This is a genomic window from Marinobacter alkalisoli (assembly GCF_045449855.1).
Lineage (GTDB): Bacteria > Pseudomonadota > Gammaproteobacteria > Pseudomonadales > Oleiphilaceae > Marinobacter.
The window spans coordinates 57672-114741 of the sequence record NZ_JBJJLC010000012.1; the positions used below are offsets into that span (position 1 = coordinate 57672).

General features: G+C 55.0%; 54 protein-coding genes and 1 pseudogene (2 of these 55 only partly in view). 27 read left to right on the forward strand and 28 right to left on the reverse strand.

The genetic code is table 11. The annotated features are described in order from the left end of the window. The 3 genes in view from ACJO5Y_RS05980 to ACJO5Y_RS05990 are tightly spaced (at most 25 nt apart) and all read right to left on the reverse strand, a layout consistent with a single transcriptional unit that may run on beyond the window. A protein-coding gene (locus ACJO5Y_RS05980; protein WP_406985513.1) for a CobW family GTP-binding protein crosses the window boundary here: on the reverse strand, window positions 1-538 show its 5' portion. Its footprint begins 467 nt before the window's first position; 538 of the gene's 1005 nt are visible here — the first part of the coding sequence; it begins with the start codon at window positions 536-538; its stop codon lies off the left edge, out of view. Further along, window positions 531-953 carry a Cif family virulence factor gene (locus tag ACJO5Y_RS05985; protein ID WP_406985514.1) on the reverse strand — a complete coding sequence of 141 codons (423 nt, stop codon included), beginning with the start codon at window positions 951-953 and terminating at the stop codon, window positions 531-533. Before ACJO5Y_RS05985 ends, ACJO5Y_RS05980 begins: the two co-directional genes overlap by 8 nt. A gap of 25 nt (window positions 954-978) precedes the next feature. Beyond that, complete coding sequence (locus tag ACJO5Y_RS05990) at window positions 979-2571, reverse strand: amidohydrolase (protein ID WP_406985515.1); 1593 nt, start codon at window positions 2569-2571, stop codon at window positions 979-981. 537 nt (window positions 2572-3108) lie between these two features. On the opposite strand from ACJO5Y_RS05990, the pseudogene ACJO5Y_RS05995 reads away from it, so the two are divergent. Further along, window positions 3109-3414, forward strand: a pseudogene (locus ACJO5Y_RS05995) (tetratricopeptide repeat protein); the annotation flags it as partial. Between the two features lie 20 nt (window positions 3415-3434). On the opposite strand, the gene ACJO5Y_RS06000 reads toward ACJO5Y_RS05995, so the two are convergent. From ACJO5Y_RS06000 to ACJO5Y_RS06040, 9 genes are all read right to left on the reverse strand, one after another. Beyond that, window positions 3435-4889 carry an NAD-dependent succinate-semialdehyde dehydrogenase gene (locus ACJO5Y_RS06000; protein ID WP_406985516.1) on the reverse strand — a complete coding sequence of 485 codons (1455 nt, stop codon included), beginning with the start codon at window positions 4887-4889 and terminating at the stop codon, window positions 3435-3437. 17 nt (window positions 4890-4906) lie between these two features. After that, window positions 4907-5716 (reverse strand): 4-hydroxy-2-oxoheptanedioate aldolase, encoded by an 810-nt coding sequence (gene hpaI / locus ACJO5Y_RS06005; protein WP_406985517.1) that lies wholly within the window; start codon window positions 5714-5716, stop codon window positions 4907-4909. 13 nt (window positions 5717-5729) lie between these two features. Then, on the reverse strand, window positions 5730-6533 hold the full coding sequence (gene hpaH / locus ACJO5Y_RS06010) for a 2-oxo-hept-4-ene-1,7-dioate hydratase (protein ID WP_406985518.1): 804 nt from the start codon (window positions 6531-6533) through the stop codon (window positions 5730-5732). Between the two features lie 48 nt (window positions 6534-6581). Further along, a complete protein-coding gene (locus tag ACJO5Y_RS06015; RefSeq protein WP_406985519.1) occupies window positions 6582-6977 on the reverse strand; it encodes a 5-carboxymethyl-2-hydroxymuconate Delta-isomerase in 396 nt (131 codons plus the stop codon). Window positions 6978-6987: 10 nt separating this feature from the next. Then, window positions 6988-7845 (reverse strand): 3,4-dihydroxyphenylacetate 2,3-dioxygenase, encoded by an 858-nt coding sequence (gene hpaD, locus ACJO5Y_RS06020; protein ID WP_406985520.1) that lies wholly within the window; start codon window positions 7843-7845, stop codon window positions 6988-6990. Between the two features lie 88 nt (window positions 7846-7933). Next, window positions 7934-9394, reverse strand: coding sequence for a 5-carboxymethyl-2-hydroxymuconate semialdehyde dehydrogenase (hpaE, locus tag ACJO5Y_RS06025; RefSeq protein WP_406985521.1), 1461 nt, complete (start codon window positions 9392-9394; stop codon window positions 7934-7936). 13 nt (window positions 9395-9407) lie between these two features. Next, a complete protein-coding gene (locus tag ACJO5Y_RS06030; RefSeq protein WP_406985522.1) occupies window positions 9408-10172 on the reverse strand; it encodes a fumarylacetoacetate hydrolase family protein in 765 nt (254 codons plus the stop codon). 14 nt (window positions 10173-10186) lie between these two features. Continuing rightward, window positions 10187-10846, reverse strand: coding sequence for a fumarylacetoacetate hydrolase family protein (locus tag ACJO5Y_RS06035; protein WP_406985523.1), 660 nt, complete (start codon window positions 10844-10846; stop codon window positions 10187-10189). 292 nt (window positions 10847-11138) lie between these two features. After that, a complete protein-coding gene (locus tag ACJO5Y_RS06040) occupies window positions 11139-12638 on the reverse strand; it encodes an aldehyde dehydrogenase family protein (protein ID WP_406985524.1) in 1500 nt (499 codons plus the stop codon). Window positions 12639-12880: 242 nt separating this feature from the next. Between ACJO5Y_RS06040 and hpaR the strand changes: the two genes are divergently transcribed. The 10 genes from hpaR to ACJO5Y_RS06090 all read left to right on the forward strand — a co-directional run bounded on the left by hpaR (window position 12881) and on the right by ACJO5Y_RS06090 (window position 23587). After that, complete coding sequence (hpaR, locus tag ACJO5Y_RS06045; RefSeq protein ID WP_406985525.1) at window positions 12881-13303, forward strand: homoprotocatechuate degradation operon regulator HpaR; 423 nt, start codon at window positions 12881-12883, stop codon at window positions 13301-13303. A 36-nt stretch (window positions 13304-13339) separates the two neighbouring features. Then, on the forward strand, window positions 13340-14263 hold the full coding sequence (hpaA, locus tag ACJO5Y_RS06050) for a 4-hydroxyphenylacetate catabolism regulatory protein HpaA (protein WP_406985526.1): 924 nt from the start codon (window positions 13340-13342) through the stop codon (window positions 14261-14263). Window positions 14264-14462: 199 nt separating this feature from the next. Beyond that, a complete protein-coding gene (locus ACJO5Y_RS06055; protein WP_406985527.1) occupies window positions 14463-15479 on the forward strand; it encodes a TRAP transporter substrate-binding protein in 1017 nt (338 codons plus the stop codon). Between the two features lie 54 nt (window positions 15480-15533). Continuing rightward, window positions 15534-16019 carry a TRAP transporter small permease gene (locus ACJO5Y_RS06060; RefSeq protein WP_406985528.1) on the forward strand — a complete coding sequence of 162 codons (486 nt, stop codon included), beginning with the start codon at window positions 15534-15536 and terminating at the stop codon, window positions 16017-16019. Further along, window positions 16016-17338 carry a TRAP transporter large permease gene (locus ACJO5Y_RS06065; protein WP_406985529.1) on the forward strand — a complete coding sequence of 441 codons (1323 nt, stop codon included), beginning with the start codon at window positions 16016-16018 and terminating at the stop codon, window positions 17336-17338. The genes ACJO5Y_RS06060 and ACJO5Y_RS06065 overlap by 4 nt, the downstream gene beginning before the upstream one ends. Before the next feature lie 239 nt (window positions 17339-17577). Further along, window positions 17578-18747, forward strand: coding sequence for a p-hydroxyphenylacetate 3-hydroxylase oxygenase component (locus tag ACJO5Y_RS06070; RefSeq protein ID WP_406985530.1), 1170 nt, complete (start codon window positions 17578-17580; stop codon window positions 18745-18747). A 70-nt stretch (window positions 18748-18817) separates the two neighbouring features. Further along, window positions 18818-19771 (forward strand): p-hydroxyphenylacetate 3-hydroxylase reductase component, encoded by a 954-nt coding sequence (locus ACJO5Y_RS06075; protein WP_406985826.1) that lies wholly within the window; start codon window positions 18818-18820, stop codon window positions 19769-19771. A 242-nt stretch (window positions 19772-20013) separates the two neighbouring features. After that, window positions 20014-21411: an APC family permease gene (locus ACJO5Y_RS06080; RefSeq protein WP_406985531.1), complete on the forward strand. Its 1398-nt coding sequence runs from the start codon at window positions 20014-20016 to the stop codon at window positions 21409-21411. Between the two features lie 83 nt (window positions 21412-21494). After that, on the forward strand, window positions 21495-22556 hold the full coding sequence (locus ACJO5Y_RS06085) for an extracellular solute-binding protein (protein WP_406985532.1): 1062 nt from the start codon (window positions 21495-21497) through the stop codon (window positions 22554-22556). A gap of 29 nt (window positions 22557-22585) precedes the next feature. After that, window positions 22586-23587 carry a methyl-accepting chemotaxis protein gene (locus ACJO5Y_RS06090; protein ID WP_406985533.1) on the forward strand — a complete coding sequence of 334 codons (1002 nt, stop codon included), beginning with the start codon at window positions 22586-22588 and terminating at the stop codon, window positions 23585-23587. Between the two features lie 31 nt (window positions 23588-23618). Here the strand turns inward: ACJO5Y_RS06090 and ACJO5Y_RS06095 are convergent, their stop codons facing one another. Then, the gene (locus ACJO5Y_RS06095; RefSeq protein WP_406985534.1) at window positions 23619-25517 is read right to left on the reverse strand and encodes an FUSC family protein; all 1899 of its coding nucleotides are present in this window, start codon (window positions 25515-25517) and stop codon (window positions 23619-23621) included. 104 nt (window positions 25518-25621) lie between these two features. Between ACJO5Y_RS06095 and ACJO5Y_RS06100 the strand changes: the two genes are divergently transcribed. The 3 genes from ACJO5Y_RS06100 to ACJO5Y_RS06110 all read left to right on the forward strand — a co-directional run bounded on the left by ACJO5Y_RS06100 (window position 25622) and on the right by ACJO5Y_RS06110 (window position 27902). Then, window positions 25622-26065, forward strand: coding sequence for a GlcG/HbpS family heme-binding protein (locus tag ACJO5Y_RS06100; RefSeq protein ID WP_406985535.1), 444 nt, complete (start codon window positions 25622-25624; stop codon window positions 26063-26065). A gap of 143 nt (window positions 26066-26208) precedes the next feature. After that, entirely contained in the window at window positions 26209-27507 is a 1299-nt protein-coding gene (locus ACJO5Y_RS06105) for an NAD(P)/FAD-dependent oxidoreductase (RefSeq protein WP_406985536.1), read from the forward strand. Between the two features lie 35 nt (window positions 27508-27542). Then, window positions 27543-27902 (forward strand): cupin domain-containing protein, encoded by a 360-nt coding sequence (locus ACJO5Y_RS06110; RefSeq protein ID WP_406985537.1) that lies wholly within the window; start codon window positions 27543-27545, stop codon window positions 27900-27902. Between the two features lie 74 nt (window positions 27903-27976). Here ACJO5Y_RS06110 and feaR read toward each other — a convergent pair whose 3' ends face one another. Then, window positions 27977-28924 carry a transcriptional regulator FeaR gene (feaR, locus tag ACJO5Y_RS06115; RefSeq protein WP_406985827.1) on the reverse strand — a complete coding sequence of 316 codons (948 nt, stop codon included), beginning with the start codon at window positions 28922-28924 and terminating at the stop codon, window positions 27977-27979. Between the two features lie 452 nt (window positions 28925-29376). On the opposite strand from feaR, the gene ACJO5Y_RS06120 reads away from it, so the two are divergent. The 3 genes from ACJO5Y_RS06120 (at window position 29377) to ACJO5Y_RS06130 (ending at window position 34150) form a co-directional block, all read left to right on the forward strand. Beyond that, a complete protein-coding gene (locus tag ACJO5Y_RS06120; RefSeq protein ID WP_406985538.1) occupies window positions 29377-30681 on the forward strand; it encodes an alginate export family protein in 1305 nt (434 codons plus the stop codon). 70 nt (window positions 30682-30751) lie between these two features. Further along, window positions 30752-31954, forward strand: a complete 1203-nt coding sequence (locus tag ACJO5Y_RS06125) for a Bcr/CflA family multidrug efflux MFS transporter (protein WP_406985539.1) — start codon at window positions 30752-30754, stop codon at window positions 31952-31954. Between the two features lie 294 nt (window positions 31955-32248). Then, a complete protein-coding gene (locus tag ACJO5Y_RS06130; protein WP_406985540.1) occupies window positions 32249-34150 on the forward strand; it encodes an FAD-binding monooxygenase in 1902 nt (633 codons plus the stop codon). Window positions 34151-35263: 1113 nt separating this feature from the next. Here the strand turns inward: ACJO5Y_RS06130 and ACJO5Y_RS06135 are convergent. From ACJO5Y_RS06135 to ACJO5Y_RS06180, 10 genes are all read right to left on the reverse strand, one after another. Then, window positions 35264-36109, reverse strand: coding sequence for a nucleotidyl transferase AbiEii/AbiGii toxin family protein (locus ACJO5Y_RS06135; protein WP_406985541.1), 846 nt, complete (start codon window positions 36107-36109; stop codon window positions 35264-35266). Beyond that, window positions 36075-37139, reverse strand: coding sequence for a type IV toxin-antitoxin system AbiEi family antitoxin (locus ACJO5Y_RS06140; protein WP_406985542.1), 1065 nt, complete (start codon window positions 37137-37139; stop codon window positions 36075-36077). Before ACJO5Y_RS06140 ends, ACJO5Y_RS06135 begins: the two co-directional genes overlap by 35 nt. 582 nt (window positions 37140-37721) lie before the next feature. Then, window positions 37722-38618: a type II toxin-antitoxin system HipA family toxin gene (locus ACJO5Y_RS06145; protein ID WP_406985543.1), complete on the reverse strand. Its 897-nt coding sequence runs from the start codon at window positions 38616-38618 to the stop codon at window positions 37722-37724. Then, window positions 38618-38878 (reverse strand): helix-turn-helix domain-containing protein, encoded by a 261-nt coding sequence (locus ACJO5Y_RS06150; RefSeq protein ID WP_406985544.1) that lies wholly within the window; start codon window positions 38876-38878, stop codon window positions 38618-38620. Before ACJO5Y_RS06150 ends, ACJO5Y_RS06145 begins: the two co-directional genes overlap by 1 nt. A gap of 384 nt (window positions 38879-39262) precedes the next feature. After that, window positions 39263-39979, reverse strand: a complete 717-nt coding sequence (locus ACJO5Y_RS06155; RefSeq protein WP_406985545.1) for an ABC transporter ATP-binding protein — start codon at window positions 39977-39979, stop codon at window positions 39263-39265. After that, window positions 39976-40719 (reverse strand): ABC transporter ATP-binding protein, encoded by a 744-nt coding sequence (locus ACJO5Y_RS06160; protein ID WP_406985546.1) that lies wholly within the window; start codon window positions 40717-40719, stop codon window positions 39976-39978. Before ACJO5Y_RS06160 ends, ACJO5Y_RS06155 begins: the two co-directional genes overlap by 4 nt. A gap of 13 nt (window positions 40720-40732) precedes the next feature. Next, window positions 40733-41710, reverse strand: coding sequence for a branched-chain amino acid ABC transporter permease (locus ACJO5Y_RS06165; RefSeq protein ID WP_406985547.1), 978 nt, complete (start codon window positions 41708-41710; stop codon window positions 40733-40735). Further along, on the reverse strand, window positions 41700-42572 hold the full coding sequence (locus ACJO5Y_RS06170) for a branched-chain amino acid ABC transporter permease (RefSeq protein WP_406985548.1): 873 nt from the start codon (window positions 42570-42572) through the stop codon (window positions 41700-41702). Before ACJO5Y_RS06170 ends, ACJO5Y_RS06165 begins: the two co-directional genes overlap by 11 nt. 96 nt (window positions 42573-42668) lie before the next feature. Then, the gene (locus tag ACJO5Y_RS06175) at window positions 42669-43928 is read right to left on the reverse strand and encodes an amino acid ABC transporter substrate-binding protein (RefSeq protein ID WP_406985549.1); all 1260 of its coding nucleotides are present in this window, start codon (window positions 43926-43928) and stop codon (window positions 42669-42671) included. A 219-nt stretch (window positions 43929-44147) separates the two neighbouring features. After that, window positions 44148-44966 carry an acyl-CoA thioesterase gene (locus ACJO5Y_RS06180; protein ID WP_406985550.1) on the reverse strand — a complete coding sequence of 273 codons (819 nt, stop codon included), beginning with the start codon at window positions 44964-44966 and terminating at the stop codon, window positions 44148-44150. A gap of 267 nt (window positions 44967-45233) precedes the next feature. On the opposite strand from ACJO5Y_RS06180, the gene ACJO5Y_RS06185 reads away from it, so the two are divergent. The 3 genes from ACJO5Y_RS06185 (at window position 45234) to ACJO5Y_RS06195 (ending at window position 48052) form a co-directional block, all read left to right on the forward strand. Then, on the forward strand, window positions 45234-46235 hold the full coding sequence (locus ACJO5Y_RS06185; RefSeq protein WP_406985551.1) for a helix-turn-helix domain-containing protein: 1002 nt from the start codon (window positions 45234-45236) through the stop codon (window positions 46233-46235). 51 nt (window positions 46236-46286) lie between these two features. Further along, the gene (locus ACJO5Y_RS06190; RefSeq protein WP_406985552.1) at window positions 46287-47615 is read left to right on the forward strand and encodes an amidohydrolase; all 1329 of its coding nucleotides are present in this window, start codon (window positions 46287-46289) and stop codon (window positions 47613-47615) included. A gap of 173 nt (window positions 47616-47788) precedes the next feature. After that, window positions 47789-48052, forward strand: a complete 264-nt coding sequence (locus ACJO5Y_RS06195; protein ID WP_406985553.1) for a hypothetical protein — start codon at window positions 47789-47791, stop codon at window positions 48050-48052. Window positions 48053-48366: 314 nt separating this feature from the next. On the opposite strand, the gene ACJO5Y_RS06200 is transcribed toward ACJO5Y_RS06195, so the two are convergent. Both ACJO5Y_RS06200 and ACJO5Y_RS06205 read right to left on the reverse strand, forming a co-directional pair. Then, entirely contained in the window at window positions 48367-49491 is a 1125-nt protein-coding gene (locus tag ACJO5Y_RS06200) for a putative sulfate/molybdate transporter (RefSeq protein WP_406985554.1), read from the reverse strand. A 40-nt stretch (window positions 49492-49531) separates the two neighbouring features. Next, window positions 49532-50416 carry a substrate-binding domain-containing protein gene (locus ACJO5Y_RS06205; RefSeq protein WP_406985555.1) on the reverse strand — a complete coding sequence of 295 codons (885 nt, stop codon included), beginning with the start codon at window positions 50414-50416 and terminating at the stop codon, window positions 49532-49534. A 117-nt stretch (window positions 50417-50533) separates the two neighbouring features. On the opposite strand from ACJO5Y_RS06205, the gene ACJO5Y_RS06210 reads away from it, so the two are divergent. The 7 genes from ACJO5Y_RS06210 (at window position 50534) to ACJO5Y_RS06240 (ending at window position 56096) form a co-directional block, all read left to right on the forward strand. Then, a complete protein-coding gene (locus ACJO5Y_RS06210) occupies window positions 50534-51232 on the forward strand; it encodes an ABC transporter permease (RefSeq protein WP_406985556.1) in 699 nt (232 codons plus the stop codon). Next, entirely contained in the window at window positions 51229-51972 is a 744-nt protein-coding gene (locus ACJO5Y_RS06215; RefSeq protein WP_406985557.1) for an ABC transporter ATP-binding protein, read from the forward strand. Before ACJO5Y_RS06210 ends, ACJO5Y_RS06215 begins: the two co-directional genes overlap by 4 nt. A gap of 43 nt (window positions 51973-52015) precedes the next feature. Then, window positions 52016-52822: an ABC transporter substrate-binding protein gene (locus ACJO5Y_RS06220; protein WP_406985558.1), complete on the forward strand. Its 807-nt coding sequence runs from the start codon at window positions 52016-52018 to the stop codon at window positions 52820-52822. Between the two features lie 65 nt (window positions 52823-52887). Further along, complete coding sequence (locus tag ACJO5Y_RS06225) at window positions 52888-53757, forward strand: formate dehydrogenase accessory sulfurtransferase FdhD (RefSeq protein WP_406985559.1); 870 nt, start codon at window positions 52888-52890, stop codon at window positions 53755-53757. Next, a complete protein-coding gene (gene mobA / locus ACJO5Y_RS06230; RefSeq protein WP_406985560.1) occupies window positions 53750-54337 on the forward strand; it encodes a molybdenum cofactor guanylyltransferase MobA in 588 nt (195 codons plus the stop codon). The genes ACJO5Y_RS06225 and mobA overlap by 8 nt, the downstream gene beginning before the upstream one ends. Continuing rightward, window positions 54334-54852, forward strand: a complete 519-nt coding sequence (mobB, locus tag ACJO5Y_RS06235; protein ID WP_406985561.1) for a molybdopterin-guanine dinucleotide biosynthesis protein B — start codon at window positions 54334-54336, stop codon at window positions 54850-54852. The genes mobA and mobB overlap by 4 nt, the downstream gene beginning before the upstream one ends. Beyond that, window positions 54849-56096: a molybdopterin-binding protein gene (locus ACJO5Y_RS06240; RefSeq protein WP_406985562.1), complete on the forward strand. Its 1248-nt coding sequence runs from the start codon at window positions 54849-54851 to the stop codon at window positions 56094-56096. Before mobB ends, ACJO5Y_RS06240 begins: the two co-directional genes overlap by 4 nt. On the opposite strand, the gene ACJO5Y_RS06245 is transcribed toward ACJO5Y_RS06240, so the two are convergent. Beyond that, on the reverse strand, window positions 56097-56573 hold the full coding sequence (locus tag ACJO5Y_RS06245) for a DUF6505 family protein (protein ID WP_406985563.1): 477 nt from the start codon (window positions 56571-56573) through the stop codon (window positions 56097-56099). Beyond that, window positions 56570-57070: the 3' portion of a biotin/lipoate--protein ligase family protein gene (locus ACJO5Y_RS06250; RefSeq protein WP_406985564.1), read on the reverse strand. Its footprint extends 204 nt past the window's final position; 501 of the gene's 705 nt are visible here — the last part of the coding sequence; the start codon falls outside the window, past its right edge; it ends in the stop codon at window positions 56570-56572. The genes ACJO5Y_RS06245 and ACJO5Y_RS06250 overlap by 4 nt, the downstream gene beginning before the upstream one ends.

A 57070-nucleotide genomic window follows, 5' to 3' on the forward strand; every position in this document is an offset into this window, starting at 1 on the left:
GACGATCGACAAGTAACGTTGCTCTCCCCTCCGGAACTATATCCAGTTTCGAGATCAACAACGTGTCAGCCAGAGCAACCTGCTCTACCGCCTCCGGGTGCGTATCCAGGGTTTCAAGACCATTGACTGCATCCACAATCGCCACCGTGTTGCTCAGGTCGAATCGTTTCATCAGCCAGGTATCACCCAGCAGTGAACGAGCAATGGGGCCGGGGTTCGCCAGCCCAGTGGTTTCAATAACCAGACGCTCGAACCGGGGTACCGTGCCTTCTTCTCGCTGCAAGTATAAACTCCGCAACGTGTAGCCAAGATCCTGGCGCATGGCACAACAAATACAACCGCCGGACAGCAACACAGGTTCGCTGCTGCTATTTTGTTTCAGCAGTTCCTGATCAAGCCCGACCGCTCCGATTTCATTAACAACGAACGCCGTGTGTTCCAGCGATTGATCTCTCAGAAAACGGCGCAACAGCGTTGTTTTGCCCGCTCCCAGAAAGCCAGTCAACAGGATAATCGGTATTCTTGACACCTCAGACATTTGTCAGCTCCTCAGCCAGAACCGAAGGTGTTTCTGCTTGATAACAGTTCACCGCATTGCAGAACCAACCCTCATCAAGCAGAACCCAGCAGAACAACGTGCGGAAGCACCAGCCTGGCTGCTCCGAATCAAGCGGCGTCACATACCAGTCGCAATAGTCCCAACCACATCCTCCCCGGACGAATGACCGAAGAGAGTGATAATCAATACGCCCTGTCTTTACTACTTCCCGAAACATCGCCAGCAGCTCCGTGCGCCCATTCCGTTCCGGTAGTCCCTGCCCCGACCAGATCGCGTCGGGTGTAAAAAAGCGACTGACCACCGAGTCCGCCTTTTCCTGATTGAAGAGGCTGCAGTGCTCATCATACTTGGCTGTAATAGCTGCCCTGAAGGCCGCCAGTTCCTCATGCATCATTAAATGGTTCCTCCAGTTAACTGCCTCAGGCAGAGTAAACGCGGTCGCCAGCAAAGTAGGTCGACAGTACACGGGTTTCGCCCACGTCCGAGGTCGGTATTTCGAACAGGTTACGATCAAGAATAATAAAGTCGGCCGCCTTGCCGACCTCAAGCGAGCCGATCTGCTTTTCCTGACCAACCGCCCGCGCACCGTCCAGTGTCATCATCCGCAATGCTTTACGGAGGTCGACACTTTCGTCCCCTCTTTCGAGCATGCCTTGCAACGCCGGGAACAGGTTCGGATCCGGAGTGATAATCCAGTCGGAGCCGATCGTGATATGAGTACCCATGGCGTCCAGAGTATTAAACTTGAACCCTGCCTTCAGGGGTTCGAACTCCGGTTCTTTACGGTGCCAGAGCGCCGGCGACATCTCTGCAACCACCCGCAACCTGGCAAGCCGTGGTCGGTCGTCCGGATGTACGAAACCGGCGTGAGCGATCTCGTGAAGCGGTCCATCGTTCCCGTTAGCAGCCCTGACTCGCTCCACTGCATTCAGTGCGGTTCTGACAGCGCCTTCGCCAGCGCAATGCATTTTCAGCGTGATGCCATCACGATCGAATCGCATTAACGCTTCCGTCAACTGGTCTTCCGGTATCAGGATCTTGTCCTGATCGATGCGGTTGCTGGCGGCATCAATTCTGGCCTCGGTAAAGTGGGGCCCCAGTGGTGCACCGTCGAGCCAGCATTTGACGAATCGGGTATTAACATGGCGGCTTTTGTGATCGCTGCGACTGGCTATCAAACCTTCCTGCTCTTCACAACTGAGGCCACCAGCAAAGGTGACCTCCTCCCAAACCAGGTGCGCCGCAACATGCATTTTCAGCTCATCGGCCTCCTCCAGTTCCCTTAACGCTTTCAGCTCTGGCAATGAAGCAGAAGCCTCCTGCACCGACGTGATGCCGAAGCGGTGTGCCATCTCCTGGGACCAGCGCAGGGCATCCCGGTAAATGTCCGGCTCATAGGGGGGGATAACACGACTGACCGGCCAGCGCGCGCGCTCCACCAGCTCACCGGTGGGCTCATCAGAACCAGTGCGCCGAACAAATCGACCACCTCGAGGGTCGGGTGTTGAGGCATTGATGCCGGCAAGCTCCAGCGCCTTGGAATTCACCAGTGCGTGATGGATTGAGTAATCGAACAGGTATACCGGTCGATCCGGGAACTTCTGGTCCAGAGCAGCGCGATCCAGCGTGCCCTCTTCAAAAGCATATGGATTAAATTCACCGCCAATGACCCAGTTGCTGAGTTTAGAGCTACGGCACTTCAGGCAGTCACAGAGCTGCTCTGCCACCTGATCTGCATTTGCATCCATCGAAACACGGCATTCGAACCCGAATTTCAGACCACTCATCAGCAGATGAATGTGGGCGTCATGAATCCCGGGCATCAGCATACGTCCCTCTAGGTCGACCACCTCGACCTCACTGCCCACGGCATTTCTCAGTTCCCGGTCAGATCCGAGAGCCTGGATCACACCATCGCGCACAAGCATGGCGTCGACCCAGGGGGCCTCTGCATTCACGGTGTAGATTCTGCCGTTGATGAATAATTTTTCGCTGCTTACAGTCTTTGTCATTGTTATCCTGTCCTCTTGACGAATTTTGTCCTTCCGGCAATCGGTAACCTCATAAACCGTTGAAAAAGGCTGCCGACCCGAAGCGTTCGAACAAGGTCGGCAGCAAAGCAACTCCTTAAAGGTTCACAAGTTCAATAAACCATCTTTCCGGATTCATTAGGCCTGAAAGGATGCCGTACCGCCTGACTGGTTATGCAGAAGAAGTTGCCTGAGACTGCAGACAGCGCTTGCCCCAGGTTCGCAGAAATGAGTGCTCCGAAGCTTAATCCACTGGGCACTCCGGGAAGTTGAGCGCCCTGCTGCCAGGCTGAGAGGGAAAATGAAACGACGGCTTCCAATAGCGAGGCCTTTTGACAACAGGTGTCTTTTTTGCTGAACTCAGGAGTAATCATCCTGCCATAGTGCTCGGCAGCTCCGCCATACGCCCTACCACGATCGCAATAGCCTCGTGACACTGCAAAATCTGCTCAACGACGAAGAAGTACTGGTACGTCAGGGCGCCCTGCGCTCGATGGACAGCCTACCGCTAGCCACTATGCATTGGGGCTCTCCTATGTCCGCCAAAAACAGTACGAGCCGGCCGGCGTCGCCCTGAAAAAAGCGGCAGAGCTGGCGCCCGCCAATCCCCGCTACACCTATACCTATGCATTGGCTCTGGAGCAACTAGGGCGAATTCCTGAAGCACTTGCGCTCCTACAGGATTGGCAGCAGCGCCACGGCCACCATCCCCAAGTCCAGCAGATATTACAAAAGCTGCAACAACAGGCCGACCGCGGCCATGAAGAACACAAAAAAAGCCGGCGAATAAATCGCCGGCAAAGCGTGGAGAGACCACAACGCTGACACTGGTTTTGTGTTTGGAGTTATTTAATCCCCAGACACATATATTTCTGTTCGACGTAATCGTCGATTCCGTAATGAGAGCCCTCCCGTCCGAGACCGGACTGCTTGATGCCGCCGAAAGGGGCCACTTCGGTGGAAATCAGGCCTTCGTTCACACCCACCATGCCGTATTCCAGGGCCTCGCTGACACGCCAGGAGCGGGCCAGGTCACGTGTATAGATGTAGGAAGCCAGCCCGAATTCGGTGTCGTTGGCCATTTGAACAGCCTCTTCCTCAGTCTCGAAGCCGAACACTGGCGCGAGCGGTCCGAAGGTCTCCTCGTAAGCCACCAACATATCGGCAGTCACACCCGATAGCACTGTTGGCTGGAAGAAGTTGCCGCCACGATCGTGGAGCTCACCACCCGCCACAACAGACGCGCCCTTGGCGACTGCATCGTCAATGTGTTCCTTGACCTTGAGTACCGCGGCCTGATTGATCAAAGGACCTTGTTGAACGCCTTCCTCGAGGGCCGCGCCCACGCGAAGCTCGGATACTGCCCTGGCGAGCTTTTCGGTGAACTCTTCAGCCACTGAGTTCTGAACCAGAATCCGATTGGTACAGACACAGGTCTGCCCCGCATTGCGGAATTTCGAGTCGATGGCACCCTGCACGGCAGCATCGATGTCCGCATCTTCAAATACAATAAACGGAGCGTTGCCACCGAGTTCCAAGCTGAGCTTCTTAATAGTGCTCGCACACTGTTCCATCAGCACCTTGCCAACGCCGGTGGAACCGGTGAAGGACAGCTTGCGAACTTTGGGATTGGTGGTCAGCTCGCTGCCAATCTCCCGGGAGCTTCGTCCCGGAACCACATTCAGCACTCCTGCCGGAAGGCCAGCACGAGCCCCTAACTCTGCCAACGCCAGGGCTGACAGCGGTGTTTCAGAGGCGGGCTTCAGTACTACCGTGCAGCCGGCGGCAAGCGCAGGCCCGACTTTGCGGGTAATCATCGCGTTGGGAAAGTTCCAGGGCGTGATAGCCGCTACAACACCCACCGGCTGCTTGATGACAACAAGCCGGCGACCATCTTTGTCGTGGGGAATCACGTCTCCGTAGGTACGCTTTGCTTCTTCGGCAAACCACTCGATAAAACTGGCGCCATACAGAATCTCGCCCCGGCTTTCCGCCAGTGGCTTACCCTGTTCGGCACTGAGAATCTGCGCCAGATCTTCCTGATTCTCGACGATCATATCGAACCAGCGGCGCAGGATCTTTGAGCGTTCCTTTGCGGTTGTGTTTCGCCAGGAGCTCCACGCCTCCTCTGCTGCATCGATCGCCCTGGCGGTTTCCTTTCTGCCCACCGAGGCAATCTCGACGATCAATTCGCCATCGGCCGGATTGCGGACCTCCATCAGGTCGCCGCTTTCGCCGTCCGTCCATTCACCATTTACAAAAGCCTGTTGCTTGAGTAGTTGTGGGTCAACGAGTTTCATGTATCACATTTCCTGAATTAGTAAACGCTGCTCTGGGGACCGGAATCGTTACCGGACAGTTCCGGTTTGAATTTTACAGCCAGGGATTTCAGCGCTTTGGTGAGAAGGGAGGTATCGACACCCACGGCAACAAAGTTCGCGCCGAGCTCCAGATACCGCCTTGCCAACGTCTCATCAGCTGCGAGGATACCCGCCGCCTTACCACAAGAACGAATGGCCTGAATCGCGGTCTCGATGGTGTTCTGTACCTCCGGATGCCCCGGGTTCCCGAGGTGCCCCATGGCTGCCGCTAGATCGGCCGGTCCGATAAAGACTCCGTCAACGCCGGAGACCTTGGCGATTGCCTCAAGATTTTTCAGGCCGGCTACCGATTCCACCTGTAGCAGCAAGCAAACCTCTTCATCCGCACGCTGCAGGTAGTCGGGGATAGAATTCCAGCGCGAAGCCCTGGCAAGCGCACTGCCAACCCCACGGACACCACCGGGCGGGTAGTGCGCAGCACGAACGATCCCCTCAGCCTGCTCTGCCGTCTCCACCATGGGCACCAGTAGGGTTTGTGCGCCGAGATCCAGCACTTGCTTGATACCCACCGTTGAGCTGTCCGGCGGGCGGACAATCGGCTGGGCCTGATACGGAGCAATGGCCTGAAGCTGCGAAAGAATCGACGGAATGGTGTTCGGCGCATGCTCGGCATCGATCAGCAACCAGTCAAACCCAGCGTTGGCAGCCAGCTCAGCCGGATATGCATCAGCAAGCCCGAGCCACAATCCGATCTGGGCCGATTCCTCACCGAGTTTTGCTTTGAACGTATTGGTCATTAAGTCCATGGGGCGCCTCGATTCACATAAAGCGACATGCAATGGATCCCAGTTGATCGTAATCAACGTGGAACGTATCACCCGGATTGGCATCGACGGGACGAGTGAATGAACCACCGAGGATTATCTGGCCTGCCTCGAGCTGGACATCGTAAGGAGCCAACCGGTTCGCAAGCCAGGCGACACCCTTGGCGGGGTGATTCAGTACCGCTGCAGAAACGCCAGACTCTTCAATCACACCATTGCGGTATAGCACCGCGGATACGCGCCGAAGGTCCACTTCGTGGGGCAGGATCGGGCGGCCACCCATAACAATGCCGCCGTTCGCCGCATTATCGGAGATGGTATCGAATACCTTCCGGGTCACCTGGGTGTCGGGGTCAACTCGCTGGATTCGGGCATCAATGATCTCGAGTGCCGGAACAACATAGTCGGTAGCAGCCAGAACATCGAAGATGGTGCAGTTTGGTCCTTTAAGCGGCTTTTTCAGGATAAAGGCCAGTTCCACTTCCACCCGCGGCACAATAAAGCGTTCAAACGGGATGTCTGTGCCCTCTTCAAACAACATATCATCGAGCAGGGCACCGTAGTCCGGTTCCGTGATATTCGAGGACACCTGCATCGCCCGGGATGTTAACCCGATCTTGTGGCCGATCAGCTTACGCCCTTCGGCGATCTTGAGGTCCACCCAGGCTTTCTGGATGGTATAGGCATCCTCAATGGTCATTTCAGGGTTCTGAAGTGACAGTTGTTTGATCTGTTCACGTGATCGCTCAGCTTCGTGAAGCCTTCTCGCAGCTTCCCGAACGGCATCTTTGTTAAGCATGGGGGTCGCCCTCTAATCGATTATCCAAGCAGCAGTCAGAGCCAGTTCTCACTGCTCTGACTGCTGCTTCAGGAACGAATGAATGTTGTTGTGCTTGTAGTTCAGATCCGGGTGTAATTCAGCCAACTCAAAGGAAATCGCCAGTAGACGCTTTTCCTGAATCGGCGCGAAATGCGCCTTGATGGCTTCGAACAATGCATCACCCGCCTGCCGGCGAATTTCCAGTGACCGCCCGGAACCGACTTTCAAGGTCATATGCACAAAGCCGTAATCGTGTTTTGCATCCGCGATCCGATACGTCTCAGCCTTCACGGCGCGGCTTCGAATTCCACCCAGAGGGAAAACACCCGTCTCCCCCAGGGTCCGGTGCACCTTCTCGAAAAGTCCCGGAAGATCGATATCATCTTCAAGGTTGCCGGAATATTCTGCGATAAAATGTGGCATCGTCTAGTCCTCACACTGGGAAGATCGCATTCATCTGGCCGGTGCCTGAACTACCAAACGGTTCGGTGAGAACTTCCACTTTGCCACGGTATTCACGCCCTCCCAGCAAACCCAGCAACATCGCCGTGTCGTGCATGCCGCCCTCGCCGAAACAATGTTGGGCATAGTCCGGCAGCATGTCGCAAAACTCTTCAAAGCGACCTTCCTTCCAGAGTTCCACCACGCGAAGATCCACCTGGCGATCAAACTCACGCGTCCAGTTGTGCATATTGTTCTGCGCTTCCCGGTCATCCGAGAAACGATGGGACAGGGATCCAGACGCCAGTACAAGCACTTTTTTGTCACTGCGTTCAATGGCACGACGTACAGCGGCGCCAAAGGTGAAACTGTCCTCCAGCTTGTGCCAGGCACACCAGGCAGCCACCGAGACCACCTTGAAATGGTCTTCCTTCGGTACGTCCATATTCATGTAACGCATGGGAACCAAGGTGCCGTATTCCAGCTCCAGGCTGGGGATGTCATGAGCCAAAGTGCGGACATCAGCCTCGTTGGCCTCTTCCGCAATCAGTTTTCCCAGTTCGGTACTGCCCTGGTATTCGTATTCCATGTCACGGATAAAGTGTGGCAATTCATTGCTGGTGTACACGCCACTGAAATGATCCCGACAATTCAGGTGGTAACCACTGTTGACGAGCCAGTGCACATCAAAGACAACGGCCGTATCGGCACCGGCATCACGGCCCCTTCGCGCAATTTCCTTGTGGCCGGCGATCGCCTTTTCACGGCAACCGTGATGTGGCCCCGGTAATTCGGAAAGGTACATTGACGGAACGTGGCAGACTTTAGCTGCCAGTGCGATTTCACCCATAACACTTCTCCTACAGGCCTTGATGGCCCAGTATTATTGTTGGACGGGGCCGCCTCACCTCGGCAGGCCCCAGCTCTGAACGTTTAGATCAGACACCCCAGCGCGGTATGTGATGACTTCCCATCGAGATGCACACGTTCTTCACTTCCGTAAAGACTTCGAAGCTGTATTCGCCGCCTTCGCGACCGGTGCCCGAGCCCTTGATACCACCAAAGGGCTGACGCAAATCGCGAACGTTCTGGCTGTTGATAAAGACCATGCCGGCCTCAATGCCGCGAGCCAGACGATGTGCTTTGCCAATGTCCTGAGTCCAGATGTAAGAAGCCAGGCCGTACTGGGTATCATTGGCGAGCTTCAGTGCCTCGGCTTCGTCCTTGAATTTCATCAGGCAAACCACGGGACCGAAGATTTCCTCCTGAGCGATGCGCATCTGGTTATCGACATCCGCAAACACGGTCGGTTGAATAAACTGGCCCTTGCTGACGTTATCCGGCAAACCTTCAGGACGCTCAAGGCCACCCGCCATCAATTTGGCGCCTTCTTCGATACCCAGTTTGATGTAACCGGTGACTTTCTCGTAGTGCGCCTGGGTGATCATGGACCCTACCTGGGTGTTCGGATCCTGTGGATCACCAACGATCAGGCGTTTGGCACGGGCCGCAAACTCTTCAACAAATTTGTCGTAGGCGCTCTCCTGAATGAAAATCCGACTACCGGCAGTGCAACGCTCGCCGTTCAGGGAGAAGATAGTGAACAGAGCAGCATCCAGGGCGCGATCCAGGTCTGCATCGTCAAAGATCAGTACCGGAGACTTGCCGCCCAATTCCATGGAATACTTCTTTAGACCGGCGTTAGACATAATTTTCTGACCGGTCGCTGTGCCGCCAGTAAACGAGATAGCCCGAACATCGGGATGCTTGACCAGCGCATCACCAGCAGTGTGGCCATAGCCCTGAACCACGTTCAGAACCCCTTTCGGAATACCGGCTTCCAACACCAGTCGGCCGAGCTCGTTTGCGGTCAGCGGGGACAACTCAGACATCTTGAGAACGGCGGTATTCCCCAGCGCGAGACAAGGAGCAGTTTTCCAGGTCGCTGTCATGAATGGAACGTTCCAGGGTGATACCAGGCCGCAAACACCGACAGGCTGATGCAAAGTATAGTTGAGCATCTGGTCATCAACCGGATAGGTATGACCATCCATGCGGGTGCACACTTCCGCGAAGAAGTTGAAGTTGTGGGATGCGCGGGGAATCAGCACGTTTTTGGTCTGATGAATGGGCAGCCCAGTATCCAGGGTTTCCAGCTCGGCCAGGTGCGGAACGTTTTCATCGATCAGCTCACCCAGACGCCGCATAAGACGGGCACGCTCTTTCGCTGGCGTATTTGCCCAACCCGGGAACGCCGCCTTGGCGGCCGCAACCGCCTGATTGATTTCATCCTGGCCACCGCTGGCCACTTCGCAAATAACCTCACCCGTCGCCGGATTAATGTTCTCAAAAGTCTCTTTACTGGCGACCTGCTCGCCGTTGATCCAATGCTTGATCATAGTCTTCACCTCGTTAGGCGTGATTCGCAAAAAATTCGGATTCCGTCACAATCGTGTTGGTCAGGCGCCCAACGCCTTCAACCTCTACCGTCACCTCATCACCGGGTTTAACATCCGCCAGACCCTTCGGAGTGCCTGTTGCAATCATGTCGCCGGGCTGAAGGGTCATGAAGCTCGAGAGGTATTCAATCAGAAACGGAATATCAAAGATCATGTCCGCAGTAGTGCCTTCCTGCTTTAGCTCACCATTAATCCACGTGCGGATGGTCAAGTTGTTGGGGCTGGAAATGCTTTGTGCGTCCACAATCCACGGGCCTACCGGTGTGGTCGCATCCCGGTTTTTAACGCGCAGATTGGGGCGATAGTAGTTTTCGAGGTAATCACGGATCGCATAGTCGTTACAGACGGTGTAACCACGTACGTAATCCAGCGCGTGTTCGCGTTTGACGTTTTTGGCTTCCTTCCCGATAACCGCAACCAGCTCGCACTCATAGTGCATGTAGTCGACATTATCCGGGCGCCAAGTCACTTTGCGGTGGCCGGTGTAGGTGTTTGGTGCCTTGATAAACACCAGGGGCTCCTCCGGAGCCTTGAAGTCGAGCTCAGCAGCATGGTCAGCATAATTGAGCCCGAGTGCGAACATGCTGCCTTCAGCCGGCGGCAACCATTCAACATTCTCGGCAGCCAAGCGTTTTTCATCGGGCAGGACAATGTCACCCTGGTCGTCTACCTTTACATCCAGCACTTTTCCATCAAATCTGATACGTGCCTGTTTCATGACATGACTCCTTTTTATTCCGCCACAATGGTATTGGTCAGGGAGCCAAGCCCCGATACTTCGACAGTCACCTGATCTCCCGGTTTGACATCAACACGCCCGCCAGGTGTGCCGGTTATCAGCACGTCACCCTCGTTCAGGGTCATGAACTCTGTAATATCCACCAGAAGTTCCTGGATACTCCGAACCCAGTCTGCCGTGCTACCTTCCTGGCGAAGTTCTCCATTTACATACAGCTTGAGAACCAATTGATCCGGATCCGCGATGTCAGCAAGTTCGACCAGCTCCGGGCCCATCGGACAAAATCCGTCACGACACTTCGCTTTAACTGCTGGCCGGTAAAAGCTGTCCTCCGGAAGACTGAATTCGTTGACAATGGTCAGCCCAGCCACGTATGAGAGCACCCCATCTTTCTTGACGCGACTCGCTTTCTTGCCGATTACGACGCCAATTGACGGGCCTGGCTGAAGCCTTTCGCAGGATGCTGGAAAAACAACAGAGCCCTCGTGCCGATTGCGAGTATTAGGGGTCTTGATGAAAAGAACCGGCTTGGTCGGAGGCGCTTTGTATGGCGCTTCCCGAAATTCGGCAAGCTTGTGGTCAAGCTGGCTGTGATAGTTCAAGGCAACTCCGAAGATCGTTCCGGTCGCCGCCTGTTCAATTGGGCGTGTCATTGTTTTCTCCTCGCATTTGATAAGCACTGACTGCGAATCACTTTTTGTTAACATATTAACGATATAATGGTAACGATAAGCAATTTTGAAGTCGCGCTCAACCTTTTATCTCAATTCAGTTGGTACCATTCTGCGCCGAGAGCCCCCAGAGAAAAATGCCCATTACAGGGAAAAAATTGTACTTTCCACAGCACTAACGATCATTTTCCAGGGAGCTGATGGGCAGGACATCGAAAGCCTTGCATGTTTGAGAGTGAGCAGGGGTGCTCGCACCCCTCCACTCCGGAACGGATCAGTAGGTAATACACACTGACTTCAATTCGGTGAAACCTTCGATCGCACTCTTGCCGAACTCCCTTCCCATTCCAGACTGTTTGAAACCTCCGAATGGAAGGTTCGGGTCCACCGGCACGTGATTATTTACCCAGACAGTCCCCGCTTCGATCTCAGGAATCAGCTTCATTACCCGGGACAGATCGTTGCTCCAGATGCTGGCTGTCAGCCCATACCGACTGTCATTCACTTTCATCAGGGCATCTTCAACCGAATCAAACGGCACCACGGACAACACCGGCCCGAAGATCTCCTCCTGCACGCAGGTCATGCTCTGATCAACGTCGGACAACACTGTGGGATTCACAAAATAACCCGGAAGCTCACTCTTCTCTCCGCCCGCTGCGAATACGGCACCTTCCTTTCTAGCCGCCTCAAGGTAGCCCTCCACACTGGCCAATTGCTTTTCGGAAACCAGAGCGGTTATTTCGGAAGATGGGTCCATTCCAGCACCTACCTTCATCTTTTTGACCGCACTGGCCAGTGCTTCCACAAACTTTTTATACTGGCTCTTGTGAACGTAGATCCGCGAAGCGGCGGCACACACTTGCCCCTGGTTCAGCAAGCCACCACCGATCGCTCCCCCGACGGCCTGCTCGATATCCGCATCCTCCAGAATCAACATCGGGTTCTTGCCACCGAGCTCCAGGGTAAAGCGAGTCATGTTCTCAAGGGCGGCAATCCCGACCTGTTTGCCCACCGCCGTAGAACCGGTAAAGGACACCTTATTGACAAGCGGATGGGAAACCAGGGCCGCACCGGCCTCCGCCCCCTTGCCAACAATGACATTGAAGATTCCGTCAGGTATGCCCGCATCACGCGCCAATTCGGCCAGGCGGAGTGCGGTCAGAGGCGTTTCATCAGCCGGTTTGATAACGACCGAACAACCGCACGCCAAAGCCGGCATAACTTTCCACAATGCAATCATCATCGGGAAGTTCCAGGGCACGATGCCTGCCACCACACCAGCGGGCTCCCTGCGAGTATAGGCATTAAACGACGCCCCCTGGGGCACGGGAATCGACACCTCCAGGGTCTGCCCCTCGATCTTGGTCGTCCAGCCCGCCATGTAACGCATGTAATCGACAGAGGCGCCAACATCGATCCCACGGGCGACATTGATGGATTTACCCTGATTAAGAGCTTCCAACTGAGCCAGTTCCTCACCATGCTCTTCAACCAGCGTGGCAAATGTTAACAAGGTGCGCTCGCGTACATTTGGCGCCAGTTTGCTCCAGACTCCGGACCTGAACGCCCGGTAAGCAGAGTTAACCGCACGATCCACGTCTTCGGCACTGGCTGGTTGATAGCAGGACAGGGCTTCACCCGATGCGGGGTTGAATACGTGCATTGACCCGGAGCCATTGGGCTTGAATGGCTGACCATCAATGAACGATCCGTGAGTTCGTTCTACAAACTCCGCCACCTGGGAAAGAACGGCTGTATGTTCGGTTGTCATCGACTTACGCTCCCAACATTAACTGAGCGGACACCTTCAAGGGCCGGCAAGCCTGAGGTCGCCCGGATTTTTTACCGTTACAATTCTAGGAGCTCCGGATCTTCGACGCTTGTCTGAATGTGCATAAACATGGACCAGAGTGACATTCCGCCGACTCACCTGCTCTCTATTCATTCCGAATGTGCCAAACTGGGTTAGAATTCCAGATTGATGTAAACCAACTGAGAGGATTTTTCAGATCCATGTCGAGAACTCGCCCCTCCCTGACCCTGACCCTGCTGCAGGCAAGAGAAGCAGCAATGGCCTTCTTCCGGCCCGCACTCAATGAGCACGGTCTCACCGAACAGCAATGGCGAGTCATCCGTATTCTGAATCAGCACAAAGAAGTTGAAGTGTATCGCCTCGCGGAACTGGCCTGCATTCTCAAGCCGAGCATGACGGGCGTCCTGAACCGGATGATCCGGGATGGCTATGTCATTAAACGAAAGAGCGACACCGACCAGCGACGCGTTCATGTCAGACTGACAGAGAAGGGTGAAAACGCTTTTGCTGCAATGAAAGAAGATATGGAGCGAAACTACCAGAGAATTCAAGACCAGTTCGGCAAGGACAAAATGCAGGAACTGCTTCAGCTCCTGAACGAATTCAAGAAAATAAACCCCTGAAGCCTTTGGCGTGTAATTTCAGCGGCAGGTAACGAGATGGCGGATAACCACACCATTCCAAACATCAATATTGGACAGGTTTATGACCAGCGTTACCAGGATGCGGACATCCACTATGAATCACTGGGCAAGCTGGCCAGCTTTTTCGGCCGTAATATGCCGGTACACCGCCATGACCGCTTCTTTCAGGTGCACTATGTAGCGAGCGGCATGGTGCGCGTATTTCTTGATGAGAAGCGTTACGAAGCTCGCGCCCCGATGTTTTTTCTGACACCTCCGACCGTGCCACACGCATTCATTACCGACAGCAAAAGTGATGGCCATGTGCTGACCGTACGGCAGCAGCTTATCTGGCCGCTACTTGAGGCACCACACGGACTTGGCTCAGGGCCTTTCATAAGTCCGGCTTGCGTCGCGCTGAAGGAAAAACCTGGCACTGATATCATTACAGCCGGCGAGATCAACAACCTGTTCAACTCCGTTCGGGAAGAGTTTGTATCGGACCGACCTGGCAAGAATCTCGCCCTTGAGAACCTGACCCAGCTTATCTTCATCAACCTGTTTCGACTATCGAATACCAACCGCGAACAAGGTCTGACCACTCGCAGCGAAGATATGGTGGTTTTCCAGCGCTTTAACGAGAAAATTGAGACCCATTTCCGGGAGCACTGGTCGCTGTCAGACTACGCTGACTGTCTCGGGGTCACAGAGGCCCGGCTGAACGATATTTGCCGACGAATTGCCGACCTGCCCTCAAAAAAAATTATTCATGAGAGACTGATGCAGGAGAGTAAAAGGCTGCTACTGTTTACCACCCAATCCATCAACGAAATCTGTTTTGAGCTGGGCTTCAAGGATCCGGCCTATTTCAGCCGTTTTTTCTCACGAAACGCAGGGATGAGTCCAGGGCAGTATCGTAACAGCAGTGACAAGATAGACAAAAACCAGGCTCTCAGCTGACCCGGGAGCCTCAAAGCCCAACAATTCCCCGCCCTTCCATCCCACTGTCGCTTGGTACAAAAACCGCATACCCACCAATTGGTCCCTCCTCACCCAAAATAAATGCGTTTGACACCCCACCACTTTGTTAATATGTTAATGACATGCCAAATGTCGAACGGCATGATCAAGGCGAACAAAAACAAACAGGAGTCTAACGATGCTCTCACGGCTTTCAATCGCTCTCTGCTGCACTCTCGCGCTGTCCTCAACAGCCAACGCGAACAGCTACACACTTCGTGTAAGCCACTTCCTACCAGCCAGCTCCAATGCTCATGCAAACGTCATAGAGCCCTGGTGCGAGAAGCTGGAGGCCGATTCAGATGGTCGCTTGCAGTGCCAGATCTATCCTTCCATGCAACTGGGCGGCAGTCCCTCCGATCTCGCAGACATGGCCCGGAACGGCGTAGCGGACATCGTCTGGACTGCACCTGGATACTCACCGGGTAAATTCCCACGGACAGAAGCGCTGGAACTGCCTTTCCTGCTGCCTTATGGGGGCGTGAGCGGCAACGATATTATCTGGGAGTTCTACCAGCAGCATGCCTACAAGGATTACAGCCGCTTCAAGGTGCTTGCCCTTTTCGGCGATGGCGGCATGGACATTCACACCCGGGAAACTCCCATCAACTCATTAGCCGACCTGCAAGGTCTCAAGCTCCGGGCCTCCGGCCGAATCATCGCCGAAACCCTGGATGCGCTGGGCGCGACACCGGTCAGCATGCCACCCGCGCAAATGACCGAATCCATAGCCAAGGGCGTGGTTGATGGTGCCGTTGCAACCTGGGAGGTTGTACCGCCCACCAAACTTAATGAGGTCACCAACCACCACACACAACTCGGGGAAGAGCGTGCGGCTTTCGGCTACACCATTCTCGCCATGCTGATGAGCAAGAGAACCTACGATCGCCTGCCTGAAGATCTCAGGGAGATCATCAACGACAACAGCGGCGAACCACTGGTTCGCGCCTTTGGCGAAGCCTGGGACAAAGAAATGGTACGCGCACGCTCACTGGTCGATGAGGAGAGCGTCACCGAACTGATAGAGGCTCATTACAACGAATTGAGAGAGCAGGTTCGGGAGCTCCCACAGCAATGGGCAAAGCGCGCTTCGGAAAAGGGTCTTGATGGCGAGACATTGGTCGAGACTGTCAGGGAGCTGTCCAGCGTGGACTAAAGATCTCCGGAACGTTTCAGAATCAATCTGTTGTGGGCGTATGAGGGTGACATTATGATTCAGATTTTCCTGGATAGAACAGCCAGGTTATTCGCCTTGGCAGGAGGCAGCATCCTCCTGCTAATTGTAGCCATGTCCATCGTATCGATCGTGGGAAGGAAACTGTTTTCCCTGCCTATCCCCGGCGACATGGAGTTGTTGAAAGTGGGAGCCGCCGTTGCTATTGCGGGTTTCCTTCCGGTCTGCGAGTTGCAGGGCTATCACCTGAGAGCCGAGTCATTTACCTCTGCTGCGCCCCGATTGATTCGCCGGGTTCTCGACGCGATTGCACACCTCCTATGCCTGTTCGCAGCCATTGTTATAGCCTGGCGCACAGGATTACAAACCATGGACAACTTCGAGTATGGCGATCAGACAACACTGCTCGCCATACCTCTCTGGATTCCGCTAGCCCTTATCGTTCCCAGCTTTCTGTTGCTCGCGCTGTGTTCACTTAACCGTTTTTCTCACATTCTCATGAACTCAGGGGAGGACACATGAGCAGTATGACACTAGGGCTGGCAGCCCTTGGCGTGACCCTGCTGATGCTCGTCCTCCGCATCCATATTGGCATCGCTATGCTTGCGGGCGGTGCACTGTGTTACTGGGTCGTCAACAGCGGTGATCTCAATTCACTGCTTTTCACCCTGAACAACCTCGCCTATTCACGCCTTTCCAACTACGACCTGGCCGTGATTCCCCTTTTCGTGTTGATGGGGCAATTTGCTACCCACGGGGGACTTTCCCGAGCCATTTTCCGCTGTGCGGCAGCTTTTACCGGCAAAGTTCGGGGAGGGCTAGGCATGTCCGCTTTGGCCGCCTGCGCCGGGTTCGGCGCCATCTGCGGATCGTCACTGGCAACTTCCGCTACTATGTCAAAAGTCGCCCTGCCCGAATTACGCCGCTACGGCTACCCCGGCAACCTGGCCTCAGCTACCGTTGCCGCAGGAGGAACTCTAGGCATACTCATACCACCGTCAGTTCCATTGATCGTATATGCCGTTCTGACGCAGGAGTCCATCGCCAAGCTCTTCGTGGCGGCGGTCATCCCCGGCATTATTGCCGCCATTGGGTACATGGTGGTTCTGCGCATCCTGATTTCAGGGGAGAACAGCGTCCAGAACAACCCGGTGGACGTTTCAATTGAAGAAAAGCTCAGGGCAGTCTGGGCGATCATTCCCGTGGCATTTGTATTTCTTGTGGTTATTGTCGGCATATACGCCGGCTGGGCCAACCCCACCGAAGCTGCTTCCATAGGCGCGGCTGCCTGTGGCCTCCTCGCCTTTTTTCAGGGCGGCCTTCGCGGAGATGGTCTTAAATCGAGCCTAATGGGCACCGCACAAACCACAGCCATGATTTTCCTCGTTCTGCTGGGGGCAGATTTACTCAATTCCGGGCTTGCACTGTCACGCATGCCCGTTGAACTGACATCATGGGTGGTCGAGTCCGGGCTTCCTCCCCTTTTCGTGGTTGCTGCAATTCTGATTTTATATCTGATCCTGGGGTGCTTCATGGACTCCCTGGCAATGATCCTCCTCACCGTCCCGATCTTCTACCCAGTCATCATGGAACTGGAAATTCTGGGTCTCGGACCTTCCGAGAAGTCCATCTGGTTTGGGATTCTTGCCCTCATGGTCGTCGAGATAGGCCTGATCACCCCACCGCTCGGGATGAACCTGTTTATTGTTCAGCGAGCAGTCAAGGACGTGTCATTGATTGATATCTCGAAGCGGATCGTGCCCTTCCTGGTGTCGGATATTGCACGAATTATCCTTCTCTTCCTGTTTCCCGGCATAAGCCTGGTACTTCTCAACCTCTGACCTGCACTTGGCCGCTCAGGTATTGAGCGGCCCCAGTACCGAACATCGCCCATCATAATCTCCAGCACCTTCTTAGCCATGAAAAGTGCAATATTCGCTCCGATTCGTCCATTCTACCTCACGCATGTTCGCCACATAATGCAGACACTGGAGCTTAGCCACCACGATTAAACGCCGACATTCAGCAAAATTAACGGCAAGGGCTCCGAACTGGACACAACCGACAAAAAGGCGAAACCATGAAAAAGCCAAATCCGCTTCTTGCAGATCTCAAAGGTGTTCTTCCTAAAATTGCCGCCAATGCTGATCGCGCCGAACGTGATCGCACCGTTCCCGAAGAAAACATTGCGCTGCTAAAAGGCATTGGAATGCATCGCGCCTTTCAGCCAAAGGCCTTTGGCGGCATGGAAATCAGCCTGCCTGAATTTGCAGATTGCGTGGCAGCATTGGCAACCACATGTGCCAGTACTGCCTGGGCGTTCAGCTTGCTGTGCACTCACAGCCACCAACTGGCGATGTTCCCGAAAAAGCTGCAAGACGAAATCTGGGGCGACAACCCGGATGCTACCGCCAGTAGTAGCATCGCTCCTTTCGGCAAACCCACCGAGGTCGAAGGCGGCATTCGCCTGAGTGGCAAAATGGGATGGAGCAGTGGCTGTGACCACGCGGAATGGGCCATTGTCGGATTGATGCGTGATACCAGCAGCGGAACAAAGGATTACTGCTTTGCCGTGCTTCCGCGTCAGGACTATACGATTGTTGATGACTGGTTCGCCGCCGGCATGCGCGGCAGCGGAACAAAAACACTGCTGATCGAGGACGTATTCGTACCGGAACACAGGATTCAGTCTGCCAAAGACATGATGGAAGGCAAATCAGCCGGATATGGTTTGTACCCGGACAGCAAGATTTTCTACTCCCCCTACAGGCCTTACTTTGCCAGTGGTTTTTCGGCGATCAGCCTTGGTATCGCTGAGCGCATGCTCGAAGCATTCAAGGACAAGACCAAAAACCGGGTGCGTGCTTATACAGGTGCCAGCGTTGGAACAGCAACACCAGCGCTGATGCGCCTCGCTGAATCAACGCATCAAGTGCATGCGGCCCGCGCGTTCCTTGAGAAAACATGGGAAGAACATCGTTGGCACAGCGAGCGCCAGACCTACCCGACCCCGGAAACACTGGCGTTCTGGCGAACCAACCAGGCTTATGCGGTCAAGATGTGTATCCAGGCTGTCGACAGGCTCTTTGAAGCCGCTGGTGGCACTAGCTGGTTCGAGGGCAACGAGCTTCAGCGCCTGTTCCGGGACTCACATATGACCGGTGCCCATGCCTATACCGACTATGACGTCTGCGCCCAGATCCTTGGCCGCGAGCTGATGGGCCTGGAACCTGACCCCACGCTGAAATAAACCGAAGCAATAAATAAAAAGATATGAAATCACCATGGGTACCGTGAAAGCCATGGCGAGGGAGCCAGACATGAACGAGCAAAACCAAACCACTATTGATCCAAAAGCATTCCGACGCGCCCTGGGAAACTTTGCAACAGGCATCACCGTGATGACCAGTGCAACAGAATCCGGCCAAAAAGCGGGGGTGACGGCCAACAGCTTTAATTCCGTATCGATTGATCCGGCACTCATACTCTGGAGCATTGAGAAGAAATCCAGCAGTTACGAAGTATTCAAGAACAGCAGCCACTTCGCAGTAAATATTCTTGCGGCAGATCAGATTGATGTTTCCAACCGTTTTGCCCGCCCCAGAGATGACAAGTTCGAGGGCATCGAACACGAAACCGGCCTCGGTGGCGCTCCAATTCTGCTGGACACTGCCGCCCGCTTTCAGTGCGAAACCTACAACATCGTTGAAGGAGGCGATCACTGGATCATTATTGGCAAGGTCATCACCTTTGACGACTTCGGACGCTCTCCCCTGCTCTACCATCAGGGCGCTTACTCCATGGTGCTTCCGCACACTAGGATGAACAAGGCATCGTCCGAACAGTTACCATCCAGCGCATTTCAGGGACGACTCAGCCATAACCTGTACTACCTGATGACTCAGGCGGTGCGTAGCTATCAGGCCAACTACCAACCCAAACAACTTTCAACGGGATTTCGCGCCAACGAAGCAAGAATGCTGATGGTGCTTGAACATGACTCCTGTCTCAGCAAGTGCGACCTGCAAAAGGAGGTAGCGATGCCCATGCGGGAGATCGAGCTGGCAGTGGATATTCTCAACCGCAAAGGTCTGGTTGAAGACAATGAAGAAGGCTATCGGCTGACCACAGAGGGTATAGATCAGGCTGAGATGCTCTGGAGGATTGCCCAGGAACAACAGGACAAGGTGTTCGGTGAGTTCTCCGAGGAGCAGGTAGGAAACTTCAAATCCATTCTGAAGTCCGTTATCGCTTTTCAGATGGGCTCGGAATAATACAAACCCTCATCGCTGCTGGGCTGGCAGCGTTTTACCGTCTGGCCTGACAGTCGGGCGGTTTTTTTAGTTTTGGCAAGTTCTCGTCACGAGATGACTGGCAAGGAAATACAAGTACCGGACAATTCTATACAAGAAAATACCGATTCTTGCGGTCACAGTAGACAACATCCATCGCTGTGTTGCGATGCATGCAAACTGACAATAAAAGTGCCATAAAGGCACCAGACCCGGAGAAAATTATGAGCATAACAACTGTATCAGACACTCCGAAGGAGGGTACCGCCGTGCAAAAGAGTACCAAGAAGCTCGGGTTCATGACGATGATGGCCATCTGTATCGGACTGGTCATTGTGCAGGGCTCCATGATTACCGCCACTCAAGGCATAGGCATTGGTGGAACGGCATTCATTGCGGCGATGTTTGCTGCCTTTATCCTGGCCCAATGTAATGCCTTCTCATTTTCCGAATTATCCCTGATGTTTCCCCAGGAAGGCACGTTGGCGACCTATACTCAAAAAGCCATTGGCCACTTTCCTGCAATAGTCTCTGTCTTCTCTGGCTACGTGGTAGTCGCCATGCTGGCGATTCCTGTCGAAATGCTCCTTGTCGACGCCATTATCGGTGAATTGCTGCCGGGTGTATTCCCCCAGTACGTCGTTCCATTTGGCATACTGGCGTTCTTTGCATTCACCAACTATCTCGGCGCCGATGTATTTGCCGGAGCCCAGAACATTCTTGCATTCATCCTGGTGGTCGCGCTCGTTGTTGTTGGCTTGTGCGCTGTCACCGGGACTGTGGAGCCACACCCGGAAGTCACCGGGGCGACAATCGACTGGAGCTTCGGTGGCGTCATGGATGGCAGCTTTATCGGATTGATCGCCATGGCGATGTGGTTGATGGTGGGTGTTGAATTCATCTGTCCCATGATCAACGAGGTTAAAAACCCAGAAAAGAACATCCCTCGCGCCATGAGCCTGTCGCTGGTTGCCATGCTGGCCATTTTCCTGGTCTTCGTCGCTGGCGTGGGCTACTACATGAACACTGAGTCCATTCTTGCCTCCCCGATTCCATACCTCGATTATGCCAACGCCGTCTTCGGCCAGGGTGGTCTGATCGTGGCTGCAGTCATGGCGGTTGCAGCCACCTGCAGCACCGTAAACACAGTTCTTGCTGGCGTACCACGCATGCTGCATGGTATGGCGGAGAACAAGCAGGCTTTTCCACAACTGAAAGTTGTCAGCAAGAAATTTGGCACTCCATGGGTTGGCATTCTGTTCATGGTCGCCATCATTGCCATTCCTGTCGTACTTATGGGTATTGATGACCTGATCACCCTGGTTATTGCCGCCTCCACGAGCTGGCTGCTGGCGTATGTTGTCGCCCACATCGATGTTCTGGTTCTGCGGCGCCGCATGCCACACATCAAACGCCCCTTCAGAACGCCGTTTTATCCACTGCCTCAGCTCTTCGGCATAGTGGGCATGACCTACGTGGCGTTCAATAATTCACCATCGCCGGAAATGACTGTTTTGGTCTACAAAATTACCGGAGGCATTCTGCTGGTCACCAGCATCATTGCCGCGCTTTGGGTGAAGTTCTACATGAAACGCGGCCTCTTCGAAGCTGACCTTTCGTAAACCAGTGCCGCACATGTAACGAAGTCCCCCTATTCTGCCCGGGTGTTTATCAAGCCCGGGCTTTTTTTGTCAGAGGCAGAACAATGAACAGAACAAAATTACTGCTAACGGCCTTCTTCCTCCTCGGCTTCTGGAGCACTGCTTACTCGGAGCCGTTAAAGATCTATAACTGGAAAAACTACATCGATACGGAGTTAGTCGAAAAGTTTGAGCAGGACACCGGCATTGACGTTCAGTTGACCGAGTACACAACCGTCGAGGAACTGGAACTGGCGCTTAAGAACGAAGCGGACTATGACATCGTGGTGCCATCCCATTTTCAACTGCCTGCGCTCATTGCAAAGGGGCGACTTGAAAAGCTCGACACAACCCGACTGCCAAATCATGGTGAAATCGATAACAGCCTCCTGGCAGCGCTCGCTGCGTTCAACAGTGCAGATGCTTACGCTATCCCCTACCTTTGGGCAGCCATAGGCATTGCCTACGACAGCCCGTCGGTCGAACGGAAACTTGCTGGCGAAATACCCCAGAGTTGGTCTCTGGTTTTTTACAATGACTACCTTGAGAAACTTTCAACGTGCGGGGTGAGTTGGCTGGAAGCACCAAAGGAGGTGCTTTCACTGAAAGCCAATTTTGTTGGCGGAAAGCTCGACCACACCAGTGAACGACGCCTTGAAAAATACTCGAAAGGGCTCGAAGAGTCGGTTCACTATATCCGTCAGGTTAATAACGAAAGCTATATCCAAGGCCTTGCAAGAGGAGAATTGTGTGTAGCCATGGCCTGGTCCGGCCATGCACTGGCCGCAAAGCAGTCCCGTGACACTATAAACTTCATGCTTCCCGATGAGGGAGGCCTCCTCACGATTGATAGCTGGACGATCCTCCAAACCTCAACCAGAAAAAACGCGGCATACCAGTTCATTGACTACATGCTGAAACAGGAGAGCGGAAGGCGAAACGCCAGCGCCACGCACTTTTTCTCCCACCTTCCCCCTTCTGTAGCATCGAATCAGGGCGTAGGCCTGAACCCCGCCAAAGTGCTCGGCACCGATTACCGGCGAAAGCTCTACTTTGTGGAAAACCTCGGCCCCACTCGTACGCAGCAAATTGAAGCCTTCTGGCGTTCCATCAAATCAAACCTGTAGTCCACAAAAGAGGATAGAGGTAGTAACCCATGTTCAAACGAGGCTCCTCAAAACAGCTTGTATCCGAGATCGTTGCAATACTCGATTCGAGTAGCGTTGATATCACATCTGACCTTGAAAGTTTTACGGAAGTTTCAAGGCACCCCGACCTCAACTTATCCATTCGTTCTTTTATGGGCCGGATTGAAACCGCTGGATCTACTCTGGAATCTGAAAGGCAAACGCTCAAGCAATCACTGGACAAGCTGAAGCAAATCCAATCACAGGAGAAAGAGCAGTATTCGCAGTCAATCGAACAACTCAAGCAAGAAAGAAATCACCTCCAGATAGCCCTGGAAAACGCCAACTCTGCCCGAATGGAGCTTGAAAACGAACAAAAGGTCTGGCGAATGATTCAGTCCACACTCACCGAAGGAGTATGGGACTTTGTGATCACAAACGGACGGCCAGAGGATCCGGGTAGCAACATGTATATTACCGACCAGTTCCGACGACTGCTTGGCTACTCCAGAGAAGAATTACCTGACGGTATGGACAGCCAGGTAAACATTACCCACCCAGAGGACTTGCCCCGAATTCTTAGTGCATTTGAACGGGAGATTAACAACCCTTCGGGCTCGGGTGAATACGTCGAAGAATTCAGGATGCGGCATAAAACGGAAGGCTACTGCTGGTTTAGGGAGCGCGGCCGGGCTATTCGTGACGAACAAGGCAAGTTGATTCGCGCAATAGGCGCTGTCAGAAACATTGAGGACGAACGATCAGCAAAAATTGCCCACGATCGGCTTAAGGAAAACAGCCGGGAAACCTACAGCCAGATAGCGGATGTCGTCGATGTCATTAGCGGCATAGCCACGCAAACAAATTTGTTGGCCCTGAATGCGGCCATTGAAGCCGCCCGGGCAGGATCTGCAGGGCGGGGGTTCTCAGTCGTTGCTGACGAAGTAAAAAAGCTGGCTGACCGAACCCAGGAAGCAACCAAGCGCATTCAGGAAATGCTGGAAACTCAGGATGCCCCCCTCAAGTCGTAATGCGAATCAGTAATCAGTAGAGTGCATTGATTTATGGATTCCACACACCATCCAGCCGCTGTATCTCCTTCAATCCGAGTGCGGCTTTATCTAGGGTCGCTGCCACCTCAGGTAAAGCGCTCCGGAGCGCCAACTTATCGATGATGCGCAGGACTTGTTCGGGATCTTTGGACAGAAACCTCAGAGCCCTAAGGCTCCGCCGTGCGGTTCTATCGGTGCCAAGCGCTTTCAATTGCACGATAGCATCTGCCAGGTTCAATGCCGACAATAACCCCGTGGGTGCTCCATAAGCCGACAGACTCTCCCTGTTTGCATACAGAAAGCATCGAACGATTCTCTGTCGGATTTTAGCTTTCAGTTGATCATGGGAGCCGGTCTCGGACCAAGCCAGGGTGGAGAGGTGTTTCCTGAGGGACCGAACCGAGAGCTCAGCAAAATACCGAGGATCCACAGGTACCAGCAAATAGCCGGATGCAACAAGGCCAGCACCAATCGTTAGCGCAAGTGATTGCTGAAGAACGGCAGCAACGTTTGCTTCAGGCATCCCGGCCTGACTGGCAAGCAAAAAACACATATTGGCGTCCAGAGCTGGAACTGAAAAGCGTTCACTCGTTCGGGCTATCCCTCCAAGAAGGAAAAAGGGAGCAATCGAAAGCAGAAGGAGGTGCAGCGAATTGATTTCGGGCTGTATCACCAGCCTATAACCGATCGCAAATATAACGCCGGCAATCACACCTGAAAGCAGTTTTGGCGCGATTTTTTGGGGCTCCGGCATGGACCCCAGGACCAACGAGAAAATACAGATTCCAAGTGCACCGATTTCCACGCCCGTTAGTTTGATTGTCGAAGTTGCAAGCGCTGCGACCAGCACAGCCAATCCAGACAATACCGCCGTTCTGAGCGCGAGCCATCCATCAGCGTATGGCGCTAGGGGAGAAAACGGTCTGCGCTTGGGCGCTTGATGAGAAACAAGTTCTGCGTCCGCCTGGAGGATGCGAATCACAGTGTGCTTCAATGCCCTTTCTTCCGGGATTTCCAACTTATCCTCAAACCACCACGGTTGCGGCCGTGCCGGCTCAGTGGAGGAGAATCTCGGAAGCAACCCTTCGAGCTGAGAACAAAGTCTTTCCAGGCCTTGTCCCCACCCCCCGGACTGGCTGGCAAGTGCCCGACACTCAGCAATCAGCATCATGCAGTTTGTGACAATTGCTTCTATCTGAAGTTGTCGCCGGTGACTTTCAATAGAGCCCGCAGTCACTACCGTTGCTTCGCTATTGATATCGGCCATTGCAACCATGAGCTTGCGGCTCTCGGACTCCCTGTTCTCATAGCCCCCTTTTAGCTGCTGCAAAGCGAACCGGATACAATCGTGCTCAAACTGGCGAACCTTGCGGTAAAACGGCTCACGAGGGGAAGGCGGGGTAAAAACCCCCATAATCAATGTCACCGATGCCACACCAATCAGCGTGCACTCAATTCTGGCGATGGCAAGGCCGATTGACGGAAGATCACTGGCCAAAGCGGGAATAACCACAACCGCCGCCGTAATGCCGGTCATCAAGCTGGCATAGGCCTGGGGCCCTCTCAGAACGTGAGTCAAACCAGCAGAGAGAGCGGCGAGGCTAGCCAGCAAAATCGCGATGACATAGCCATCCAATTGCGACTGCAGCAGCGCCAACCCTGCAGCAGCGCCAGTCAAGGTTCCGACAATTCTATAAAAAGCTCTTGCCAGCAGTAGTCCCCTGGAAGACTGTGCAACCACCCAAACGGGCATCGCCGCCCAAAAGGCATTCTGCAAATGCAGCATGCTGGCAATGCTGAAAGCAATCCACGCGGAGAGTGCAAGTAAGAGGGCAGAAAAGAGTGCCGGACGGTCAGTGCCCAACCAACACCCAACAGCTTCAAAGGGCCTGAACACAAGGTTGGTCACCGTTTTCCTGCCTCAGTATGTAGCGTAAATCCATTATGTGAGCGGTGATTATCCATGCAATAATGTTAACATCATAACGTTTTTTCAGCTATTGGACGAGCAATATGACCGACTACGTGATTTCCACAGAAAGCATCACTCTTGACTGCGCTCTTGAACTGGCTCACCAAGCTCTGACGCAGGCGCGCCAGCAAGGCAGAAACGTGGCCATCGTGGTGTTGGATTCTGCTGCAAACCCTTTGGCATCCATTCGCATGGATGGCGCTCCGATTCCCTGCCGGTCAATTGCCGAACGAAAGGCAAATACAGCTCTTGCCTTCTCAGCTTCAACTAAACTCTGGGATGAACGCTTTTCTGATTTATCGCCCGGTGTGCGCATGGGACTGCCCTTACAGGAGAAGCTGGCATTTTTCGGGGGCGGTGAACCTATTATCCACAAGGGCGAAAGGCTTGGCTCCATAGGGATTTCTGGCGCGTCTGAAGCAGAGGATTGTGCCATAGCCGAATCAGCCGTGAAGCACTTTCAGGCACTGACAGCCAAGCTCTGACAGGCCTTGGCATTAAAATGCAAGGCCATGTCCGCCTCAGACAATTCTTGCAACACCGTTCAGCGTTTAATGGTTTCCATGGACGGGAGCACTCAGGATATGGAGTCTAACGTTTTGCACTTTCTGATACTTGGAACTTTCCGATGATCAAAATAGAAACCCCAACCTACTACACCGCGACCAAAAAGTACGAGCTCAGTTTCCCATCGCTGGAATCCGATATCGAAGCAGATGTTGTTGTTATTGGTGGCGGCTTTGCCGGCATTAATACTGCATTGGAACTGGCTGAGAAGGGCATTACCAATGTTGTAGTCCTGGAAGCGAGATATCTGGGCTTTGGCGGCACGGGCCGAAATGGTGGTCAGATCATGGCTGGCATTGGGCATGATCTGGAAACCATCAAGAAGGATGTTGGTGAGGAGGGCCTTCGTCGGATTTTCGAGATCAGCGATGAGGGCGCCAGGATCATCAAGGACCGAATCAAGAAATATGACATTGATGCCGACTTCCGACATGGTTACGCCTATCTCGGCTTCAACTCCCGGCAGGAGAAGACTCTCAGGGAATGGGAAAAGGAGTTTCGTTCCGTCGCACCTGATCAGGACATCGAATTGCTCACCGGCAACGACGTCCAGTCCATCGTCGGCTCTGATGCATACTCCTGCGCGCTGAAGCACATGGGCGCAGGCCAGGTACACTCGCTGAACCTCCTTCTCGGCGAGGCCAAAGCGCTGACCAGTTACGGCGCCAGGATCTTCGAGAACAGCCCGGCACTGTCCGTCGAATACGGAGACACCGTCAAGGTACGAACCGCAAAAGGTTCTGTTAAAGCCAGCAAACTCCTTTGGGCATGTGACAGCTTCAATAACGGCATTGAACCCGAGCTGGACAAGAAAATCATCAACACCTACGCCTTCCAGTTGGTAACCGAACCACTGTCAGACGAGCTGGTACAGAAAATCAGCCCGATTCGCGGTGCCTACAGCGACATTCGCCCAGTCATCGACTACTTTCGGATCACCAACGAGAACAGGCTGCTGTTCGGTTCTGCCACCCGTGTTATCGAACACATTCCTACCGATATCAAAGCATGGCAGCGCGCTCAGATGCTCAAGATCTTTCCGTATCTGAAAGACGTCGGCATCGACCTTTGCTGGGGTGGCCCAATGGCGTGCACATCAAAACTTTTCCCGAATCTTGGCTCCATGCCTGAACACCCAAATGTTTTCTTCGTACAGGGATGGGCAGGTTTCGGTGTCACCCCAAGCCATATTATTTGCAAGATTCTAGCTGAGGGCATGAGTGAAGGATCATCAAGGTACGACCTGGTGAGCTCCATCAAGCAGGCCAATATTCTCGGAAAAGAGAAGTTTCGCCCTGCCATCCTGACCGCAGGCAAGGCCTGGCACCAGCTTTCAGGTTACTGGACTGGTCGCCGTTAATTTCAATCACCTGTAAATAAGGAAGAGCTTTAATCATGAAACCTGTTTCCACCAATATCGATATCAACCAGTTGGACTCCTGGGGCACTGTAGCGGACCTGGGCTCCGAAATCCTTGAGGGCGAAGGCGCCGCCTTTGGGAAGATGACGTTCGGAGCTCCCACAGACCCGGTGAACTCGGCTTACTTCGGGGTAAACAAGAGCAAGTTCCGCATGACGTACCCTTTCAATGAGCACGCTGTTGTTGTTAAAGGCGAAGTGGAACTGACCAATGAAAAGACGGGGGAAACCAATACATACCGGGAAGGCGACATCTGGTTTGTCGAAAAAGGCACTCCGGTACTGTGGAATATTAAAACCGACTCCTTTATCAAACACTATCTTGCAGTCGCCTGATTGTCAGGATTGACTACGGCACAACCTAAAATAAGATCTGCAGCGCCATAAAGTAGAAGGAGCTGCAGATTTTTTTATTGAACACCAAGCGCTGTATTCCTGTACTCCCTGGGCGAACAACAGAACTCCTTCTTGAAAGAGCGGCTGAAATGTGCCGAATCCGCAAACCCCCAGCGATAGGCAATGGACGTAATAGTTTCGTGCTTGAACCTGGAACTACTCAGATCCTCAGCGCTTCTTTGAAGGCGCGCCCTCTGGATATAACGGCAGACACTCTCGCCCTCTTCTTCAAACAGGCGATAGAGGTGTCGGACAGAGATCCGAAGCTCTTCCGCCAGTGTCCCAGGAGACAGAGAAGGTGAATCCAGCGAACCATTGATCAGCTTTTCGGCGAATTTCCGCAGGCCAGCCCCGGAGAGGTTCTCCATCACTTCATGGTCGTCGTCTCCACAACGTAGCGAAGTGCCGAGAAGAGAAGTGTAGGCGGCAATAATCGCCTCATCTTCGGCTTCTCTGGACTCACCAATAGGCACATCGCTACAGAGCTCATCAAACATTGAGTGAAGAATCCGGCCACTGGCACATTGCATCGATACCTTGCCAAAGAGGGTGGTTCCAATATTTACGATGCTTCGGATTTCGGCACGGGGCAAACACAATGAAGCGTGCTCCATCAACCCCTCTGGCTTGATCTCACAAGGGGCAACGGAATCCATCAGGATGATGTCACCAGGCGAGAGCCTGATATCGACACCGCCTTGACGGATTGTGGAGCGGCCTCGCCTCTGACTGACCATGAAGCAATAGCGATCATCGACACTTTCACCAGGCCTCACATCCCGATGAATGGAATCTGCATTAGTTTTCATATGCGCAAGCGTTAATCCCGCCTTTTCCGACGCGCGCACCTCCCCGATAAACAAGGACGCATTCCTTGCAGGTTCGGTTTTATAGGGACCGCACAGACTCTGCAATGCATCATTCCAACTATCCAGATTCGAGGAGAGAATTTGAGCCGGCATGTTCATGGGCACCTCCCGCATAAGCACCAAAATTTCATTAACATGTTACCAATATAAACGCACGGAGACATCTTTTTGTAATAGAGCAAAAGCTGCGCCACTTTCGGGAACTACACGGTTTTATGACCCCTATGCCCCCGGGGAAGCCTTAGCCAGCCTTTTTCCTCATCAACTTGGCGCGCAACGGAGGGAAGGGAGTGTCTCACTTGTGCATTTCAGTAACAGTATCGGTTCGACACCCCAAGCTCTTGGTCAGGCTTCGCCTGGCGCGGAGAAACAAAACCAATGACAGATTAGAACAATTACAGATTGGCCTTCTGTGGCCTCATTGGCATTGGGTCACACCAACTGCGAGCAGACAAGACTCGCTTTAATGCGCCTCAGTATGGGGCAAGCAAAAAATAGCAACAAACCACGACAGGTGTATTCACCTTTCGATTCAGGAGCGTTCCATGAAAACACTAAACACCGTGAGCAAAGCAACCCTCGCATCAGCAATTGCATTATTGGTCGTAGCCAAAGCATCCGCATATGAACTTCACAAAGATGAGAACTCAACCCTGAACGCCGATTTTCTAGGTGTAGCCGGGTACTTTGATAGCCAGAAAAATTACTTTGGAGGCAACGATGGCGCCACCTGGAGCGAAGGCTTCGCCAAATATGGCTTGAGCGGAGACTACTCCACCGGAGGGGGTCAGACATTCTTCGGCGCAGTCAACTATGTCAGTTCCGGGACCTGGGGCGACGGCGATGCAGCTGGCCTAACCGATGGATCTGAAAGAGAAACTGAACTCGAGGACGCTTATATCGGATGGCGCTCCGGAACCTCTATACCTGCATTGGGCGAGAATGGTCTCGAAGCCTCCCTGGGCCGCCAAGTGATTCAGATCGGCGATGGTTTTATTGTCAATGACGATGGGCTCAATCTGGGTAACTCACTGGCCAATGGAGAGCTCAACCGCGGAGGAGCCTATTATCTGGCCGCTCGCCGAGCGTTTGACCAGACGGCCACTATTCGCCTGAATACTCAGCAGGGCCTGAAAGCAGACTTGCTTTGGTTCAAGTCTGATAATGACGCCCAAGCATCAACTGAAATGGCAGCAACAACTCTGGGGTACACATCTGAACAAGGCTTTGTCGAGTTCTCCTACATCAAAGGGCTTGATGTGGATGAGCAATGGGCAAGCCCCGCAGTCGCAGAGCGGGACGGCATGAATATCTACAGCCTGAGAGCATCTGGCAATGCCGGCATCGAAAATGCCAACTTTGCATTTGAGTACGCTCACCAGGACACCGACTCAAACGACGAAAATGCCTGGTATGTAGAGGGCGGTTATAGCTTCAGCGATGTAAACTGGTCGCCCAGCGTTACCTACCGCTACACCCGCTATTCGGAAAACTGGGACAGCCTTTTCAACGGTTTCAGTATCTATGGAAAATGGTTCCAGGGTGAAGTAGCAGGCAACTATGCAGGCCCCTTCAACAGTAATACCGGAATCCATCATGCTGGCCTCACATTGTCTCCTTCAGAAGCCGTGACAGTGGGCGCCTTGGCTTACCGCTTTAACAACGTCAGCGGCGACAGCACAGATGCCACGGAACTGGATCTTTACGTGGACTGGGTCGCCCACGACCACCTGATCATCAGTCCGCTGGTTGGCTTTTACAAGCCGGATAATAGCGTTGCCGACGGTGGCACTCAAAACGATGATGACCTAAACGTATACGCACAGCTGGTTGCTGTTGTTCCATTTTAATGCGAGCGTCAGGCTGCCCCTGGGAGGGCAGCCCCCTTTTCTTCTTTCGTTAAACCTCAAGTGAATATCCATGCCGACGATTGAACGTCCACACCGCCTTATAGCACTGCTGGCGGCACTTCAAGCTTTCGGACCACTGTCTATCGACATGTACCTCCCGGGACTGACGGCTATTGCTGAAGATCTGGGGAGCCCGGAATCAAGCATCCAGCTGACCATCACGGCGTTTCTGATCGGACTATTCATCGGCATGCTGTTCTACGGCCCCCTTTCCGATAAATTCGGCCGTCGCCCCCTGCTACTTGGTGGGATCACCCTTTACGTTGTAGCAAGCCTGGGATGCGTTTTAGCCAGTGACGCCGAACAACTCATCCTGCTTCGATTTGTTCAGGCACTCGGGGGCGCGGCAGCCTCAGTGCTTGGAAGAACAATCGTCCGGGATCTGTTTCCTGTTACTGAAGCTGCACGTGTCCTGTCTCTGATGCACCTGGTAACAATGATCGCCACACTCATTGCGCCTCTGTTCGGGGGCTACCTGTTGTTATTACTGGGTTGGCGCTCACTGTTTGTTGCATTGATTGTTTTCTCCGCCATTACGTTAGCGTTTACAGCCTGGAAGATCCCCGAAACTCATAGTGGCGATTCCCGCAACTCTGGCGTGATGACAGTTTTCTACGCCTACTTCCGCATCGCCCGGCACCGTACCGCGATCGGCTATATACTGTGTATGGCACTGCCATTTGCAGGTATGTTCGCCTATATCACGGCATCGCCCTTTGTTTATATCAGTTACTTCGGTGTCGAACCCCAACATTACGCCTGGCTGTTCAGTCTCAATATCGGCGGCATCATACTGTTTGTTTCGCTCAACGCCCGCCTGGTCACGCGAGTCGGCACTCAGCCGTTGTTGCTAGCCGGCTCAGCCTGCGCCTGCCTTTCTGGCTTATTGTTGATGGTTGGTGGAATCTACGCTGTCGGCGGATTGCCACTGATTGTGATTGCCTTGTTCGGCTTTGTGGGCGTCACTGGTGTGTTGGGGGCGAACTGCATGGCCAGCTTGCTTGAACGTTATCCCGAGAGTGCAGGAGCGGCTGCCGGCCTGGCCATAGCAACTCAGTTTGGCCTGGGAGCCCTAGCAAGCTTTTTGGTTGGCTTTTTTCACGATGGTACGCCCGCGCCAATGGCAATTATTGTGGGCTTTTGCGGAACAGGCTCTTTAGTTGCTCTATCCCTCACTATAGGCAAGTTCGCTGCAGATAGGTCCTCTCTCTAACCTTGCGCTGGCAGTCAAGCCAGCGGGGGCTCCTGGAGCCCTACGCGAGAGAAACTCCCGAAACACTGCAACCTGATGCTGAAAAACAGGCTGAGTGACAATCTCCACAAAAACCCACTCTGCCTCAAAAACATTATGCCGTGGGTGAAGCCAATTCAACCATGAAAAGTACAATCTCTTCTCCGAAAAAGACCTGTGACTTGCGTGAGTCGTGAGCGATCATAGAAAAATAGGGCAGTTAAATGGCACTCGTACCTCGACCAGCCCGCCCAAACAAATATAAGGAGAAGCACCGTGCAATTTCATCATCATGGCTATGTATCCGGCGATCCGCGTATCGAAAGTGCAGCCGGAAGCGGCATCGACCGTCCAGAAGTCCTACCGGAGTGCGTGGACGTCCTGATAGTCGGCGGCGGCCCCGCCGGGATGATCGCCGCCGCTCAGTTAGCGAAGTTCAGCAACATCACTACGCGTATCGTCGATCGCCGTCCCGGGCGTTTGGAAATCGGCCAAGCCGACGGTATCCAGGCGCGCAGCGTCGAGACATTCAAGGCTTTCGGTTTTGCAGACCGAATCACTGCGGAAGCCTACCGCATCAGCGAAATGGCCTTTTGGGCGCCAGACACCAAAAACCCGGAAAATATCACCCGTTCCAAGGTGGCTCTTGACGATCCGAATGGTGCAATCAGCGAATTCCCCCACCTGATCGTCAACCAGGCCCGTGTGCTAGATTATTTCGCCGAATTTGCAAAGAATGCCCCCGCCCGCATTCAGCCGGACTATGGCCTGGAATTTCTGGGCTTGGAAATTCATGACGGTGAGGAATATCCGGTCGCCGTATCCTTGCGCCACGCTTCAGGCGACCAGGAAGGCCAGCAACGCACAGTGAGGGCCAAGTATGTCCTTGGCTGCGATGGGGCTCACAGTGGTGTGCGCGAAGCCATTGGACGCAAGCACGTAGGTAAGGCCGCCAAACATGCCTGGGGCGTTATGGACGTACTCGCGACCACAGACTTCCCGGACATCCGCACCAAGTGTGCCATCCAGTCCGCAAGCGGCGGCAGCATTCTGCTCATTCCCCGGGAAGGCGGCCATCTCTTCCGTATGTACGTCGATCTGGGTGAGGTTCCTGACGACGACAATCGCCAGATTCGCCAGACCACCCTGGAAACCACCGTCGCCAAAGCCAATCAGATCCTGCACCCCTATACGCTCGAGGTGAAGGACTGTGCCTGGTACACCGTCTACGAAGTGGGCCACCGTATTACCGACAAATTCGACAACGTGCCTCCCGAGGAGGCCGGCACCCGGACACCCCGGGTCTTTATCGCGGGCGACGCTTGCCATACCCACAGCGCGAAGGCCGGTCAGGGTATGAACGTATCCATGCAGGACGGGTGGAACATCGCCTGGAAACTGGGCCATGTACTTTCAGGCGTCGCCCCGGAATCCCTATTGGAAACCTATTCCCTCGAACGGCACGAGGTCGCCCAGAACCTGATCAACTTTGATCGCGAGTGGTCGTCCCTGATGGCCAAGCCGGCCGAGGAATTCGAGAATCCCGAGGAACTTGCGGATTTCTACGTCAAAACCGCCGAGTTCCCTGCCGGTTTCATGACCGAATATCCCAAGTCGATGATCACCGGCGGCACGGAGCATCAGGCGCTGGCAACCGGTTTTCCAATCGGCAAACGCTTTAAATCGGCGCCTGTCATGCGAGTCTGCGATGGCAACCCTGTGCACCTGGGGCATCACGCGACCGCTGATGGACGCTGGCGTATCTATGCTTTCGCCGACAACGCCCTTCCCGATGAAAGCTCCCATCTCGCGAGCTGGGCTGAATGGATGCTGAAGTCACCGGACTCTCCAGTGGTGAAATATACGCCAGAGGGAACCGACCTCGATAGCCTCTTCGACATCAAGGTGATCTACCAGCAACCCCATGGGGAAATTGATTTCGGCCCAGATATCCCTAGCATTTTCAAACCGAAAGTCGGTCCCTTCCAACTAACCGACTACGAAAAGGTCTATGCCATCAACGCTGAGGCGGACATCTTCGAGGCTCGGGGCATCGACCGGAACGGTGCCGTTGTTGTGGTGAGACCTGACCAATATGTATCGCATGTGCTTCCACTGGAAGCGGTCGAGGAACTGGCACTGTTCTTTGACGACGCCCTGAACAGCCGTGCACGCTAGCGTGATATCGCGCACTGAATGGTGCCTGTAATACGTCAACGCCCTGGCCATTCTTGGCCAGGGCTTACCATCCTTAACTGTTACGGCAATGCCTTGTTCGCGCCATTCCGGCCTCGAGGGTAAAAACCCGGAAGATCAGGTTAACATCGACTGTGCCCAACCGAGCGTACCCGTAAGGACTTAGACAACATTTTCTGCGTCTGGACATGAACACTCCTTTGGCACAATGTGCCTCTTGTAAGGAATGTCTGCAGTGACGGGGTAAAACCCAATGCGCTTGAGGCGGGGGCGCTTTTTCTGAGCCAACCACTTTTTTATTTCAGCAAGATCCCCGCTTCACCACCCCCGCGCTGAGGCCGCAATCGTTAACTGACGATACCTCTGTAAGCTATGGCCACCCTCATAGAGTTGTGCCATACAAGCCACAACGGGGCAGCACATAAAAGCCGCTAATCTATAATGCCTGAAATATGTCCAATTCAGCGCAGCTGCAACCGGACAAAATTGAGGTAGTTGTTTACGTGCAACTGGGCAAGTAAAGTATGAAATCAAGGGTACAGGGCAACGGTTGTTATGGTAGGTTTTTCGCAATTCTAACCGGACAACCCTGTGCCCAAACTTGGCCTAAATCGTATAAACAACGGTATTAAAAGGTTTTTCAGAAGGCCGAACGTGAAACGCAACCGCTTGAACTTTCTAACATTACACCGATTTACCCCTCGCTAAAACACCCTGGTACAGCGCCCTCCGGAGGCAAAGGTCATAGGTTCGAATCCTATCGGGCGGGCCATATTCCATAAAAAAGCCCACTTCGTGTGGGCTTTTTTATGGAACTCTGGTTTGTTCGTTAGTCCTGTTGAGAACCTGCGTTCGACCCGTAGCCTGCAACGCAGGCGGAGGGAACGTCGGAACGCAGTGACGACGGCCCCGTAGGGGTGAGGTCGCTAAGCGGCCGAATACAAACTGCGCCAGCAGTTTGGGCGCCGCAGCGAAGGCGGGGCGAAACCCCGAGCAACGCGCCCAAAGCGTTGCGAGTCCATCTTGACCTTTTAGGCAACTCTAAATTTTGGCTTAACTCAGGGTTAAACTCAACGGGGCTGACCACCACCAAAGCTATACAAGATCTTTCACGATACTCACCAGACCTGCTCGAAAAGCCGCCAACACCCCCATACTGGCATCCTCCCCCAAAAGCCCTCCATCTCTCTCCATATCAGCAAGCCGATCTTCGTCCAGTATCCCCTTCAAGAACGCCAAGGTTGAGGCACTAGCAACCTGAGCAATTTCGAGACCGAACACATGGGCACCGCAGAGCCGAGTGTCCCAGTCATAGGCTTCAAGGACAGTGTCGTGTTGCAGATACAATTGTTCCAAAAGCCCGGGGATATTCTCATAGTTTGTTGCCAGGTACGCTAAGTCGGCAGCGTCCTTTTTTCGTGTTTGTGCGTCTCTTTCAAACCATGCAATCAATTTAAGCAGCGCCAGCCCTTGTGGGCTGGCTACAGGAAGCTTTAATGCCGGGTCCCTATCAACGATTACCCAAACGGCATTTTCAAGCGCTTCCTGAAATCCCATAACCACCATCTTCACGTCACCGTCGGGCGGCCATGCAATTTTTGAGTCTGTATCTTTAAGTGGACCAAACGGAATGATATCGAGAGGGATACCCTGCGAGTCGTATAAGCGATGGGGAATATCGGTCTTCGTGTAGCCTTCCTCAATCAGGCTTTCGCGGATGCTATCAAAACCCTCCCAGTCAGGGACCTGAATGGCAAGATCAATATCGCGCGTCGCCCTCTGAACCGATGCTCCATAGCCATGGTGCATGACCAGATCCCGAGCAGAGGCGCCGACAATGATGAAAGGCACCTGTCTCTCCGTTGCGACCCGAGTTATTGCCTCATAGGTTCTCAGCTGAATCGGATCAATCGACCCGGAGTCGAGTTTTAATTCGGTCATAAAGTCGTTCCGCCGCTTCCAGGTTTCGAGGATCGCCGCTCGCCAGCAGATCGGCATAGATGAGAATGTCTGGTGCAGCTACCTGGTGCTTTGTATTTGTGTCGATAGTTTCCGGGAAGCTGTGCCAAAACTTTTCGTAGACTCGAATGGTGTCGGATGTTGTGGTCCTATCTCTGTCAGCTTTTCGGAGTCTGTAATTTATCAGCAAGTCTTTGAAACTGCTTTTCGGCACGTAGATCAGGCCCTGCGCCGGCGAAAGGTAATCATCCAGGATAGAAGCGCCAACTTCTCCACCCCAGCAACCACCAAACCCCGTTGGCTCTATGTCCTTCCAGGGCAACTGGAATCGTGTCTGGAAAAAGCCCATATCCAACTCAGGCAACAACTTTTCAGGGTACGCCTCAACCCATCGATCAAACAGTTCTAATGGCGTTTTCAGTGACCTTGAGCGCCCTTTTCCGTGCTCCTGCACATACCCTCTATCTTTGAGATCATTCAAAACCCAACCAATGGTTCCCAGCGAAACATCGCTGGTTTCAGCGATTGTGCGATAGGTCTCACCGACCAGACGTGGTTCCAGCAGAAAACTGAAGATCACTTTTAATCCGGAAGCGTTGAATGCCCTTGTCGTCTTTCGAGGTGAAGAATACTCCGATGGCAAGCGATTGCCTTTGATGAAGATGTATAGGTTTTTTTCATAGAGATAAGCATTGCCCGCAGCATCAATGAACTGCATGCCTGCGTCGCGCAAACGATCCGCCATATTAGGATTGACATAGTCCGCAACAAGAAGAGCGGGAGCAGGCATTCTCTGCAGTTGGGCCAAAATGGCCCCCACATTTGCCTGCTGCATCCAACGCTTTAGTTCCACGCTGTACTCGATCCCGTGCGGGCGCAATTCGAGACTTGTATCAGCGGCATCCGGAAATAATTCACTTACTTCTTGCTTGTTGAAGCTCAATCCCGTCTCTCGATTAAATGCGAGGAGCGCTTGGTCGAGTAATGCGGTTTCACTGATAGATAATGTCATACGTACTCCGCCTGAGCTTTGTTCACACAATATCATTGTTCATTAATAATGAACAGATGCAATAAGTGAACATCCTTCACAAGGACAAAAAGAAATTCCGATGCCCTTGAAGCCCCGATTGAGCTCCAACCATAGCACTCCAAAATGCCCAACCGGAATCGAACAGATTGGTCCATTTGCCGGTCAAATACGCCTCTCGGCATCAGATCCTGAAAAGGAACTCTGAGCTAAAAACTACTCTGAAAATTAAGACTGTTAGCGCTGCGCTTTGAAGCTCTTGGAACGCGCATCAAGTATGCAATACCAACTACAATCACAGGTGCCAAACCAAGTACCTAGGCGAATATTGTCACTATAGACGACGTAGTGAGGTGCCCTCCGGAAACAAAGATCTCAGGTCCAAATCCTGACGGGCGGGCCATATATCAAAGACTTGCGTGAAAGCGCAGCCACTCCCAATCACCGTATCCGCTTGAGCTTCCGTACCTCACCTTTCCAGAATTTTTGCTTATCAGCGGGCCTCATCAAACGGCCAACGCCATTCTCCAGCTCTCCTCCAAGCGTTCGGCCTTCAAATTCGACTTACTCGGCATAATCAGCAAACTGCGCCATACCCCATCGAATAGCGTCAATGCATTGATCGATAGTGGCCTGGGCCATTTTGTCAGTGAGGTGACAATGCTCTCGACCAAACCTGATCATCGTTGTCCGATTCGGAAAGTCCCTGGTTTTTGAAAGCTTAAGGGCCATGGTGTCCCCTTCCTGATAAACCGTGGTATTCACGATGTCATACATGGGCGACAAACATCCCTTGCCAGTACTGGGGGCGTCGTACAGCATGGCGAAGTTTTTCAGGTGCGCATCACCGTTCCCGACCAGTACGGAAACGCACAAAGAGCGAAAGAACGTTTCCAGATCAGAGTTGGGGTCTTCCGAAAAGACCTTTATTGCCCTGGCCACCTGCTCATAGCTCCGATCATATTTGTCATCGGCAGGAATACCCATCAGAACACAAATGTCTTCCATGCCCAGGCGGCGACCATCGTGGGTGATATCAAACCGTCGCATTATGAATAAGCGCTTGTCCTCGGAAAGATAGAACTCCGGGCCACTGGTTTTCACGATCAACTCCGGGAGATAAAGGGCAGACTTTGGTTCGCTGTTTTCCGACTCAAATCCCAGGCGACCGATTGACGATGCGCCCTGCAGGGCAAGAAAGAACATTTCATCGACCTTGGCGTGCTTACGGAATTGCTCAACAATGCGTTGACGCAAGTAGCCTTCAGGCAAGTTCATCTCAAACACCGGATGCAAGGCGTTTCGGCTGATATCGCGTTCAACAACTGGCATTACCAGAGAAACAGCATCTTTACTCTGAGCAGTTTTTGTATATTGAAAGCTGAATTGCGCCCCTTTTGTCAGCGTACCCGCTTCCACTTCACCGGCGATTACGCGCAGGGTCTTTATCTTTTCAGCCATTAATCCTTCTCCGCAGGAAATAACGACTCAAGATCATCCAGAGTCGGCCTGCTGGTCACCCTGAAGTCCATTTCGAGACCCAGCGTAGCCAGAACGCGATAAAGATCAGTGATCCTGCCGGTGTACCGCCCCGTCTCCATTTCACTAATGCGCTTTCGAAGAACGCCCGTTGACTCCGCTAAAGACTGCTGAGTCTTGAAGCCAAGAGCTTTTCTTCGCTCAGCAAGTTGCTGGCCGAGCTCTTTCTCTCGTGACGCCATAGGAACCACCATGCCATCAAACAAATGGATTATGTTCCAATATATTCACATGTTGATCACCTGGATTAAATTTGCACCTATATTGGGACACTTAAAAGGAAAGAGTACCGCTCAAACCGCTCATATGGGCGAAGTGGTTGCAGAAAACACAAGCAGTTGGAGCAAGCTTATCCAACCTCCGCTGGACCTGAATCGGACTTAGGATCATCCGGAAGAGCAGCATTAAATTAAAGGCCTAGTTTCAGAGGGGGGGGGGATAAATCGAAGTCCTGACACATTGAAGTGATGTGCCCCTCGAAATGAGCAAGCTCCTCACCCACTTGATATTGCGGGCACAAGAACCATGCCTGGTCTTTAGTAAATATCAGACTGCTGTAGATTGCTTCAACTCCCGCCCATATAGATCGACATCAAATGATCGTCATCCCGGATGTCCTTCTGCGTGCCGGCAAACTTGCGCTTCCCACCCGCAAAGATATAAACACTGTCGGCGACAGGTAGGGCTTCACGAATATTCTGCTCCACCATGATAACGCCGACGCCCCGGTCCTTCAGACTGACGACTCGCTCCATGGTTTCGTGGACCAGTGCGGGCGAGAGTCCGGCCGATGGCTCGTCAAGCATCACAAACGCAGGGTCTGTAACCAGGGCCCGGGCGATGGCCACCATCATCTGCTCTCCCCCCGACAGTGAGCCCGCAGGGGTATTTCTGCGCTGCTGCAGGTTCGGATAATCCGCAATCAGGGATTCAATGCGCTCTTCAACGACATGCTTCTCGTCTAGCGCATAGCCTCCCATCCTGAGGTTTTCCATGACGGTAAATCGCGGAAACACGCCACCGCCCTGAGGCATCATCACAATGCCTTTGCGCACCATGTTGTGTACCGGTAATCCGGTGAGTTCGGTATCGCCAAGTGTTATCCGTCCGGACCATGCGGGCAGGAGACCGGCAATCGCCTTTATGACAGTGGACTTTCCGCTGCCATTGGGTCCGAAAATACAGGTTATCTGCCCCGGAGGTGCAGAGACGGTGATGTCATGCACGATCTCCTGTTTGCCATAACCGGTAACCAGATTGTCGACTCTCAGCTCGTTGCTCATGTGCGCCCCAGGTAGGCTTTCTGGACGTTGGTGTCGCTGGCAATGGTTTCAAAGTCGCCTTCCGCGACGATTTTGCCCTGATCCATCACCACTAGCCGGTCGCAAATTTCCTTTACCATTTCCATGTCATGTTCAATCACCAGAAACGTGATGCCGGTTTTTCTTAACCGCTGTATGGCGTCCAGGATTATCTGGCGAATGTTCGGATGCACGCCCGCAGTGACTTCATCGAGCAGGATCACTTTCGGGTCGCGCACGCAGACCCGTCCGAATTCCACCAGCTTCTGCTGACCTCCAGAAAGCTCCGAGGTCAGGTTGTCGACCACGTGGCTGATTTCCAGCATTTCCAGCGTACTTTCCATCCTCTCACGGGCACGTTGCCAGTCTCCTTCAACGGCGGCCGCCAGCAGGTTGTCCCTGACAGTCATATTGAGAAACAGGGAAGGAATCTGAAAGGTTCTGCTTATGCCGTTACGGGCGATTTTCCAGGTGGGCCAGCCAGTAACGTTGATTCCCTGCAAACGTACCTTCCCGGCATCAGGCTTCTGTCCGCCTGCAGCAAGGCTGAACAGCGTCGACTTACCGCTACCATTGGGGCCAATAACCCCGACTACTTCACTAACATCGGCGGAGAGTGAAACGTCGTCGACTGCGGTAATTCCACCAAAGTGCTTGGTAACCGACTCAATGGCCAGCGGCGGATACTCTGGTGACTCGGCTTTACGGGACGCAGATGACATCAGAGGCCTTCTCCTAAAGTTTGCCGAGAATTCTGGAAATAAGTTCCTTACCGCGCTGGCGTCCCACGATAAGGCTAATCAATCCGTTGGGAAGGAACAGAACCACCAGCGCGATAATAACGCCGAGTATGGGTAGATAGATGACGGTGTCCCCGAACGTCGACCAGATGTAACGATTGGTGATCCAGAGCAATACCGCGCCCAGGGCCGGGCCCCAGACGGTTCCAAGCCCGCCAAGAAGAACCATGACCACCATCTGGTCGGTAATCTCGGGCCCCATGACAGAGTAGGGATCGATATAGGTGGTCCAGTAGGCGTAGATGCTTCCAAAAAGTGCGGTGATGGCTGCCGAGAGAGCAAAAGACTGGACTTTCACCAGGTTTGTCCGGATGCCCAGCGACTCGGCGGCCGGTTCGTCATCCCGCAATGCCTTGATTCGGAATCCGAAGCGTGAACGTTCGATTAACAGCCAGACCCCGATGAAGCTGGCCGCTGATGCGATCAGCATGATGTAGTAGAAGAAAAACTCATTCAGGTAGGCAGGCACGGAGAGCCCGGCTGTGCCACCTGTAAAGTCGAGTACCGTGACCAGTTGCATCAGCATTTCGGCAAACGCCCAGGTGGCGATGGCAAAATAGGCGCCCCTGAGCCGCATGGTCGGCCCGCCAATGGCCACAGCAACGGCGATGGACAGAATGATCGCCGGCAGCAAGGTCACAAAGAACGAGGCGCCAATATTTGACTGCATCAGGATGGCGGTGGTGTAGGCGCCGATTCCGAAGAATGCCGAGTGCCCGAAGCTGATATACCCGGCGTAACCGCCCACAATGTTCCAGGCACAGGCCAGACCCGCCCACATAAGCGCGCCGGTCGCAATTCTCAGAGTGTAAGAGTCAATAAAGGCGGGCAATACCGCAAGGGCGATCACAATAGCCCCGATCAGGAGTGCCCGGACGATGAGTTTTGGGGTTAGAACAGGTTTAGATGCCACGTCCCAGAACTCCTTTGGGTGCAACCAGAAGGACAAGGTACAGGGTTCCGAAAACAATCAGTAAGGAATATCGGGCACCAATATAGGTGCCGACATAAGCTTCAAGCAGACCAAGAGCGAGGCCGGCGACCAGAACACCGCCAACCGATCCAAGCCCTGCGAGCACCGCGACAAAGAATGCAAAGAGCGTGTAGCGAATGCCGACGCTGGGATTAACGGAATAGATGGTCGCGATCAGCACCCCGGCGGATGCGGTCAAAGCGGTATATATACCGTACACCCAGGCGGAAACCCGCTTTACGTCTACCCCCATCAACCCGGCATGGTCATGGCTTTGCGCCAGCGCCCTGACGGCCATGCCAAAGCGACTCCGATAAAGCAGAATAAACAGCCCCAGACTGAACAGCAGCGCCATGAGAAAGGCAGACAATCGCATCAGCGGAATGGTGATCGGACCCAGACTCAGGAACTGACCCGACAAGACGGATTCGACACTGCGGCTGTTGTAGGACCAGAGCCAGAGGGCGCCCCCACGCATGAACAGGAATATGCCGAAAGTAAAGGCCAGTGCCATCAGGTCAGGTCGGGCATACCGGCTGGTCCGGACATGGTATATCAGCGGGCCCAGCCCACGACCGATCAGCAGAAAGAGCGCGAAAACCAGGAAAATACTGATAAAGGGGTCAATGCCGGCCAGGGTTACCAGCCAATAGGCGGTGTAGCCGCCGAGCATGGTCCAGCCCCCGACAGCAAAGTCGATCACGTGCAGTACGCCGAAGGTCAGCTGGAACCCGATGGTCAGGCAAATCAGGATGCCGCCGATCAGGATGCCGTTTACAAGTGTCTGCAGGAAAAGGTCCAACTCGGTACTCCTTATCCAGACTCATCCACGCTTGTTGCCGTCGCCGACAGCCTTCCCTTCAGGAGAACTGTCGGCGACGGTACATCCGGCTGTGTGTCACGAAGTGCCGGGGATTGGGTAGACAAGCTCTCCCTTGGACGCATTCTCCGGAGCCACTGGCACAACATCGCCGCTCTTGATCTGGATGACAACCGGCACCGGCTTGGTATTGTTGTGGAAATGACTCCCTTCCTTGGCAAACCCTACTGGACCGTAGAAGGTTTCAATGTCGGTATCTTCAATGGCCTTGGCGAGTTCCGCACGGGTTTCCTGATCCCAGGGTGGCGCTTTACCGAGCCGGCGTGCGGCGTCCTGCAGTACCAGGCCGCTGGCCGAACAGGCCGCTTCGGTGTAATCCGGTCGTGTTCCCCACCTGGAAAAGGACAGATCTGAATAGTCACTGGCGGTTCCGAACAGTTCGTCCTTGTAAGGTAATCCTTCTGTCCACACGGAGACACCGAGGATGCCGTTTGAGTCGGTTCCGGTTTCTTTGATAAAGGCTGCCGACGTTACACCGTAGTGCATGATCAGGGCCTTGGGCTTGTAATTCAGCGCCTTCGCCGTACTCACAAAATTGATAAAGATATCTTCATGCCCTCCGACAGCCACGATATCCGGGTTGCTCGATTTCAGCTTGGATACAATGGCCGACAGATCAGAGTTAGCGGGAAACAGCTCGTAACTCAGGAGCTCCAGCCCCGACTCTTCGACACCTTTGCGGAAGCCTTCCGCGGTCTCCTTGGAAAACGGTTCGTCAACCCCGATAACCGAAGCGGTTTTTGCCCGATCGCCAAGGTTTTCCGCCAGCACCACCATGGATTTATCGGTGGTGAGATCCACCGCCGGAATCATGCCGAAATTGAAATCCGGCTTTGCCAGCCAGACATTCGGAGACTCCGCGGATCCGGAAATCATCGGCACCCTGTATTTCTGGCTGATGGGTTGTACTGCGAGGGTGACGCCAGAGGTATAGGGCCCGAACAGGACATCGACCTCGTCCTGAATGATCAGCCGTTCCGCAGCATCCGCACCGGAAGCAGGTCGTGACTGGGCATCGCCATAGAACATTTCCACGGGATAGCGCTTTCCCTCAATCTCGATGCCGCCCAGCTTGTTGATTTCTTCGGCCCAAAGATCGTAGCCCCGGCGTGTCAGGTTACCGCCGAAACGATTTGCGCCAGATAATGAAGTGACGACACCAACACGAATCTTGGACTCTTGCGCGTTAACGTTTAACGCTGGAAAACCAAGGGTCATTGCGCCGGTGCCGAGTATAGAATTCCTTAGAAACTTCCTGCGGGAAAATTTATGACTCATGAGCCTGCTCTCCCCCAATGGGTGCATTCAGTGGCTTTGTATATCTGAATACTCCGTGCTGCCGCTCGAAAATCAGCTGATGCAGTTATTCCAGACACATGCTTATGTGTTAGTCCAGATTACCGACGTTTTCAAACTGAATAGCGAAATACGCTCAAATGGTATTGGGCTTTGGAGGCACAATGCTGCGGGGCTTCTTTGAGAAAGACGGTCTGATCTTTACTCCTTGAAATACACCACCTGATGCGTCGTGGCAAGAAGCTCTCCACCTCTGCTCCACACTTCCGCGCTTTGATCAAAGAACCCTTTACCAAAGCGGCTTGCGCGGGCAACACCCAGGACAGGGTCACTGCCTACCGAGGCCAGCTGTTCGCCATCCGCATGAAAGTAGGTGGTCAGGGATACTGTACCGATCGGCACCAGCTTTGGCCGGCGGATGTAGATACGGGGGAAGAAGGCGTCGCAAAGCGCCGACAGGGACAGGAAGTCCAGCGGTCGGGACGGCTGGTCCTGCATCCATACCCGGCTCCGGGAGGGGTAATCCCTGTCTGGCTCGCCCAGCAGCGCACCATCCACAAACCGCATATCGTAGTTCCGGGTCCAGGCTGGCCTTCCCTCTTTCGAGGCAACCGGCAGGTCGGAAGCCGGCGGAACGTCCGGGAAATCGGCCTCTGTCGACGCCCAGGTCTCCCGTCGGCGAGCGGTCACTACCGTGGCAAAGGTAACGACTTCCCCGTCTTGCACCAATTCCACCCACCAGTGCTGGCTGTTGCGGTTGGTGCGCACGGGGCGAGCGATCACCTCGAAGTTGCCGTCACCCACCGGCGCGGCGAAGTTGACGGTCAGGGACACCGGCTCGCCCAGGAGCTCCTCATGGGACAGCACACCCTGGAGCAGGGTTGCGCCGGTGGTACCACCGAACGGCCCCACCATGTTGGCGTAGGCCTGGCTGGTCGTTCCCTGCCAGTGCCCTTTGTCGAGCGGCTCCAGGGCGAGCGCCTGATCGAGAGGATGAACGGGTGATTCGTTATGTGTCATGAGTGCCTCGTGAACGGATGGTATGCCGACGCGGTTCCGGACCCTGTGTCCGGTGAGCGATTTTGATGGCTATATTTGCATACACTGATCGATGAGTCACTGGACCGCCTCCTGCCCCACGATCCGGAAGCAAAAGACTCATAACCCGATTGGCGCCGATTGCACTTGCCCTCACGTCTCCCAAGCCGTAATTTCTCCACATAGGATCTCAGGTGAGTTCCAGCCTGAGGCGACGGTCTGACGTCCGAACAACAAGACAAAAACACCATGCTCGAAGCGACTCCTGAATCATCGGTCTCCCGCGAACATTTCCTGACGACGGTCAAGGGATTGAGGCACGTTGTTGAGCCAGCAAAACTGGAAGCGTCCTTGAGCACAATGATAGGGCCGCGGCCGCACTCCGCTCGCATCCCCCTGGAACACCTGCTGGAACTCCAGGCCGCTATTACCGAAGGCCGCGACGACCCGCTCCTGCTGGCAAAGGCCTACAGCCACCTGAACTACGATCCCGGGTTCATGGGAAGGACATTCCTGGCGGGCGCCCTGAGTCTGGACGAAGCCATCTCATTGCTCTGTCGTTACATGAGGGTGAATTCGGATCTTTGCACCATCAAGCTACAATCCACCCCTGAGTCAGCCACTCTTCGGATAACGCCGGCAACCGGCTACTCGGGGGCCCACGAACAGCTTGATGCGATGGTTTACAGCTTTTCGCGAATTCTGGTGGCCCTGGGCATTCAGTCCATTGATCTCATCAGGCTTAACCATGTGCCTCCCCTCGCCATCCAGGACCAGTATCATCATTTATTTCCCGCCCCGGTGCACTTTGGCGGTAGCGAGCCGGCTATTCAGTTTTCTCCGGAACAGCTCAACCGACAGCTCGACTGGGAAGCATGCCCTGTGGAAAAACTGGCCAGGCGCGAACGGCGGCTCAAACAATTACAGGGGCAACCCAACTGGCTGGAATCCGTCGAAATCCTGATTCCGCCGCTATCCCGCCGGGGAGAGGCGCATATCGACCGGTGCGCGAACCTGCTGGCTGTGAGCCCACGCTCCTTGCAACGCCATATTCGCGCAGAAGGATCGACCTTCCGGGACATCCTGGATCAGAGTCGCCGCAAACTCGCCAGAAACTACCTTTCAAGAGGTTACTCCAACGAAGCAACCGCCTCGCTGCTCGGCTACCGACAGCCAGCCCAATTCTATCGGGCGTTCCGGGAATGGTTTGGCTGCTCACCCTCTGTGTACCAACACTCCCTTCCCACTTAGTCCGTGCCGATATACGGCTAAAACATAAACAACAATCGCAAGGAGAAAAGCATGCGTAAAGCACTGCTACGGGCCACGCTTGCCTGTACAACCGTCACGACCCCACTGGTTATGGCAGACCAATCACTGACAGACCAGGTCATACAGGGCGCTGAATCTGTTCACCAGCAAGCCATTGAATGGCGCCATGACGTACACCAACACCCGGAACTCGGCAATCAGGAGCACCGAACCGCCAAGCTGGTCGCCGACCATCTCCGCAAGCTGGGAATGGAGGTCCAAACCGATGTCGGGAAAACCGGTGTAGTAGGCATCCTTAAAGGCGGCCTTCCCGGGCCGGTGGTGGGTCTCAGGGCAGACATGGATGCGCTGCCCGTCAAGGAGCGTACCGGGCTGCCCTATGCGTCTGAAGTTATCCAGAAATACCAGGGCGAGGAAACTCACGTCATGCACGCCTGCGGGCACGACGCCCACGTCGCTATCCTGATGGCGGTCGCCCAGAACCTCGCCAACGTCCGGGATCAACTTCCGGGTACCGTGAAGTTCATTTTCCAGCCGGCTGAAGAGGGGCCCAGCGACTACGTCTATAAAGGCGAACAGCACTTTGGTGCTCGCCTGATGGTGGAGGAAGGGGTTCTCAAGAACCCGGATGTGGACGCCATCTTCGGGCTTCATGTGACCTCAAAAGCCCCCACCGGAATCATCGGCTACCGTAGCGGCCCCACAATGGCCAGCAGCTCGGATCTCTATATCACGGTGAAAGGTGAGCAAACCCATGGTGCACAGCCCTGGGATGGCGTTGACCCGATCGTAGCGAGTGCCCAGATCATCAACGGACTGCAAACGGTGGTCAGCCGCAAAACCAACATCATGCCGGCTCCGGCGGTTGTCACTATCGGCACCATTGACGGCGGCTCCCGCCACAATATCATTCCGGACTCCGTCAAAATGAGCGGCACCATCCGCACCTTTGACGATGACGTGCAGCAGCAGGTAAACGAGCACGTGACCACGACCACGGAACATATTGCTCACGCTTCCGGCGCTGAAGCAGACGTTTCTATCGTTAACAATTACGCCACGACGGTGAACGATCCTGCCCTCACCCAACAGATGCTACCCACCCTGAAGCGTGTCGCTCCCAAGCAGGTGTTCGAGGTGCCACTGGTCACCGGTTCCGAGGACTTTTCGTATTATGCGAAGGAAGTACCCGGGCTGTTCTTTTTCCTCGGTGTGACACCGATGGAGAACATGAAAAATGCGGCTCCCAATCATTCACCGGAGTTCTATGTGGATGACAAGGCACTGGTCACCGGAATCAAGGCACTGTCTGCCTTGACGAGCGACTACCTGCAAAGCCATCCACCCCAGCAAGATTGATAATTTCGAGCACAGGGGCCATTTTCGGCCCCTACCTCTTCCAGACGCTTTATCTGCATACTCAGCGCCGAGGGTGTGCGAAAGACCTGTTTCGCGGCCCGGGTAAGCAGGAATTCCGTCGCCCATCCCTGCGCCCTGATGCACCCCAACAGCCACCCAGTCTGGACTTCTATATGCCGGCGACACCGCCGCCCGCCTTCATGGCAACGCTTGAGTTCTGGGTCAGAATCTTTCGGCGCAGGCACCATTTCCGGCGCCTGTTTGTATCGTTGCTGGAGGAGAATGGTCAGATACTTTCTGACATCGGTTATGAGCGGGGGGATATTCAGTGGGCACTAGGGCTGCCACTGAAAATCGACGCACTGAAGGCCCTGGCGGCTTGTCGCAGGGCCCGCTCAAAGACTATATCGTCTGCAGAGAGGATTGAACTGGATTGAGGAGGAAAGAATTGCCTCAATTGCCATCCCTATCCGATCTGGGGAGGAGGTACTGGCCTGCCTGAACCTTGTTTACATTGCAGAGGCGATGTCTATCGATGAGGCCGCCAGAAAATACCTTCCTGCGATGGAGAAAATCAGGGACCAGATTGAAAGCCAGTTATCCAGCCAGGCTGAGTAAGATCACTGGCGCAGCTTTCCTCACCTGCGCTTTCATCTCAGCTCAATCCAGAGTTTGAAGTTCAATACCGATCCAATGCCATCCAGTGTCCGAATCGTCGGATTGCCGTTACCACTTTCGATCGAGCGATCTGTTAGGCGATCTCCTTCCCCCGCACCCACGCCGCCCTAACCGTTTCCGAAGCCACTCCGGCCAGAAGCCCGAAAAACGGGTCAGCCCAGACGGTGACAAGCGCAGTGATTGCGATGACAGGCCAGCAGGATGGTTTGACTGTCCAGAGACGCCTGGACATAGCAAGCTCGACTGCAGCCACTAACAACAGAGCTCCGAGACCCGCCGTTGGAATGGCCGCAATGACTGACAGGCCGCCCGGTATGAAAGCGACCGCGAGCAAACATGTGCCAAGCAATACAGGGGCCAAGCCGGTCCGGGCCCCGAAGCGATAGTGCGCCGCCAGGCCACCGGCCCCGTGACACATGGGCAAGGCACCGAGCGGTACCATAAAGAGGTTGGCCAGGCCGGTAGTCACTGACAGCCGGGCTGGCGAAACGCGACGGGATTGCTCGCCAAAGTAATCCTCCGCCACAAGAGCGGTCAGCACGATGGCATTGGTTATCGTCAGGGCCAACTGGGGCAGCACCAACAGGGAAAACGCCTGTTGCCAATCGTTTATGCCCGGCAGGCCAGGCAACGCAAACGTGACCCGATCCATAACAGGAAGCGGAAGTCCCGGCGCCCCCAGCAGCATGCCAATTGTCATAGCCGCACAAAGACCTATCAGCGTTGCCGGCATATTCGGCAACATCTTCAGGGTAATGATCAGGATCGATAAAGTGACCAAACCCACCGGCAAGGAGGTGGCCATCAAACCTATGCTCATGTTGGCCAGCATCAACCCCAGCCCCAACTGAAGGCCGCTCAGCACCGATCTGGGCATAAGACGCGCCGCCCGGTTAATCCATCCGGTTGAGCCCAGTAACAACAGTATGACGCCTATCAGCACGCCACTGGCGATCAGGCTCTGGGAACTCACCTGGGTCGTAAGCAACAATGCAGTTACCGCTTTCATGGGCTGCACGGGTATCGGCAGACGATAATACAGCCCCGTTGCGATGTAGAACGCAGCAAACCCCAGCAGTACGGGTATCGGAGCCAATCCTGCCAACCCGATTGCCCCCAGCCCCAGTGGAATCAGGGTACCAATGTCACCCAACGCCCCGCTGGCATCCTTCACTGGATCTTTTTGGATTGAAGGCATGCAGACTCCCACTCACTGGCCTGTTTATTATTGGCGCCACTCAGGCGTTATACACAACGTGCCCCAGTTCACTGACGTCGTAACCGCCCAGCGCGTCGGCGCGCTGTATGAAGCGCTCGCTACCGGCAAACGCCAGCAGGCGCTGCATGGCTGGCTCAAAGTAGTGACGCCGGCGCATGGCCAGGTCGAAACTTTCCTGCCGCAGAGGAATAAAAGCCAGCCCCTGGCGACGTGCCGCAGCTTCGATTCCCAGGCCGACATCTGCTTCGCCCTGGCGAATGGCCAAAGCAAGATCATCTTCGCTGAGCGACGGATGAGCCGCCCACGTAAGTTGCGTGGCATCGATGCGATGGCGGGCGAGCAAACTTTGTAGCAAATGGCTGACGCCGGCATCAGGCTGGCGATGCGCAAGACGTATGCCAGGGCGGGCGATATCCTCAAGTCGTGCAAGCCTATGCGGGTTATCGGGGGCCAAAAGAAGCCCCTGCTGGCGCTTTGCCCACCGGATCAGCACCAGATCACGCATCCCGCTCAGCCCCAACGTGGCAGGGTCATTGTAGCGCTCGTTTTCAGCATGCCAGATATGCATCCCCGCGAGCATCGCGCGCCCGGCAATTAATCTTTGTACGCCATCGCCGCTACCCTGACACAGCAAAGCCAGCTCCGCGCCGCTCTCCTTCACGGCCCACTCCAGCAGCGGATCCTGGCTTCCTGCCAGGACCGGCGGGGTCGGAGCGCTGACGGCATCGTCCCCCTCCAGATGGTTCATCAACCACAGATCAATACGTTGACGCGGAAACAGAAGCTTTCCCGTCACCCGTACACAGGGAATAACACCCTGGCTGACCAGGTCGTAGACTTTGCGCTCTTTCAGGCGCAGATACTCGGCGGCTTCGGCCGTGGTGAGGTAAGCGGGAAGGGGCATCGGTCTCTCCTGCTGTCCGGGAAAAGCCCAAGACTGTTTTTAGCTGCATAATTTCCAACAGACTGTGCAAAGCGTAGTCAGAAACGCCACGATGCTCAATATCAAGGAGACGCAGCCGTGGACAACAATGCTTTTAATGTGGCTCTCTCGCTACTGTTAAACCTCGACGCCTCGCTCTTTCAGATCGTAGCGCTTTCGCTGCAGGTTTCGCTGCTGGCGGTACTGATCGCAGCTGTGCTGGGGTTTCCGCTCGGTGCGGCAGTGGCGCTGTGGCGCTTCCCCGGGCGCGGCGGAATGATTGTCCTGCTCAATGCCCTGATGGGACTCCCTCCCGTCGTGGTCGGGCTCACCGTATATCTATTGCTCTCCCGCGCCGGGCCGCTGGGTGAGTGGGGTTTTCTGTTTACGCCGGGTGCCATGGTCATTGCCCAGGTGGTGCTGGTATTGCCGATTCTGGCCGCGCTCTCGCGCCAGAAAGTGGAAGAGCTTCTGGGTGAGTACCGCGAGCAGTTTATTTCACTGGGCATGTCGCGCCCACGCATGATGCCTACCCTGTTGTGGGATGCCCGCTTTACTCTGTTGACCATTCTGCTTGCGGGGTTTGGCCGTGCCAGCGCCGAGGTGGGCGCGGTGATGATGGTGGGCGGCAACATTGATGGTGTCACCCGGGTAATGACGACCGCCATTGTGCTGGAAACCGGCAAGGGCAACCTGCCCCTGGCGCTGGGGCTGGGAATTGTGTTGTTGACGCTGGTCATGCTGATTAACGCTGGCGTCTACCTGGTGGGTGAACTGGCCAGAAGGCGGACAGGATGACCTCATTTAACGCTCCACTCCTCTCCTCGTCCGCTCTTTTCCCGCCACCGACGCTGCGCTTTGATGGCGTCGCTTTCAGCCCCCAGGATAAGGCGTTGCTGGGACCGTGCTCATTCACTCTGGAAGGCGCCGGCCCCACCCTGGTGATGGGGCCTAACGGGGCGGGCAAGAGTCTTGTGCTGCGACTGGCCCACGGTTTGCTCTCTCCCACTCAGGGACGGGTGACGTGGTCAGGTGAGGGGCGCCCCCACCAGGCGATGGTGTTCCAGCAACCGGTGCTTTTGCGCCGCTCGGCCTTGGCCAACCTCATTCACGCGTTGGCGGTGAATAACGTTCCGCGCAAGGCACGTGCGAAGCTCGCTTTTGATGCGCTTGAGCGTTTTGGCCTCACCGCCTGCACCGATACGCCCGCGCGCGTACTCTCCGGCGGCGAACAGCAGCGCCTGGCGCTGGCGCGGGCCTGGGTGCTTTCTCCTCAGGTGCTGTTTCTGGATGAACCCACCTCCGCACTCGACCCGGCGGCGATCAAAGCCGTAGAGGCCGCGGTGCGCGAATTTCATCAGCGGGGTACGCGTATTGTGATGACCACTCACGATCTGCATCAGGCCAGGCGCCTTGCCGGGGATGTACTGTTTCTTTCCGGCGGAAAAGTACGCGAACACACCCCTGCTGAAGCCTTTTTTAACGCGCCCGCCTCACGAGAGGCGCAAGCGTTTATTACCGGAGGATTGGTCGAGTAGCTGCCCATTGGATGCGCTCAGTCCGCGACAGGAGAATAACAGGATGAAAACAGTCTTGACCCGGTTATTTGCAGGTGTAATCAGCATGGGCCTGACATTCAGCGCTTACGCCCATGACTACATAACGCTGGCCTCAACCACCTCCACCGAGAACTCGGGGCTGTTCGACGCCATTTTACCGCGGTTCGAAGACGCCACCGGCATTGAGGTGCGGGTGGTGGCCGTAGGCACCGGGCAGGCGCTTGAAATCGCCCGTCGCGGCGATGCCGACAGCCTTCTGGTGCACGACACCGCCGGCGAGCAGCGCTTAGTGAACAACGACACCGCCAGCGAGCGAGCCGATGTCATGTACAACGACTTCGTGTTGATTGGCCCTGCAGATGATCCCGCGAATATCGGTGAAGCGCAAAGTGCCGCCGACGCATTTGCGGCCATTGCCAATGCCGGGGTCCCCTTCACCTCGCGCGGCGACGACAGCGGCACCAATCGCGCCGAACTACGCCTCTGGGCATACGCCGGCGTCGAGCCCGACGGCGACTGGTACCGCGAACTCGGCAGCGGCATGGGACCCACCCTCAACACCGCCGCCGCCATGGATGCATACGTATTGTCGGATCGCGCCACCTGGGTGGCATTTGGCAATGGTCAGAACCTGACGCTGCTCTTTGAAGGCGACGAAGTGCTGTTCAACCAGTACGGTAGTGTGCTGATCTCCGAAGAAAAGCATCCGCACCTCAAGCACGATCTGGCCAGGCAATGGCACAATTGGCTGGTGTCCGACACTGGCCAACAAGCGATTGCCGACTTTAAAGTGGACGGACAACAGCTATTCTTCCCGAATGCCAAATAGGCTAATCTCTGTCGAGTTGCATCGGGATTCAAGTCTGCGACGTTCCTGGGAGGGCTACAATAATAATGACGATAACCAAGGTTTTGCCGAATCCTACAGACCCTCGACTGTCCCGCACGGTTGAGGGCGTTGATGAAATCGGTCAACCAAAGTCGATCAGCGTGATCGAGGAGCGTCCCCTGACGATTTACCTGAACAGCCAGGAAATCGTCACGGCCATGACCATCGGCGACCACCCGGAGTACCTGGCACTGGGTTTCCTGCTGAATCAGGGCATGTTGAAGGAGACCGATGAGGTCACGAAGATTGATTTTGACGAGGAGCTGGAAGTCGCCGTGGTCCGCACCGCCGGTGTCACGGACGTGGAAGACAAGCTGGAAAAGAAAACCCGGACCTCCGGCTGCGCCGTGGGCACGGTGTTCGGTGACATGATGGCGGGGCTTGAAGGGCTGTCGCTACCGGACACACCGGTGCTCACCAGCACTTTTTACGATCTCTCCTACCAGATCAACCACACCCCCAGCCTGTACATGGAAACCGGCGCCATTCACGGCACCGCCCTGTGTCAGGACCGGGAAATCCTGGCCTACATGGAGGATGTCGGGCGCCACAATGCGGTCGACAAGATTGCTGGCTGGATGCACCTGAACGGCATCCCGGCAGCCGATAAAGTCCTCTACACCACGGGCCGTCTGACCTCCGAAATGGTCATCAAGACGTCCCTGATGGGCATCCCGACCCTGATCAGCCGGTCGGGCTTCACCGCCTGGGGCGTCGATATCGCCCGGCAGGTCGGGTTGACACTGATCGGACGGATGCGAGGCAAGAAATTCACCTGTCTCAGTGGCCAGCACCGCCTGGTGTTCGACCAGGACTTGTCGCAGGTTCCCGATGAAGACAAGAAATTGCGTCGAAAAGGGGCAGAGCATGACTGATTGTGCTGTCATCCTGGCCGGTGGCCAGGCAAACCGTATGGGTGGTGGTGACAAGGGGCGATTGATGCTGGGGGATCAGTCGTTGATCCAGCGGGTCATCGACCGGATCACGCCGCAGGTCGATGCCGTGGTGTTGAACGCCAACGGAGATCCGAGTCGGTTTGATGATCTGGGTCTGCCCGTGGTGGCCGACTCTGTACCTGGCTATCCGGGTCCTCTGGCTGGTGTGCTGGCGGGAATGGACTGGGCTGCCGAACAGGGCCATGACTGGCTGATCAGTGTCGCCGCTGATACTCCATCGTTCCCGCTGGACCTGGTAGAGCGGCTGGCCGGGCATGATACCCCGGTGGTGCTGGCAGCCACACCCGATCCGGAACGCGGCCGCCTCCCCCAGCCGACGTTTGGCCGCTGGCAGGTGTCGTTGCGACAGGATCTGCGAGCCGCCCTGAATGACGGCGTACGCAAGATTCGCCAGTGGACACAAGCCCAGGGTGAAACGTTGGTGGTTTTTGGCGAGGACGACTTTTTCAATATTAATACGCCGGAAGACCTGGCCTGGGCGGAGCAACACCTGAAGTGAACGTTATCGGCATCGTGGGCTGGAAAAACTGCGGAAAAACCACGCTGGCCGCCGCTCTGATTCATGAGCTTGCCGGCCGGGGATTAACGGTAAACTCAATCAAGCATGCTCACCACGCGGTGGACGTGGACCAGCCCGGCACCGACAGTTACAAACACCGTGACGCCGGGGCCCGCGAAGTCATTCTGGCGGGTGGACAGCGCTTCGCCATCATGCATGAGCTGCGGGGCGCCGAAGAACCAACCCTGGATGACTTGCTGGCGCGACTGAGCCCCTGCGACTGGGTCGTGGTTGAGGGCTTTAAAACCCACGCACACCCCAAGATCGAGGTACACAGGCGGGAATGCCCGAGCGCGCCCCTTTATCCGGAAGACACCAACATTATTGCTGTAGCAGCGGACTATGCAGCGGACTTCCCGGGCCCGGTTTTCGATATCAACGATGTCGCCGGAATTGCCGACTTTATTCTGAGCCCAAGCCTCAGCCCAAAAGAGTCACGAGCGGAAAAATCATGAACCAGCTTCGTAACGACTGTTTTGCCTTGCCCCCCGGGGTGAACTGGACGCCGATAGAAGAGGCGCTGGCGCGGTTGCGCTCGCGTTTACATCCGGTGGTGGACGTGGAGCACTCCGTTCCCCTGTCACAGGTCAATGGCCGGATACTGGCGAGCGATGTCCATGCGCCTCGCCCCCATCCCCCGAGTAACAATTCCGCAGTCGATGGCTATGCGTTTGCGGGCCCCCTGACAGACGCGCCCTGCACCCTGCCACTGGTTGACGGTCGCAGCGCCGCCGGGGAACCGTATACGGGGCAGGTGCCCGAGGGCCACGCCATCCGCATCCTGACCGGCGCGGTGATTCCCGCCGGCACGGATACGGTGGTGCTGGAGGAAGACTGCGAGGTCGTCGATGGGCAGCTGCATCTGAACGGCACTTTGAAAACCGGCGCCAATGCGCGCAAAGCCGGTGAGGACATCCAGGCCCGGGACCGGATTCTCACGGCAGGTACCCGTCTGACACCGACACAGATTTCAGTTCTGGCCAGCGTGGGCGTGGCGTCGGTCGACGTTTACCAGCGGCTGCGCGTCGGCGTCCTGTCCACCGGTGATGAGGTAAAGCCGGTCGGCTCGGCGGTGACCGACTGGCAGATCTATGACGCCAACCGCCCGATGCTGAGCGCCCTGGTGACGCAACTGGGCTATGAACTGGTGGACCTGGGCCATGCGCTCGACCGGGCTGAAGACGTAAAAGCGGCCCTGCAGCGGGGCGCGGAACAATGCGACCTGATCCTGACCAGCGGCGGTGTGTCGGCCGGCGACGAGGATCACGTGTCAAAAACGCTGAAAGCCCACGGTGAGATCAGCAACTGGCGAATCGCCATCAAGCCCGGCCGTCCACTGGCGCTGGCCATGTTCCAGGGAACCCCCGTGGTGGGTCTGCCAGGTAATCCGGTGGCCGCCTGGGTCTGCGCGCTGCGTTTCGGCGCGCCGGCAATGGCGCTGCTGGCCGGCGGTGAATGGTTTGAGCCCCAGGGCTACCTGATACCGGCGGATTTTTCGAAGAACAAGAAGCCGGGGCGCAGCGAGATGCTGAGGGCCCGGGTTCGCAATGGGAAGGTAGAAGTCTTCGGTTCGGAGGGCTCGGGCCGGGTGACCGGGCTGGCCTGGTCCGAGGGGCTGGTGGAACTGGATGAAAGCGCCCGGCAGATCGAGCCGGGAACCCCCGTGCGGTTTATACCCTACGGCAGCTTCGGGCTGTAATCAGTCGACACTGCCGTGAACGGCAAACGCCTCCAGTGACGCATCCCGGGGAGCCTGCGAGCGGTAGGTTTCCTCGACCCCCAGCTCGGTCAGCGTGCGACTGACCATCAGCAGGGTGTTATCCTCGAAGTCCTCGCACATGCTGCGCATCTGGTCGATTTCTTCACAGGCAACCGGGTAGGCCGCATCGATATCCGGCGCGCCGTAACACTCGACAAAGGTCCGCGCCAGGGTCTGGCGCAACTCCTCCAGCTCGGCTTCAGTGATGTCGCACACGCCAACGAAACTGGCGCGTCCACCGGACTCTATGCTGTACCAGCCGTTGCGGAAGGCCTGGCGGGCCTTGCCCGTCAGGTCCGCCTCGGTCCAGTTGGAAAACTCGAATCCGCCCGAGATGGCCCATTCACCACTGGGGGCCGGCAGGGCAAACACATTGTCATCGGATACATCCAGTCTCAGGGTCCGCGCCAGTTTCATACGTGCTCCGCAAATTCAATCAAACTCACTGTCTCGGTCATAACGTCCTGACGCAACAGCATGCGGCCTTTCTCATCCAGCCCCACAAAGAGTCCGGCCCTGGGCTGCTCGATCATTTTTCCCAGGGTATCGCAGCGTGGCCGCCATTCGTTGTGTATGCGCTCGAAGCCGCTGTCCATAAAGTAGGTCAGCCATAGCAGCGTGTGTTTGGACCAGCTTTCCAGTAGCGCCATGGGCGTGATCTCAACACAACCTTCCTCATGCAGGCAGGTCTGATTCGGCGTTTCTCCGGGCTCATCACTCACTGGCAAGAAAGGTACCTCAATGCCGATCACCAGCCAGTTCGGCTGAGCCTTGGCGTCTGACACATCCGCTGCAAAGCGAACACTGCCGCAGACCGCGCCATTGACCTTGATGCGATCGGGCCATTGAAAGTGCACGGGTACTTCCGGTGGGGCCAGTGCCCCCAGGCTCTCCGCCAGGCCTATCTGGGCCAC

What these genes read in the sequence shown, in the direction of transcription:
- ACJO5Y_RS06090 (WP_406985533.1), top strand. Translation starts at nt 22,586, where the DNA reads ATGTTCAAACGAGGCTCCTCAAAACAGCTTGTATCCGAGATCGTTGCA.
- ACJO5Y_RS06110 (WP_406985537.1), top strand. Translation starts at nt 27,543, where the DNA reads ATGAAACCTGTTTCCACCAATATCGATATCAACCAGTTGGACTCCTGG.
- hpaI (WP_406985517.1), bottom strand. Translation starts at nt 5,716, where the DNA reads ATGGACTTAATGACCAATACGTTCAAAGCAAAACTCGGTGAGGAATCG.
- ACJO5Y_RS06000 (WP_406985516.1), bottom strand. Translation starts at nt 4,889, where the DNA reads ATGAAACTCGTTGACCCACAACTACTCAAGCAACAGGCTTTTGTAAAT.
- ACJO5Y_RS06055 (WP_406985527.1), top strand. Translation starts at nt 14,463, where the DNA reads ATGCTCTCACGGCTTTCAATCGCTCTCTGCTGCACTCTCGCGCTGTCC.
- ACJO5Y_RS06125 (WP_406985539.1), top strand. Translation starts at nt 30,752, where the DNA reads ATGCCGACGATTGAACGTCCACACCGCCTTATAGCACTGCTGGCGGCA.
- ACJO5Y_RS06225 (WP_406985559.1), top strand. Translation starts at nt 52,888, where the DNA reads ATGACGATAACCAAGGTTTTGCCGAATCCTACAGACCCTCGACTGTCC.
- ACJO5Y_RS06075 (WP_406985826.1), top strand. Translation starts at nt 18,818, where the DNA reads ATGAACGAGCAAAACCAAACCACTATTGATCCAAAAGCATTCCGACGC.
- hpaD (WP_406985520.1), bottom strand. Translation starts at nt 7,845, where the DNA reads ATGGGTGAAATCGCACTGGCAGCTAAAGTCTGCCACGTTCCGTCAATG.
- ACJO5Y_RS06015 (WP_406985519.1), bottom strand. Translation starts at nt 6,977, where the DNA reads ATGCCACATTTTATCGCAGAATATTCCGGCAACCTTGAAGATGATATC.
- ACJO5Y_RS06145 (WP_406985543.1), bottom strand. Translation starts at nt 38,618, where the DNA reads ATGGCTGAAAAGATAAAGACCCTGCGCGTAATCGCCGGTGAAGTGGAA.
- ACJO5Y_RS06195 (WP_406985553.1), top strand. Translation starts at nt 47,789, where the DNA reads ATGCCGGCGACACCGCCGCCCGCCTTCATGGCAACGCTTGAGTTCTGG.
- ACJO5Y_RS05985 (WP_406985514.1), bottom strand. Translation starts at nt 953, where the DNA reads ATGATGCATGAGGAACTGGCGGCCTTCAGGGCAGCTATTACAGCCAAG.
- ACJO5Y_RS06240 (WP_406985562.1), top strand. Translation starts at nt 54,849, where the DNA reads ATGAACCAGCTTCGTAACGACTGTTTTGCCTTGCCCCCCGGGGTGAAC.
- ACJO5Y_RS06030 (WP_406985522.1), bottom strand. Translation starts at nt 10,172, where the DNA reads ATGAAACAGGCACGTATCAGATTTGATGGAAAAGTGCTGGATGTAAAG.
- ACJO5Y_RS06040 (WP_406985524.1), bottom strand. Translation starts at nt 12,638, where the DNA reads ATGACAACCGAACATACAGCCGTTCTTTCCCAGGTGGCGGAGTTTGTA.
- ACJO5Y_RS06175 (WP_406985549.1), bottom strand. Translation starts at nt 43,928, where the DNA reads ATGAGTCATAAATTTTCCCGCAGGAAGTTTCTAAGGAATTCTATACTC.
- ACJO5Y_RS06065 (WP_406985529.1), top strand. Translation starts at nt 16,016, where the DNA reads ATGAGCAGTATGACACTAGGGCTGGCAGCCCTTGGCGTGACCCTGCTG.
- ACJO5Y_RS06215 (WP_406985557.1), top strand. Translation starts at nt 51,229, where the DNA reads ATGACCTCATTTAACGCTCCACTCCTCTCCTCGTCCGCTCTTTTCCCG.
- ACJO5Y_RS06035 (WP_406985523.1), bottom strand. Translation starts at nt 10,846, where the DNA reads ATGACACGCCCAATTGAACAGGCGGCGACCGGAACGATCTTCGGAGTT.
- ACJO5Y_RS06135 (WP_406985541.1), bottom strand. Translation starts at nt 36,109, where the DNA reads ATGACCGAATTAAAACTCGACTCCGGGTCGATTGATCCGATTCAGCTG.
- ACJO5Y_RS06085 (WP_406985532.1), top strand. Translation starts at nt 21,495, where the DNA reads ATGAACAGAACAAAATTACTGCTAACGGCCTTCTTCCTCCTCGGCTTC.
- ACJO5Y_RS06205 (WP_406985555.1), bottom strand. Translation starts at nt 50,416, where the DNA reads ATGCCCCTTCCCGCTTACCTCACCACGGCCGAAGCCGCCGAGTATCTG.
- ACJO5Y_RS06150 (WP_406985544.1), bottom strand. Translation starts at nt 38,878, where the DNA reads ATGGCGTCACGAGAGAAAGAGCTCGGCCAGCAACTTGCTGAGCGAAGA.
- ACJO5Y_RS06070 (WP_406985530.1), top strand. Translation starts at nt 17,578, where the DNA reads ATGAAAAAGCCAAATCCGCTTCTTGCAGATCTCAAAGGTGTTCTTCCT.
- ACJO5Y_RS06200 (WP_406985554.1), bottom strand. Translation starts at nt 49,491, where the DNA reads ATGCCTTCAATCCAAAAAGATCCAGTGAAGGATGCCAGCGGGGCGTTG.
- hpaR (WP_406985525.1), top strand. Translation starts at nt 12,881, where the DNA reads ATGTCGAGAACTCGCCCCTCCCTGACCCTGACCCTGCTGCAGGCAAGA.
- ACJO5Y_RS06140 (WP_406985542.1), bottom strand. Translation starts at nt 37,139, where the DNA reads ATGACATTATCTATCAGTGAAACCGCATTACTCGACCAAGCGCTCCTC.
- hpaA (WP_406985526.1), top strand. Translation starts at nt 13,340, where the DNA reads ATGGCGGATAACCACACCATTCCAAACATCAATATTGGACAGGTTTAT.
- mobA (WP_406985560.1), top strand. Translation starts at nt 53,750, where the DNA reads ATGACTGATTGTGCTGTCATCCTGGCCGGTGGCCAGGCAAACCGTATG.
- ACJO5Y_RS06180 (WP_406985550.1), bottom strand. Translation starts at nt 44,966, where the DNA reads ATGACACATAACGAATCACCCGTTCATCCTCTCGATCAGGCGCTCGCC.
- ACJO5Y_RS06120 (WP_406985538.1), top strand. Translation starts at nt 29,377, where the DNA reads ATGAAAACACTAAACACCGTGAGCAAAGCAACCCTCGCATCAGCAATT.
- ACJO5Y_RS05990 (WP_406985515.1), bottom strand. Translation starts at nt 2,571, where the DNA reads ATGACAAAGACTGTAAGCAGCGAAAAATTATTCATCAACGGCAGAATC.
- ACJO5Y_RS06220 (WP_406985558.1), top strand. Translation starts at nt 52,016, where the DNA reads ATGAAAACAGTCTTGACCCGGTTATTTGCAGGTGTAATCAGCATGGGC.
- ACJO5Y_RS06190 (WP_406985552.1), top strand. Translation starts at nt 46,287, where the DNA reads ATGCGTAAAGCACTGCTACGGGCCACGCTTGCCTGTACAACCGTCACG.
- ACJO5Y_RS06185 (WP_406985551.1), top strand. Translation starts at nt 45,234, where the DNA reads ATGCTCGAAGCGACTCCTGAATCATCGGTCTCCCGCGAACATTTCCTG.
- hpaH (WP_406985518.1), bottom strand. Translation starts at nt 6,533, where the DNA reads ATGCTTAACAAAGATGCCGTTCGGGAAGCTGCGAGAAGGCTTCACGAA.
- ACJO5Y_RS06245 (WP_406985563.1), bottom strand. Translation starts at nt 56,573, where the DNA reads ATGAAACTGGCGCGGACCCTGAGACTGGATGTATCCGATGACAATGTG.
- ACJO5Y_RS06060 (WP_406985528.1), top strand. Translation starts at nt 15,534, where the DNA reads ATGATTCAGATTTTCCTGGATAGAACAGCCAGGTTATTCGCCTTGGCA.
- ACJO5Y_RS06160 (WP_406985546.1), bottom strand. Translation starts at nt 40,719, where the DNA reads ATGTCATCTGCGTCCCGTAAAGCCGAGTCACCAGAGTATCCGCCGCTG.
- ACJO5Y_RS06155 (WP_406985545.1), bottom strand. Translation starts at nt 39,979, where the DNA reads ATGAGCAACGAGCTGAGAGTCGACAATCTGGTTACCGGTTATGGCAAA.
- feaR (WP_406985827.1), bottom strand. Translation starts at nt 28,924, where the DNA reads ATGCCGGCTCAAATTCTCTCCTCGAATCTGGATAGTTGGAATGATGCA.
- ACJO5Y_RS06100 (WP_406985535.1), top strand. Translation starts at nt 25,622, where the DNA reads ATGACCGACTACGTGATTTCCACAGAAAGCATCACTCTTGACTGCGCT.
- ACJO5Y_RS06080 (WP_406985531.1), top strand. Translation starts at nt 20,014, where the DNA reads ATGAGCATAACAACTGTATCAGACACTCCGAAGGAGGGTACCGCCGTG.
- hpaE (WP_406985521.1), bottom strand. Translation starts at nt 9,394, where the DNA reads ATGATCAAGCATTGGATCAACGGCGAGCAGGTCGCCAGTAAAGAGACT.
- ACJO5Y_RS06105 (WP_406985536.1), top strand. Translation starts at nt 26,209, where the DNA reads ATGATCAAAATAGAAACCCCAACCTACTACACCGCGACCAAAAAGTAC.